This is a genomic window from Streptomyces sp. NBC_00210 (assembly GCF_045160975.1).
In the GTDB taxonomy this organism is placed as follows: Bacteria; Actinomycetota; Actinomycetes; order Streptomycetales; family Streptomycetaceae; genus Streptomyces.
This window is the reverse complement of record NZ_CP108120.1, coordinates 1,140,713-1,196,557: the sequence shown is the minus strand read 5'-3', so window position 1 is coordinate 1,196,557 and position 55,845 is coordinate 1,140,713. Positions and strand designations below refer to the sequence as shown.

Below are 55,845 nucleotides of genomic sequence, written 5' to 3'. Positions count from 1 at the left end.
GCCCCGCGAAGGATGGACGTCATGACAGAGCGATCTGTGCTCGTTGTCCTCTTCGACGGCGTGCAGAGCCTTGATGTGACGGGCCCGGTGGAGGTCTTCGCGGGTGCCGCCAAGGCCGTCGGCGACCCGGCGGCGTACCCGGTTCGCACCGCCTCACTCGACGGAGCCGCAGCGGGCTCACCCTCGTCCCGGACGGCACCTCGCCGACGCCCCCGAGCCGCTGCCGACAGGGCCTAGCAGTAACCCGCGTGCAGAAAGCCGCGCCGACCCGGTGTCCCCAGGTCCAGCGGGATGGCGACATGGCTCGGCAGGGCGCTGAAGGGGGCGTTCGGCAGGATGAACTCGCGGCCGGTGTACCTCTCCGGCACGCTCTGCCGGTCGGCGGGCCGACATACGAACGGATTGGCGTACGTGTTGTACCCCAGCCCAACACCGGTGTTGAGGAACCCGGCGTCCTGGCACTGGAACAGCGCGCCCCGCAGCGCCGAGGCGTCCCGGTGGCCCTGGTAGCGCGTCTGGAAGTTCGCGAAGCACGTCCGGGAGTCGCCGCCGTCGTACGGGGACGGGCCGGCAGCCGCCAGCGCGCCGAGGAAGGAGCGGTCGCAGCCGATCCCCGCCGAGGGAGCCTCACCCGCGAGCAGTGCGTCGCGGCGGCAGCCGGTGACCTCCTCGAACGCCCCGACGGCGTCCTCGCCCCGGTCCAGCCGGGAGTATGCGACGACCAGGTCGCGCTGGGCCGCGAGCGGGTACGCCCCCGTCGTACCGAACTCCTCGTCGAGCAGCCGGAACCAGGTCTCGAAGGCCGGCACCTGCGCACGGACGCCGGACGGCAGCGTGTAGACCTCCAGATCGGTCGGCGTCGACCAGTCGTCCAGTCCCGGGTAGCCGACGTAGGACAGGACCCCGATGCCGACCTTGGCCGGCTGGTCGCCGTACCGCGCGCGCAGCTTCAGGTACTGCTCCAGGTTGGTGCTGGAGCCGGCCCAGGCATAGCGGAAGCCGCTCGGGTAGAGGGAGGTCTGGCCCCGGGCGTGCGTGGTCCCGAAGAGGGACGGCGCCACGCACCGGACCTCGCGCGCCTCCCACGAGGCCCGGTACGCGGCCGCTGTGGAGACGCAGCCGGCGGCGGGGACGCTCGCGCCGTCGCGGGAGAGCGGGAACGCGCTCGGTGCGCCCGCCAGCAGGAGCAGTCCCGCCACGAGGGCGGCCAGCAACCGGGCGCGCGACCCGAGGGATTCTTGTCGGTGATTCATGGGGCTCAGTCTCGAAACGGGCTCGCGGCCCCGCCAGCCCACTGCTCCACCCGGCCCAGCGGGGCCGTTTCCCTCGGTCCGTCGCACGGGCGGGAAGAAAACGGCCGGGCGGCGGACGGAGGCGTGGGCGGCTGTTGAGTTGGCTCGGCTGGAAAACCTCAGCCGAGCGCCTGCACAACCTACTCGCCACCACACGTCAGTAACTACGTGTTGCGACGACAAATGGAATCCGCCTTCACGGCAGGCGGCTGCTCAGGGAGATGTAAGCAGTATTCACCACCACATCTCCCACTGGTCCAGGTCGTGGGAGCAGAAGCGCTGCGCTGCTCCCGCTCATCGGCGGCAAGTCCACAGGGCGCATGGCTTATATGCGTCTGCAATACCGCAGCAGTTACGAGCCGTAATGGGCATCACCCGTTCGGCCCAGTGTGCCGCGCGCCACGCGGATTCAGCAGCCTAGCCTGAAAAAAGTGCCTCCGCAGCGGCGGCACTCATCCCAGAACTGCATCCAGGAGTGTCACATGACGGAACAGAAGACGCATAGGACAGTGAGCCCCGAGATCGTTGCCCACGATTTCGCGACCTCTATGCACGGCGCTATGGACCAGCGCAAGATCGACGCCGTAGTCAAGGCTCTGCAGACTCCCTCGACGGCGTACCCGGCGCAGGGAGAGGTCGCCAGTCTCATCTTTTACACAAGGTGGGGGATCACAGTCACCAACGGGGAGAGCTTCACTGGCAACGCAGGCGGTATCGGTAGCGCCGGTGGCGGTGGCCTGTGGGGAGACATCTACACGGATGACATCGACGCGCTCTACAACAACACCGTCTCCTTCCAGTACAACGCCACAGCGGTTTACGTGAACGTCAATTTCTTCGACGGCGACAGCAACCTCCTGGGCAACTTCCAAGCCGGCGCGCTCTCTACTCTCCTGGGAGTCGGAGGAGGAACCGGTAGCTGGTCCTGAAACCCCACGCCAGAAGGCTCCGCAAACACCGAGGCCATACTCACGCGTCGCTTGAGTCCTCTTGCGGGCAGCAGAGTATGGCCTTGTGGGAGTCCCTTTTGAACGTCAGCGCCAAGGATTCTGGCGCAATATCAGGAGGGTCACATGACGGAACAGAAGACGCATAGGACAGTGAGCCCCGAGATCGTTGCCCACGATTTCGCGACCTCCATGCACGGCGCTATGGACCAGCGCAAGATCGACGCCACAGTCGAAGCTCTGTTGTCCTCCCAGACCGGTTACCCTGCCACTCTCACCACCTGGGGTGCACCCCTGCCCTGGACGAAATTCGAGGTAGCCATTACCGGCGGGAAGACCTTCAGGGGAGGAATCTGGAGAGGAAACGGAAACCGTATCGCTCGTCCCGGCGACGACACAGAATCAGCTCCTGGGATGGTCTACACGGATGACATCGACGCGCTCTACAACAACACCGTCTCCTGCCAGTACAACGCCACAGTGGCTTACGTGAACATCAACTGGTTCGACGGCGACAGCAACCTCCTGGGCAACTTCCAGGCCGCGACGCCCTCTACTCTCGTGGGAGTCGGAGGAGGATCCGGTAGCTGGTCCTGAAACGCCACGCCAGAAGGCTCCGCAAACGCCGAGGCCATACTCGCGCGCTCGTTTGGGTGCGTATTGGCCCCAGCTCGCTGCGGTGCGGTAGCTGCGGCGCTCCTTCCCCGCGGAACACTCGAATTCCAGCGACGTGGCGACCATGAAGAAGGTGGGACTACGGTCACACGGACCAGGTGAATCGCGGCGCGCGCCGCTCCAGGAAGGCGGCGACACCCTCCGCGGTGTCGCCGCTGCCGCGCGCCTGCTCCGCCCAGTGCGCGTCGCGGTCTTTCCGGCCCGTCGCGAACTCCTTGGCGGCCGCCTGTGTGAGCAGTGAGCGCGACACCAGCACCCGGGTGAACTCGGCCACCCGCTTGTCCAGTTCACCCACGGGCAGCACCTCGTCCACCAGGCCCGTGCGCAGCGCCCGCTCCGTGTCGATCAGTTCGCCCGAGAAGAGCAGGTACTTGGCGGCCGCGGGGCCCACCAGCGAGACCAGCCGCCGGGTCGACGACGCCGGATACACGATCCCGAGCTTCGCCGGAGTGACGCCGAAGAGCGCGCCCTCGGCGGCGAACCGCAGATCGCAGGCCGCTGCCAGTTGGCTGCCGCCTCCCACGCAGTAGCCGCGCACGGCCGCGAGCGTCGGCTTGGGGAAGGCCGCCAGGGCCTCCTCGGCGTGTACCGCGAGCGACTGCTGCTCGTCGCCTGGCTCACGCAGCGTGGAGATGTCGGCCCCGGCGCAGAACGTCCCGCCCGCGCCCGTCAGCACCAGCGCCCGCACCTCGCGGTCCGTAGCCAGCTCCGCGAGCAGCCCGGGCAGCGCTCGCCACATGTCCGCCGTCATGGCGTTGCGCTTGGCGGGGTTGCTGATGACGACGGTGGCGATCCCGTCTGCGACCGAATGCTCCAGCTGCGGCTCCATACGCCGGATGCTATCCGCCGCGGTCGAACCTACGATCAAGAAGGGGCCCGCAACTGACGCGGGCATGCATAGGCGGTCAGAAGGCGTCGATATGCGCTGATTTCTGGTCAGCGGCGCGGTACGGACCAACCGGCTCCCAACACTTATTACTCGATGGTCAGTGGGGTCGAGCCAAGGGTGGTGCCGGACTATGGAGAGCCGCGGGAGCGTCCCGGCCCGGCCACTGTCGTACGAGGGTGTGTGGCGATTCACCGCTCCCGCGGTCGACATGTCCGTCCCACAGGCCCGGCATGCCGTACGGGATCTGCTGAATCGTCAGGGCGTGCCCGTCCATGACGACCTCGTTCAGGGGCTGCTGCTGATCGTCTCCGAGCTGGTCACCAATGCCGTGCGGCACGCGGCCCTGCTCTCGCCCGAGATCGCGGTGGAGGTGGCCATCGGCGCGGAGTGGGTCCGGGTGTCCGTGGAGGACAACCACCCCTACCGTCCCAAGGCGCTGGAGGCGGATTACGCGCAGACCGGCGGCCGCGGGTTGCTGCTCGTACGGGAGATCACCTTTGAGGCCGGCGGGACCTGCGACGTCGAGCACACCACGAGCGGTGGAAAGATCATCTGGGCCGCGTTGCCACTGCGGCCGACCGACGGCACCGCGACCCTGTAGAGCGCCGCACCGGGCAGCTCCTCCCAGCGCTTCCCCAGTCGTTTCCCCCAGCCGTTTCACCAGCCGCCGGACGGCCCCGTGAGCTCTCTGATCGCCGGACGCGCCGCGTCCAGCACGGTCATGAACCACGCCGAGAACGGTGCCTGCGCATGCCGGTCGGCCAGCTCCTTCGGCGTGACGAACGCCGTCTCGCCGACCTCCTCCGCGTCCGGCCGCAGCGGAGCCTGCACCAGACCCACGAAGAGGTGGTTGTACTCCTGCTCCACCAGGCCCGAACCCGGGTCCGGGTGGTTGTAGCGGACCGTGCCCGCCTCGGCGAGCAGCGAGGGTGAGATGCCGAGCTCCTCGTGCGTACGCCGCGCGGCCGCCGCAAAGGGGGCCTCGCCGGGGTAGGGATGGCCGCAGCAGGTGTTCGACCAGACGCCGGGGGAGTGGTACTTGCCGAGCGCCCGGCGCTGCAGCAGCAGCCGCCCGTGCTCGTCGAAGAGGAACACGGAGAACGCCCGGTGCAGCTGACCCGGCGCCTGATGCGCGGCCAGCTTTTCCGCCGTGCCGATGGTGTTGCCGTGCTCGTCGACCAGCTCGAGCAGGATCGCTGGGGGCGCTTGGGGGCTGCCGTTCGACGAGCTGTTCTCTGTGGTGGCTGGTGAGGTCGGCATAACCATCCTTCGCATCGTTCCTCGGCCCTGCGGGGCCTGCCCAGTCTGCCGTACAAAAGCGGCTTGTCCGCACTTCGGCAATAACCCCGGCATGTCCGCTCCCGCGCCTCGGACGCCGAAGGCCGCCGGATAGATGATCGTGCCTGTCGGTGTGTCACCAAACCGCATTCAGTGACAGAGCTTGGCCTCGTGTTCCGCATGGCCGACCGGCTCCAGCTGGAACGTGCAGTGCTCCACATCGAAGTGGTCCCCCAGGCACCCCTGCAGATCGTGCAGCATCTTCTCGTGCCCGACGGCGTCCAGTACGTCCTGGCTGACCACCACATGCGCGGAGAGCACCGGCATCCCGGAGGTGATCGTCCAGGCGTGCAGATCGTGTACGCCCTCCACGCCCGGCAGCGCGACTATGTGCGCGCGCACCTCGCCCATGTCGACCCCCTTCGGGGCCGCCTCCAGCAGGACGTTGAGCGTCTCGCGCAGCAGCTTGAAGGTGCGCGGCACGATCATCAGGCCGATGATCAGGGACGCGATGGGGTCGGCCGGCAGCCAGCCGGTGGCGAGGATGATGCCTGCCGAGACCAGCACGGTGAACGAGCCGAGGGCGTCCGCGAGCACCTCCAGATAGGCCCCGCGCACATTGAGGCTGTCCTGCTGGCCGCGCACCAGCAGCGAGAGCGAGACCATATTGGCGATCAGACCGACCAGGGCGAACGCGATCGTCAGCCAGCCCCGGGTCTCGGCGGGAGTGATGAAGCGCTGCACAGCCTCGTACAGCAGATAGCCGCCGACAACGAGCAGGAGCAGACAGTTGGCGAGCGCGGCCAGGATCTCGGCGCGCGCATAGCCGAAGGTGCGGTTTCCGACGGCGGGCCGGCCGGCGAAGTGGATCGCCAGCAGCGCCATCGCAAGACCCACGCCGTCCGTGGCCATATGGGCGGCGTCGGCGATCAGGGCGAGCGAGTCGGACAGGACGCCGCCGACGATCTCCACGACCATCACGCCCAGCGTGATGGACAGCGCGATGCGCAGCCGTCCCGTGTAGGCGGCGGCCGCGGTGGCGGTCGGCGGCGGTCCGCCGTGCGAATGCCCGTGGTCGTGCCCAGCCCCCATGAGGGACGCCTCCTGGTCGTCGGAAGTGACTGCCGAGACCTCAGTCAACTACGGGTGGGGGGTATCGGGCAACACGGCACTGAACACCGTTGTCATATCGCCTGACCTGCGGAAACGACCCGCAGGTCAGGACGATGACAAGATCAGTTCACGTCGGCTCCAGGATGCCGCAGACACCAGCCCTGCCAGGCCGACTCGACCATCTCGCGCACCCCGCGCGAGGCCGTCCAGCCCAGCTCCTTGGCGATCAGATCGACCGAGGCGACGGCCTTTGCGGCATCGCCGGGACGGCGCGACTCGATCACCGGCTCCTCGCCGTACCCCGTGATCTCCGCCACCAGATCGGCGAGCTCGCGCACCGAGACACCGACCCCGCGGCCGATGTTGACCGTCAGATCCCCGGCACCGTCCTGCTCGGCGAGCCTGCGGGCCACGGCGAGATGGGCATCGGCCAGATCCGCGATATGGATGTAGTCCCGGATGCACGTGCCGTCCGGGGTCGGATAGTCGGCGCCGAAGATCCGCGGGGCCTCACCGCGGCTGATCCGGTCGAAGAACATCGGGATGATGTTGAACACTCCGGTGTCGGCCAGCTCCGGCTCGCCGGCGCCCGCCACATTGAAGTAGCGCAGACAGGCCGTGGACAGGTTGTGCGCCCGGCCCGTGGCCCGTACCAGCCACTCGCCCGCCAGCTTGGTCTCGCCGTACGGATTGATCGGCTCGCACGGAGCGGACTCGGGGATCAGCTCCATCTCGGGTACCCCGTACACCGCCGCCGACGAGGAGAACAGGAAGCGCCGCACACCGGCCGCGACGACCGCCTCCAGCAGCACCGTCAGACCGTGCACATTCTCCCGGTAGTAGCGCAGCGGCTGCTCGACGGACTCCCCGACCTGCTTCTTCGCCGCGAGATGTACGACTCCGCTCACCCCGTGCTCCGCGAGCGTGCGGTCGAGCAGCTCCCGGTCCAGGATCGCCCCGCGCACGAGCGTGATCTCCTTCGGCAGCCGCTCGGCGACGCCCGACGATATGTCGTCGAGCACCACGACCCGCTCGCCGGCCGCCGTCATGGCCCGCGCCACATGCGCGCCGATGTACCCCGCTCCACCTGTGATCAGCCAAGTCATGCCCGCCAGCCTATGCGCTGGGCGACCTTGGTTTGTGGGGCGAGGTACCGAGTTTGTGGGGCGAGGTACCGATCGACGATGATGATCTCCGCAGGCCCCGCGGGGCCTGCGGCCATGCCGAGCGGGGCGTAAACGGCCAGTGAACTCCCGCTTCCGTACATCCGATAGCCTCTGCCGACGAGCCGCCGCCCGTATACGGACCGAGCCGCCGCGCACCCGCACCCTCAGCTCCAAGGAGTGAGTTCGTCTGTCGACCGCCATCCTCACCGGTCCGCCGGTACCCGGATCGTCGCTCGAGGGCGATCTGCGGTCGCTGGGCTTCGACGTACGGGCCGCCTCCCGCGCCGAGGAAGTCTCGGCGCTGATCGCCACCGTGCCGGGCGCCGACCGCGTAGCCGTCGTCGACCCGCATTTCGTCGGGCACGTCCACGCCCTGCGGCTCGCGCTGACGGACCCCCGCTTTCCCGCCGCCGCGGTCACGGGCGCGCTGACGGTGCAGCCTGCGGCGCGGTCCGCGCTGACCCGGGCCCTCGCGACCACGGCGGGCAGCGACGTGACCGGACCCACACCGTCCAATGGCGCGTCGGACGACGCCCTGTCCGCTGTCCAGGCCGTGGTGCGGCCCGGTGCCGCAGGGACGGCCGTGGTGCCCGACGCGCTGGCCGCTGCCCTCGACGCCGACGGCACCGCCGTGCACCGGCCCGAGCTGGGATCGCTCGTCGCGAGCGTGCCCGGTGACCCCCAGGCCCGTAACGAGGCCCGGCAGGCCGTCGAGGCGGTCGACGACGAGGCCGTACGGCTGCGCTCCGCCGTGAAGGCCCGCGACGGCTTCTTCACGACCTTCTGCATCAGCCCGTACTCCCGCTATATCGCCCGCTGGTGTGCCCGCCGCGGGCTGACCCCCAACCAGGTCACCACCGCCTCACTGCTCACCGCGCTGATAGCGGCAGCCGCCGCTGCCACCGGCACCCGCGCCGGTTACATCGCGGCGGGCCTGCTGCTGCTCTTCTCCTTCGTCCTGGACTGCACCGACGGACAGCTCGCCCGCTATTCGCTGCAGTACTCGACGATGGGCGCCTGGCTGGACGCGACCTTCGACCGCGCCAAGGAGTACGCGTACTACGCGGGCCTCGCCCTCGGCGCCGCCCGCAGTGGCGACGACGTATGGGCGCTGGCACTGGGCGCGATGGTGCTGCAGACCTGCCGCCATGTCGTGGACTTCTCCTTCAACGAGGCGAACCACGACGCGGTCTCCAACACAAGCCCCACCGCCGCCCTCTCCGACAAGCTCGACAGCGTCGGCTGGACGGTCTGGGTGCGCCGGATGATCGTGCTGCCCATCGGCGAGCGCTGGGCCATGATCGCCGTGCTGACGGCCGTGACCACGCCCCGGATCGTCTTCTACGCCCTGCTGATCGGCTGTGCCTTCGCCGCGACGTACACCACGGCGGGTCGCGTCCTGCGCTCGCTGACCCGCAAGGCCCGCAGGACGGACCGTGCCGCTCAGGCGCTCGCGGATCTCGCCGACTCCGGCCCGCTGGCCGAAAGCCTCGCGCGCCGGTTCAAGGCGGCCGCGCAGAAGCTCCCCGCGCTGCTGCCGCCCGCGATCGCGCTGGCGGGCGGCGCGGTCCTGGTGGCTGCCGCGGCACTCTCGGACTACGGCTCCGTCTGGCCGGTCCTCGCCGCCGTCGTGTACGCCGCCACCTCCGGCCTCGCGGTCGCCCGCCCCCTCAAGGGCGCCCTCGACTGGCTCGTCCCGCCGGTGTTCCGGGCCGCCGAATACGGCACCGTCCTGGCGCTCGCCGCCCGTGCCGAGGTGAACGGGGCCTTGCCCGCGGCCTTCGGCCTGGTGGCGGCCGTCGCCTACCATCACTACGACACGGTGTACCGCATCCGCGGCGGTACCGGCGCGCCCCCGCACTGGCTGGTGCGGGCGATCGGCGGGCACGAGGGGCGGGTTCTGGCAGTGGCACTGCTGGCCGCCCTGGTCACCGACACGGACTTCACCACCGCGCTGACGGCCCTCGCCGTGGCCGTCGCACTCGTGGTGCTGGTGGAGAGCATCCGCTTCTGGGTGTCCTCCGCAGCACCCGCCGTACATGACGAAGGAGAACCCGCATGATCGGCCTCGTACTGGCAGCCGGTGCCGGACGGCGTCTTCGCCCTTACACCGACACGCTTCCGAAGGCCCTCGTGCCGGTTGACGGGGACACCACCGTCCTCGACCTCACCCTCGGGAACTTCGCCGAGATCGGGCTCACCGAGGCCGCGATCGTCGTCGGCTACCGCAAGGAGGCCGTCTACGAGCGCAAGGCCGCCCTCGAGGCGAAGTACGGCCTGAAGCTCACCCTCGTCGACAACGACAAGGCCGAGGAGTGGAACAACGCCTACTCCCTGTGGTGCGCCCGTGACGTCCTGGGTCAGGGTGTGATCCTCGCCAACGGCGACACCGTCCACCCGGTCTCCGTAGAGCGGACCCTGCTCGACGCCCGCGGCAACGGCCAGAAGATCATCCTCGCCCTCGACACGGTGAAGCAGCTCGCCGACGAGGAGATGAAGGTGATCACGGACGGCGACAAGGGTGTCCAGCGGATCACCAAGCTGATGGACCCGGCCACCGCCACCGGCGAGTACATCGGCGTCACCCTCATAGAGCCCGAGGCCGCCGACGCGCTCGCGGACGCGCTGAAGGCCACCTTCGAGCGCGATCCCGACCTGTACTACGAGGACGGCTACCAGGAGCTCGTCAACCGCGGCTTCACCGTGGACGTGGCTCCCATCGGGGACGTGAAGTGGGTCGAGATCGACAACCACGACGACCTCGCGAAGGGCCGTGAGATCGCGTGCCTGTACTGACCCGACTCATCCCGTCCCCGGTCGTCGTCGACATCAACGCCGGCGCGCTCGACGACCTGGCCGGCCTGCTAGCCGACCAGCGGATCTCCGGTTCCGGCAAGCTGGCGATCGCGATCAGCGGCGGCTCCGGCCAGGCGTTGCGCGAGCGGCTTTCACCGGTGCTCCCGGGCGCCACCTGGTTCGAGATCGCCGACGGCAACATCGACTCCGCGGTCAAGCTCGCCGACGACATCAAGGGCAAGCGCTTCGACGCCGTGGTCGGCCTCGGCGGCGGCAAGATCATCGATGTCGCGAAGTACGCCGCGGCGCGGGTCGGGCTGCCGATGGTGGCCGTCGCCACGAACCTCTCGCACGACGGTCTGTGCTCACCCGTCGCAACGCTGGACAACGACAACGGCCGTGGCTCCTACGGTGTCCCGAACCCGATCGCGATCGTCATCGACCTCGATGTGATCCGTGAGGCCCCGGTCCGTTTCGTACGTTCCGGCATCGGCGAGGCGATCTCCAACCTCTCGTCGATCGCGGACTGGGAGCTGTCCCACCAGGTCAACGCGGAGCCGGTGGACGGGCTCGCGGCCGCGATGGCCCGCACGGCCGGCGAAGCCGTACTGCGACACCCCGGAGGCGTCGGCGACGACGATTTCCTCACCGTGCTCGCCGAGTCCCTCGTGCTGACCGGCATCGCGATCTCGATCAGCGGGGACACCCGGCCCGCGTCCGGCGCCTGCCACGAGATCAGCCACGCCTTCGACCTGCTCCACCCTCAGCGGGCCGCCAGCCACGGCGAGCAGGTCGGCCTTGGGGCAGCCTTCGCCATGCATCTGCGGGGGGCCCGCGACAAGGCGGGACTCTTCGCGGAGGTGCTGCGCAGACACGGCCTGCCGGTGCTGCCCGAGGAAATCGGGTTCTCCGTCGACGAGTTCGTCGAGGCCGTGGAGTACGCACCGCAGACCCGTCCGGGCCGCTTCACCATCCTCGAGCACCTTGACCTCACCACCGATCAGATCAGGGACGCGTACGCCGACTATGCCAAGACCATCAGTAGCTGAACTCCGTCCGGTCGTTCACCCGGCGGGAGTGAAGGACCGGCGAAGCGGCGAGCACTGGGGCGGCCGCCTGTACATGCGCGAGATCTCGTTGCGCATCACCCGCCGTCTGGTCACCACCGACGTCACGCCGAACCAGCTGACGTACCTGATGACCATCTGCGGTGTCCTCGCGGCCCCGGCGCTGCTCGTGCCGGGCATCTGGGGCGCCGTACTCGGCGTCGTGGCGGTCCAGCTCTATCTGCTGCTCGACTGCGTCGACGGCGAGGTCGCCCGCTGGAAGAAGCAGTTCTCGCTCTCCGGCGTGTACCTGGACCGCGTCGGTGCCTACCTGTGCGACGCGGCGGTCCTGGTCGGCTTCGGCCTGCGCGCCGCCGACCTGTGGGGCCCCGGGCCGATCGACTGGCTGTGGGCCTTCCTCGGCACCCTCGCCGCTCTCGGCGCGATCCTGATCAAGGCCGAGACCGACCTGGTCGGGGTCGCCCGGCATCAGGGCGGGCTGCCGCCGGTCAAGGAGGCGGCGGCCGAGCCGCGCTCGTCCGGCATGGCACTGGCCCGCCGGGCCGCCGCCGCGCTGAAGTTCCACCGGCTCGTCCTCGGCATCGAGGCGTCCCTGCTCATCCTGGTGCTCGCCGTGCTGGACGAGGTCCAGGGCGACCTGTTCTTCACGCGCCTCGGCGTCGCCGTGCTTGCCGGCATCGCGCTGCTCCAGACGCTGCTTCATCTGGTGTCCATCCTGGCTTCGAGCAGGCTCAAGTGACTGTGTTCTCCCGGGGGACGACCCCCGGACCCGCGAGGCCGATGAAGCTCGGCGCGGTCATCATCACGATGGGCAACCGCCCCGACGATCTGCGCGCCCTCCTCGATTCGGTCGCCAAGCAGGACGGCGACCCGATCGACGTGGTCGTGGTCGGCAACGGCGCCCCAGTGATCGATGTCCCCGAGGGTGTACGCACCGTGGACCTGCCCGACAATCTGGGCATTCCGGGCGGCCGTAATGTCGGCATCGAGGCCTTCGGCCCCTCGGGCTCCGATGTCGACGCACTGCTCTTCCTCGACGACGACGGCCTGCTGCCCAACAGCGACACCGGCGAGCTGGTGCGCAAGGCCTTCGAGGCCGATCCGAAGCTGGGCATCGTCAGCTTCCGTATCGCCGACCCTGAGACCGGGCTCACCCAGCGCCGTCACGTCCCGCGGCTGCGCGCCTCCGACCCGATGCGCTCCTCGCGCGTGACAACGTTTCTCGGCGGCGCCAACGCCGTGCGGACGAAGGTCCTCGCCGAGGTCGGCGCGCTGCCCGACGAGTTCTTCTACGCCCATGAGGAGACGGACCTCGCCTGGCGGGCGCTGGACGCGGGCTGGGCGATCGACTACCGCTCGGACATGGTGCTGTTCCACCCGACGATGCCCCCGTCCCGGCACGCGGTCTACCACCGGATGGTGGCCCGCAACCGGGTCTGGCTCGCCCGCCGGAATCTGCCCGCACCCCTGGTCCCCGTCTACCTCGGTGTCTGGGTGCTCCTCACGCTCCTGCGCCGTCCCTCGCTGCCGGCCCTGAAGGCCTGGTTCTCCGGCTTCAAGGAGGGCTGGCAGACGCCGTGCGGTCCCCGTCGGCCCATGAAGTGGCGTACGGTATGGCGGCTCACCCGACTGGGCCGACCTCCGGTCATCTGACAAGCTCGGTTCTGAGACCATCGGACGTACCTCGGGACCCGGCGAGGTACGAAGCCGCGCCCCGAACTGCCGCGCATCTTGAACACGAAAGTTTCAACTTGTGACTGACACAACCCATGACGGTGGTGTGATCGTAATGACCGCCCCGCCGTCTCCCGACGACGGCGTGTCCTCGGCGGATCTCGCCGCCAAGTACGGCCTGTCGGTGAGCGGTGCCCGACCGGGGCTCGTCGAGTACATCAGGCAGCTGTGGAGCCGGCGCCACTTCATCCTGGCCTTCTCGCAGGCCAAGCTGACGGCCCAGTACGCCCAGGCGAAGCTGGGCCAGCTGTGGCAGGTGGCGACCCCACTGCTCAACGCGCTCGTCTACTACCTGATCTTCGCGCTGATCCTGGGGACGAAGAAGGGGATCTCCAACGAGGTCTTCATTCCGTTCCTGGTGACGGGTGTGTTCGTCTTCACCTTCACTCAGAGTTCGGTGATGGCGGGCGTCCGGGCGATCTCGGGCAATCTCGGGCTCGTACGGGCGCTGCACTTCCCGCGGGCCTCCCTGCCGATCTCCTTCGCGCTCCAGCAGCTCCAGCAGCTGCTGTTCTCGATGATCGTGCTGTTCGTGATCGCGATCGCCTTCGGCAGCTATCCGTCGCTGTCCTGGCTGCTGATCATTCCGGCGCTGGCCCTCCAGTTCGTGTTCAACACCGGCCTTGCGCTGATGATGGCGAGGCTGGGCAGCAACACCCCCGACCTTGCCCAGCTGATGCCGTTCATCATGCGGACCTGGATGTACGCGTCCGGTGTGATGTTCTCCATCCCGGTGATGCTCAAGGGCAAGCCGTCTTGGATCGCCGATGTGCTGCAGTGGAACCCGGCGGCCATCTATATGGATCTCATCCGTTTCGCGCTCATCGACGGTTATGGATCCGAGAACCTGCCGCCGCACGTCTGGGCGTTCGCGATCGGCTGGGCGATCCTGTTCGGCGTCTTGGGGTTCGTGTACTTCTGGAAGGCTGAGGAACGGTACGGCCGTGGCTGAAGACAAGATTCCGGGACGTGTCCCGACCGTCATCGCCGACGATGTGCACATCGTCTACCGGGTGCACGGCAGCAGCGGCGGCAAGGGCAGCGCCACCGCCGCGCTGAGCCGCATCCTGCGGCGGGACAAGGGCGAGTCGCGCGGTGTGCGCAAGGTGCATGCCGTACGGGGCGTCTCCTTCACCGCCTACCGCGGCGAGGCGATCGGCCTGATCGGCACCAACGGCTCCGGAAAGTCGACCCTGCTGCGGGCCATAGCCGGCCTGCTGCCGACGGAGAGCGGCAAGGTCTACACCGACGGCCAGCCCTCCCTGCTCGGTGTGAACGCGGCGCTGATGGGCGATCTGACCGGCGAACGCAATGTCATCCTCGGTGGTCTGGCCATGGGCATGACCCGCGAGGAGGTCCGCGACCGCTACCAGGACATCGTCGACTTCTCCGGTATCAACGAGAAGGGTGACTTCATCACCCTCCCCATGCGTACGTACTCCTCCGGCATGGGCGCCAGGCTGCGGTTCGCGATCGCCGCGGCCAAGGACCACGACGTCCTGATGATCGACGAGGCGCTGGCCACCGGCGACCGCAAGTTCCAAAGACGTTCCGAGGAGCGCATCCGTGAGCTGCGCAAGGAGGCGGGCACGGTCTTCCTGGTCAGTCACAGCCTCGGTTCGATCAGGGACACCTGCGACCGCGTCCTGTGGCTGGAGAAGGGCGAGCTGCTGATGGACGGCCCGACCGACGAGGTGCTCAAGGCGTACGAGAAGGAAACGGGTAAGTAGCCGGATCGCGAAGATCCGGGAATTCTCCCGAAGAAAGGCCCCCGTCGCTGCATCCCGGCGGGGGTCTTCTGCGTCTCTGGAAGGGCAGCGGCGCGCTCGCCGTGAGCCGACAAGAACGCCCGGATCGTCAAGTGAAGGTCAATTCCCGGGCCCTGGAGGAAGGTTGGCCACGATTGGAGTGTTCTTGTAATGCGCGCAACACCCCGACGTATCACTACGCGTTGTACAACGTAAGCTGTACCAGTGCTGAATCGCGGCAAGTGGGGCGATACCCCCTCGGCATCCCGTCCGCCAGGCGGTCTCCCCGGGCCCTCTCCCGCAGTCGGGAGGACCGGCGGCGTGTCCGAAATAGGATGGATTGGATCGGCAGTGTAGAACGGGAGATGTGACGGCAATGACGGAAAATCTCCAGGCCCGCGAGGCTTTCGCCGTCCCCGCAGCGGGCAGTCCCGGATGACGGGCACCCGGCAGGCGCGCCCCGATGCCCCCCCGCGCGTCACAACGACATCCGCGCGCGCCACACTCGACAAGGCCGCGGACGAGAACTTTCCCGTGGCCCCCTTCTTTCTGCCGCGCGCGTGGCGCGACGACCTGATGGCGGTGTACGGCTACGCCCGCCTGGTCGACGACATCGGCGACGGCGACCTCGCACCCGGCGGCGCGGACGCCCGCCACCTGGGCGTCGACCCGGCAGCGGCCGACGACCGGCTCGCGATGCTCGACGCCTTCGAGGCCGACCTGCACCGCGTTTTCGCCGGCTCCGACAACGACATGCCGCGCCACCCGCTGCTGCGCGCCCTGCAGCCGACCGTGCGCCGCTGCTCGCTCACTCCGGAGCCCTTCATCGGCCTGATCGAGGCCAACCGCCAGGACCAGCTGGTGCGGCGTTACCAGACCTACGACGAGCTCGTCGCGTACTGCGAGCTCTCCGCCAACCCGGTCGGCCGGCTGGTGCTGCAGATCACCGGGACCACCAGCCCCGAGCGCGTCCGCCGCTCCGACGAGGTGTGCACCGCGCTCCAGATCGTCGAGCATCTCCAGGACGTGAGTGAGGACCTGGGACGCGACCGGGTCTATCTGCCCGCCGAGGACATGCAGCGGTTCCATGTAACGGAGCACGACCTGGCGGCGAGCACCGGCAGCGCATCCGTCCGCGCGCTGATCGCCTTCGAGGCGGAACGCGCCCGGCAGCTGCTCGATCACGGCACCTCGCTGGTGGGCAGCGTGCACGGCAGGCTGCAGCTGCTGCTCGCCGGATTCGTGGCCGGGGGGCGCGCCGCCCTCACTGCGATCGCGGCCGCGGACCACGACGTTCTGCCCGGACCGCCCAAGCCCGCCAAGGCGAATCTGCTGCGTGAAGTGGGAGCTGTCTTGCGAAGAGCGCGTAGAGAGGGGTGAGCCGGACCATGGAGGGACCGACGGAGATGTCCGCTCCGGTGCAGGCTGCGTACAGCTACTGCGAGGCCGTCACCGGGCAGCAGGCGCGTAATTTCGCCTACGGGATCAGGCTGCTGCCGGCCGACAAGCGGGGGGCCATGTCGGCGCTGTACGCGTTCTCGCGTCGCGTCGACGACATCGGCGACGGCACGCTCACGCCGGAAGCCAAGCGCGACCGCCTCGAGGGGACCCGGGAGGTGCTCGGGCGGATCCGCACGGGCCAGATCGCCGACGACGACACCGACCCCGTCGCGGTCGCCCTCACGGACGCGGCGCGCCGGTTCCCGCTTCCGCTCGGCGGGCTCGACGAGCTCATCAACGGCGTCCTGATGGATGTGCGCGGCGAGAGCTACGAGACCTGGGACGACCTCAAGGTCTACTGCCGGTGCGTCGCGGGTGCGATCGGGCGGCTCTCGCTCGGCGTGTTCGGCACCCAGCCCGGCGCGCGCGGGACCGAGCGCGCCTCCGAGTACGCCGACACGCTGGGGCTCGCGCTCCAACTCACCAACATCCTCAGGGACGTTCGGGAGGACGCGGGCAACGGACGCACCTATCTGCCCGGCGACGACCTGGCCAAGTTCGGCTGTTCCACCGGCTTCCACAGCGCCACCCCGCCGCCCGGCTCCGACTTCGCCGGGCTTGTCCACTTCGAAGTACGGCGCGCCCGGACCCTCTTCGCCGAGGGCTATCGCCTGCTGCCCATGCTCGACCGGCGCAGCGGTGCCTGCGTCGCCGCCATGGCCGGCATCTACCGCCGCCTGCTGGACCGCATCGAACGCGACCCCGAGGCGGTGCTGCGCGGCCGCGTCTCCCTGCCGGGACGGGAGAAGGCATACGTCGCGGTGCGCGGCCTGTCCGGGCTCGACGCCCGGCATGTCACCCGGCAGACGCTCCGGGGACGTGTCTGATGCGGTGGTACGCGCACAACCGGTGCGCAACCCTCCGGTCCGGTGCGGCGTCCCAGACTGCAACGGCCCGAGGGGAGGTCGCATGATGGACGACGACCTGCGATCCCGGCACGCGGTGGTGGTCGGCGGGGGACTCGCCGGAATCACCGCGGCACTGCAACTCGCTGAAGCGGGAGTCGCCGTCACCCTGGTCGAAGGCCGCCCGCGACTGGGCGGCCTCGCCTTCTCCTTCCGCCGCGGTGACCTCACCGTCGACAACGGCCAGCATGTGTATCTGCGCTGCTGCACCGCGTACCGCTGGTTCCTCGAGCGGGTCGGGGGCGCGCATCTCGCCCCGCTCCAGGACCGGCTCGACGTGCCAGTACTGGACGTGGCACGTAAGAAGGGCCCGCGTCTTGGCCGGCTGCGCCGCACCGCGCTGCCCGTGCCGCTGCACCTGGCGGCCAGCCTGGCCGGCTATCCGCACCTCTCGCTCGCCGAGCGGGCCGGCGTCGGGCGCGCCGCACTCGCGCTCGGCAAGCTCGACCCGGCCGACCCGGCGCTGGACGGCATCGACTTCGGGACCTGGCTCGGCCGCCACGGCCAGTCGCAGCGTGCCATCGAGGCACTGTGGGACCTGGTCGGCGTGGCGACCCTGAACGCCACCGCGCCGAACGCCTCCATGGGGCTCGCCGCGATGGTCTTCAAGACCGGACTGCTCTCCGCGCCCGGCGCCGCCGACATCGGCTGGGCCCGCGTGCCGCTCGGAGAGCTGCACGACACGCTGGCCAGTAAGGCCCTCGACTCGGCCGGTGTACGCACCGAGCTCTCCACCAAGGTCCGCGGCATCTCCCGTGCGGAGCTGGGGCGTTGGCACGTCGCGATGGACGGCGAGCTGCTGGAGGCCGACACCGTCGTACTCGCCGTACCGCAGCGCGAGGCCCATGCCCTGTTGCCGGAGGGGGCCCTGGAGGACCCCGACCGGCTGCTCGACATCGGCACCGCGCCGATCCTCAACATCCATGTCCTCTACGACCGCAAGGTGCTGCGGCAGCCCTTCTTCGCCGCACTGGGCACCCCGGTCCAGTGGGTCTTCGACCGCACCGAGGCCTCCGGGCTCGCGGACGGCCAGTATCTGGCGCTGTCCCAGTCCGCGGCCGAGGACGAGATCGACGCCCCCGTGGCCGAACTGCGCGAGCGGTATCTGCCTGAGCTGGAGCGGCTGCTGCCTGCCGCGCGAGGCGCCTCGGTACGCGACTTCTTCGTCACCCGGGAGCGGACGGCGACCTTCGCCCCGAGCCCGGGCGTCGGCAGGCTGCGCCCCGGCGCACGCACCCGCGCGCCGGGCCTGTACCTTGCGGGCGCGTGGACGGCCACCGGCTGGCCCGCGACCATGGAGAGCGCCGTACGCAGCGGCTTCAGCGCCGCGGGCGCCGCGCTCTTGGCTCTCGGCCGCCCCCATGAACATCCGCTCAAGGAGGCGGCATGAGCTTGAGTACTGGAACAAGAGGAGAGACCGTGCCGACTGTGCACTCGGCCAACCCGGCTGAAGACACCGCAGCGGGAGTGGACATCGCCGCGCTGCTGGAGCGCGGGCGGACGATGTCGACGCCGGTGCTGCGTGCCGCCGTGGACCGGCTCGCACCACCCATGAACACCGTGGCCGCGTACCACTTCGGCTGGATCGACGCGCAGGGGCGGCCCGCGGACGGGGACGGCGGCAAGGCTGTACGTCCCGCACTCGCGCTGCTGTCCGCCGAGGCGGCCGGAGCCGCGCCCGAGGTCGGCGTCCCCGGTGCCGTGGCCGTGGAGCTGGTGCACAACTTCTCGCTGCTGCACGACGACCTGATGGACGGCGACGAGCAGCGCCGCCACCGCGACACCGTGTGGAAGGTGCACGGACCCGCTCAGGCGATCCTCGTCGGCGACGCCCTGTTCGCCCTCGCCAACGAGATCCTGCTCGAACTCGGTACCGTCGAGGCCGGCCGTGCGACACGTCGGCTGACCACCGCGACCCGCAAGCTCATCGACGGCCAGGCGCAGGACATCTCGTACGAGCACCGCGAGCGGGTCAGCGTCGAGGAGTGCCTGGAGATGGAGGGCAACAAGACCGGCGCGCTGCTGGCCTGTGCCGTCTCCATCGGTGCGGTGCTCGGCGGGGCGGACGACCGCACGGCCGACACGCTGGAGGCGTACGGCTACCACCTCGGGCTCGCCTTCCAGGCGGTGGACGATCTGCTGGGCATCTGGGGCGACCCGGTGAGCACCGGCAAGCAGACCTGGAGCGATCTGCGCCAGCGCAAGAAGTCCCTTCCGGTGGTCGCCGCGCTCGCCGCGGGGGGACCGGCCTCACGGCGCCTCGGGGAGCTGCTCGCGGCCGACGCCAAGAGCAATGACTTCGACAGTTTCTCCGAGGAGGAATTCGCCACCAGGGCGGCCCTGATCGAGGAGGCGGGCGGCCGCGAGTGGACCTCCCAGGAGGCCCGCAGGCAGCACACCGTCGCGATCGAGGCGCTCAGCGGTGTCGATATGCCGCAGCAGGTGCGGGCACAGCTGATCGCACTCGCGGACTTCGTCGTCGTACGAAAGAGATGATCGCCATCACCCTGATATGCGCGCCCTCTGGGGGCTAGCCCCCAGGCCCCCAAGCAGTCGCCGGCCGGTGCCCGGGCAACCGGGTGCCGGCCGACGGAGACCCCAGCACAGCAGAGAACCACTGCACCGAAGGGGAAGCCATGACAGCGACGACCGACGGAAGCATCGGGCCCGCGGGGTCCGGTGCAGCCGCGGCCACTGAAACAACCGACACAACTCCCGCCACGAGCGACGTTTTCCAGGCCGCCGGGCGGGCCGCGGAACGCTCCGTCGAGTATCTGCTGGGCCGGCAGGATGCCCAGGGCTGGTGGAAGGGCGACCTCGAGACCAATGTGACGATGGACGCCGAGGATCTGCTGCTCCGTCAGTTCCTCGGTATCCAGGACGCCCTGACAACCGAGGCGGCCGCGCGTTTCATCCGGGGCGAGCAGCGCGAGGACGGCACCTGGGGCACTTTCTACGGCGGCCCCGGCGAACTCTCCACCACCGTCGAGGCGTATGTGGCGCTGCGGCTGGCCGGCGACCGGCCGGACGAGGCGCACATGGCGCGCGCCTCCGCCTGGATCAGGCAGCGCGGCGGGATCGCCGCGAGCCGGGTGTTCACCCGGATCTGGCTGGCGCTCTTCGGCTGGTGGAAGTGGGACGATCTCCCCGAGCTGCCGCCCGAACTGATCTTCCTGCCCAAGTGGTTCCCGCTCAACATCTACGACTTCGGCTGCTGGGCGCGGCAGACGATCGTGCCGCTGACCGTCGTCTCGGCGAAGCGTCCGGTACGGCCCGCGCCGTTCGCACTCGACGAGCTGCACACCGATGCCCGGGTACCGAGCCCGTCCAAGCCCCTTGCGTCTGCCGCAAGTTGGGACGGCTTCTTCCAGCGCGCCGACAGGGTCCTGCACGCGTACCACAAGGTCGCGCCGCGCCGGCTGCGCCGGGTCGCGATGAACGCCGCGGCGCGCTGGATCATCGAGCGCCAGGAGAACGACGGCTGCTGGGGCGGCATCCAGCCGCCCGCCGTGTACTCCGTCATCGCGCTGCATCTGCTCGGCTACGACCTCGATCACCCCGTCATGCGAGCGGGTCTCGAATCGCTGGACCGGTTCGCCATCTGGCGCGACGACGGGGCACGCATGATCGAAGCCTGTCAGTCGCCTGTCTGGGACACCTGCCTCGCCACCGTCGCACTCGCCGACGCCGGTCTTGCCCCCGATCATCCGGCGCTGGTCAAGGCCGCGGACTGGATGCTGTGCGAGGAGATCGTACGGCCCGGTGACTGGGCCGTACGCAGGCCCGGGCTCGCCCCCGGCGGCTGGGCCTTCGAGTTCCACAACGACAACTACCCGGACATCGACGACACGGCCGAGGTCATCCTCGCCCTGCGGCGGGTGCGGCACCCCGATCCGAAGCGGGTCGACGCGGCGATCGGCCGGGGCGGACGCTGGACGCTGGGTATGCAGTCCAGGAACGGCGCCTGGGCCGCGTTCGACGCCGACAACACCAGCGCGTTCCCCAACCGGCTGCCGTTCTGCGACTTCGGCGAGGTGATCGACCCGCCGTCGGCGGATGTCACGGCACATGTCGTCGAGATGCTGGCCGTCGAGGGCAAGGCCGACCACCCCCGTACCCGGCGCGGCATCGAGTGGCTGCTCGCCGAACAGGAGCCGAGCGGAGCCTGGTTCGGCCGCTGGGGCGTCAACTACGTATACGGAACAGGGGCGGTGGTGCCCGCGCTGACCGCGGCCGGGCTGCCCGTATCGCACCCGGCGATCCGCCGGGCCGTCCGCTGGCTCGAATCCGTCCAGAACGACGACGGAGGCTGGGGCGAGGACCTGCGCTCCTACCGGGAGCAGCAGTGGATCGGGCACGGCGAGTCCACCGCCTCCCAGACCGCCTGGGCGCTGCTCGCACTCCTCGCGGCGGGGGAGCGCGAGAGCAACGCGGTCGAGCGGGGCGTCGTCCGGCTCGCCGAGACTCAAGCGGCCGACGGGTCCTGGGACGAGCCGCACTTCACCGGCACCGGCTTCCCCTGGGACTTCTCGATCAACTACCACCTCTACCGGCAGGTCTTTCCGCTCACGGCGCTCGGCCGCTACGTGAACGGGGATCCCTTCGAACGCACAGTCGGCCGCACGTTCGACCGCACGGACACCCGTGAGGGGGGCTGATGGACGGTTCCCCGGAGCCCTCAGGCTCCGCCGCGCCGCTGCTGATCGCCTGTGCGCTCGGCATCGAAAAGCTCGCCCTGCGCAGCGGTGACCGCAGCGGCGCTCGTGGTCGGGTGACCGTGCTCCGCACCGGCATGGGCCCACAGAGCGCGGAGAGGGCCGTGCGCGCCGCGCTCGGCGCGGAGCAGCTGCTGGACGCCGCCGTCGTCGCGTCCGGCTTCTGCGCAGGGCTCTCCCCGGGCATGCACCCGGGCGACCTCGTCGTGGCCGACGAGACCCGCCACGCGGCCGGCCGCACGGTCTGCACGGACACGGAACTGCTGGTCAAGGCGGTCGCCAGGGCAGTGCCCGGACGCAGGGTGCACACCGGACCGCTGACCGGCTCCGACCATGTCGTGCGCGGTCACGAGCGGGCCGAGCTGCTGGCCACCGGCGCGATCGCGGTGGACATGGAATCCGCGGCGACGCTGCGCAGCGCTCTGAGCACCGGGCCGCGCCCGGTTGCGGCCGTCCGGGTGGTCGTGGACGCTCCAGAGCATGAACTGGTCCGGATTGGCACGGTCCGCGGTGGAATATCTGCTTTCCGTGTTCTTCGTGCCATCCTTCCCGCTTTCTTCGAATGGCACCGTTCGTTGCTGCTCCCCAGGAGGTGAGCTAGATGGCCATGCCGCTTCGTCAGACCATCAGGGTCGGGACGTATCTCATTGAACAGAAGCTCCGCAAGCGTGAGAAGTTCCCGCTCATCGTCGAGCTGGAGCCGCTCTTCGCCTGCAATCTGAAGTGCGAGGGCTGCGGGAAGATCCAGCATCCGGCCGGAATTCTGAAGCAGCGCATGCCGGTCGCGCAGGCGGTCGGCGCGGTACTCGAGTCCGGGGCGCCGATGGTCTCCATCGCGGGCGGCGAGCCTCTGATGCATCCTCAGATCGACGAAATCGTGCGGCAATTGGTGCAGAAGAAGAAGTACGTCTTCCTCTGCACCAATGCGATGCTGCTGCGGAAGAAGATCGAGAACTTCACACCCTCTCCGTACTTCGCTTTCGCCGTGCACATCGACGGACTGCGCGAGCGACACGATGAATCGGTTGCCAAGGAAGGGGTTTTCGACGAGGCCGTAGAGGCGATCAAGGAGGCCAAGCGGCGCGGCTTCCGGGTCACCACCAATTCGACCTTCTTCAACACCGACACCCCGCAGACCGTCATCGAGGTGCTCAATTACCTCAATGACGACCTCAAGGTGGACGAGATGATGATCTCGCCCGCGTACGCCTACGAGAAAGCGCCCGACCAGGAGCACTTCCTCGGCGTCGAGCAGACCCGCGAGCTGTTCAAGAAGTCCTTCGCGGGCGGCAACCGGCGGCGCTGGCGGCTCAACCACTCGCCGCTCTTCCTCGACTTCCTGGAGGGCAAGGCCGACTTCCCCTGCACGGCGTGGGCGATCCCCAACTACTCGCTCTTCGGCTGGCAGCGCCCCTGCTATCTGATGGCCGACGGATACGTTCCCACCTACCGGGAGCTGATCGAGGAGACCGACTGGAGCAAGTACGGCCGCGGCAAGGACCCGCGGTGCGCCAACTGCATGGCGCACTGCGGCTATGAGCCCACCGCCGTCCTCGCCACGATGGGCTCCCTCAAGGAGTCCCTCAGGGCGGCACGCGAGACCGTCTCGGGAAACCGCGGGTGACGTGATGTCTGCAGGAGAGCCTGTCGCACTGGGGCTCCCCGAGCTGCCGGCCCGGCCGATCGCGATGCGCCGCACCTCGCGGCGCATCCAGGTCGGGCCGGTGGCCGTCGGCGGGGACGCGCCGGTGTCGGTGCAGTCGATGACGACGACGCGTACCTCGGACATCGGGGCGACGCTGCAGCAGATCGCCGAGCTGACCGCTTCGGGCTGCCAGATCGTACGAGTGGCCTGTCCGACCCAGGACGACGCGGATGCGCTGGCCACGATCGCGAGGAAGTCGCAGATCCCGGTGATCGCGGACATTCACTTCCAGCCGAAGTACGTCTTCGCGGCGATCGACGCGGGCTGCGCGGCGGTGCGCGTGAACCCGGGCAACATCAAGCAGTTCGACGACAAGGTGAAAGAGATCGCCCGAGCCGCCTCGGATGCGGGCATTCCGATCCGGATCGGGGTGAACGCCGGTTCGCTGGACCGCCGACTGCTGCAGAAGTACGGCAAGGCGACGCCGGAGGCGCTGGTCGAGTCCGCGCTGTGGGAGGCGTCCCTCTTCGAGGAGCACGGTTTCCGCGACATCAAGATCTCGGTCAAGCACAACGACCCGGTGGTCATGGTGAACGCCTACCGGCAACTGGCCGCGGCCAGCGACTATCCGCTGCATCTGGGGGTGACGGAGGCGGGACCCGCCTTCCAGGGCACGATCAAGTCGGCCGTCGCCTTCGGCGCCCTGCTCAGCGAGGGCATCGGCGACACCATCCGCGTCTCGCTGTCCGCCCCGCCGGCGGAGGAGGTCAAGGTCGGCATCCAGATCCTGGAATCGCTGAATCTGCGCCAGCGCCGCCTGGAGATCGTCTCCTGCCCCTCCTGCGGCCGCGCCCAGGTCGATGTGTACAAGCTCGCCGACCAGGTCACGGCCGGCCTCGAGGGGATGGAGGTGCCGCTGCGCGTCGCCGTCATGGGTTGTGTCGTCAACGGCCCCGGCGAGGCCCGTGAGGCGGACCTCGGCGTGGCGTCGGGCAATGGGAAGGGCCAGATCTTCGTCAAGGGTGAGGTCATCAAGACCGTGCCCGAGTCGAAGATCGTCGAGACCCTCATCGAAGAGGCGATGAAAATCGCCGAATCCATGGAGGGCGAAGGGGTGGCCTCGGGGTCGCCCGCCGTCACCGTGAGCTGAACAGGATGTGAAGGGGGTCCGACCGTGACGATTCTTGAGAGCATCCGGGGGCCGCACGATCTCAAGGCGCTGACTGATGCGGAACTCGAAGAACTCGCCGAGGAGATAAGAGAGTTCCTGGTCCATGCGGTGGCCAGGACAGGGGGCCATCTGGGCCCCAACCTCGGTGTTGTGGAGCTGACCGTCGCCCTGCATCGAGTTTTCGACTCGCCCGCCGACCGCATCCTGTGGGACACCGGGCACCAGAGTTACGTACACAAACTGCTCACCGGCCGGCAGGACTTCTCCAAGCTGCGCGGCAAGGGCGGGCTCTCGGGCTACCCCTCGCGCGAGGAGTCCGAGCACGACGTCATCGAGAACTCCCACGCCTCGACCGTGCTCGGCTGGGCGGACGGACTGGCCAAGGCCCATCAGGTGCTGGGCAGCAGCCACCATGTCGTCGCGGTCATCGGGGACGGCGCCCTCACCGGCGGCATGGCCTGGGAGGCGCTCAACAACATCGCCGCGGCGAAGGACCGCCCGCTGATCATCGTCGTGAACGACAACGAGCGCTCCTACGCGCCGACGATCGGCGGCCTCGCCAACCACCTCGCCACGCTCCGTACGACCGATGGCTACGAGCGCGTCCTGGCGTGGGGCAAGGACGTCCTGCAGCAAACCCCCGTCGTCGGGAAGCCGCTGTACGAATCGCTGCACGGCGCGAAGAAGGGGTTCAAGGACGCGTTCGCGCCGCAAGGGATGTTCGAGGATCTGGGACTGAAGTACGTGGGGCCGATCGACGGGCACGACATCGCCGCCGTCGAGTCCGCGCTGCGCCGTGCGAAGCGCTTTCACGGGCCCGTCCTCGTGCACTGTCTGACCGAGAAGGGACGCGGCTACCAGCCCGCCCTGGAGGACGAGGCCGACCGCTTCCACACGGTCGGCGTGATGGACCCGCTGACCTGCGAGCCGCTCACGCCCGCCGACGGGCCCTCCTGGACCTCCGTGTTCGGGGACGAGATCGCGGAGATAGGGGCCGAGCGGCCGGACGTCGTGGCGATCACCGCCGCGATGCTGCACCCCGTGGGCCTGACCCGGTTCGCCGAGCGCTTCCCCGACCGGGTGTGGGACGTCGGCATCGCCGAGCAGCACGCCACCGTCTCCGCGGCCGGGCTCGCCACCGGCGGGCTGCACCCGGTCGTCGCCGTGTACGCCACCTTCCTCAACCGCGCCTTCGACCAGCTGCTGATGGATGTGGCCCTGCACAGGTGCGGAGTGACCTTCGTGCTCGACCGTGCCGGGGTCACCGGCGTCGACGGGCCCTCCCACAACGGCATGTGGGACATGTCGATATTGCAGGTCGTGCCGGGGCTGCGGATCGCCGCGCCGCGCGACGCCGACCGGCTGCGCGAAGAGCTGCGCGAGGCCGTCGAGGTGGACGACGCGCCGACCGTGCTGCGCTTCCCGAAGGAGTCGGTGGGCGAGCCGGTCGAGGCGATCACGCGGATCGGCGGGATGGACGTGCTGCACCGGGCCGAGGACGCCGATGTGCTGCTGGTATCGGTGGGAGCCCTCGCGCCCGTCTGTCTGCAGGCGGTGGAGCTGCTGCGGGGGCGCGGCATCGGCTGCACCGTCGTCGACCCGCGCTGGGTCAAGCCCGTCGACGAACAGCTCGCACCGCTCGCCGCGAACCACCGTCTGGTGGCCGTGGTGGAGGACAACAGTCGTAACGGCGGTGTCGGTTCTGCCGTCGGGCAGGCGCTGCGCGACGCGGAAGTGGATGTGCCGCTGCGCACCTTCGGGATCCCGGAGCAGTTTCTCGCGCACGCCAAGCGCGCCGAGGTGCTGGCCGACATCGGGCTCACACCGGTGGAGATCGCGGGACGGATCAGTGCCGCCATGGCGGTCAAGGAGACCCAGTCCCGTCAGGGAGAGCCGGCCGGCCGGTCTCGTCAGGCAGAGCCAGTCAAGGAGAGCTGAGGAATGACCGAGCCGCTCAAGGGCTTCGATCTGGCGAGACTCCTCGCGGAGCGCGGAGCCGAGCGCTATGAGCTGCATGCCCGACATCTCAACCACCAGTTGCCGCGCATGCTGCACACCATCGGCTTCGACAAGGTGTACGAGCGGGCCGAGGGCGCGTACTTCTGGGACGCCGAGGGCAACGACTACCTCGACATGCTCGCGGGCTTCGGCGTGATGGGGCTCGGCCGGCACCACCCCGTCGTACGCAAGGCGCTGCACGACGTCCTGGACGCCTCGCTCGCCGACCTCACCCGCTTCGACTGCCAGCCGCTGCCCGGCCTGCTCGCCGAGAAGCTGCTGGCGCACAGTCCGCACCTGGACCGGGTGTTCTTCGGGAACAGCGGTACGGAGGCGGTCGAGACGGCTCTGAAGTTCGCCCGGTACGCGACCGGGAAGCCGAGGATCCTCTACTGCTCGCACGCCTTCCACGGGCTGACCACCGGGTCCCTGTCGGTCAACGGGGAGTCCGGGTTCCGGGACGGATTCGCCCCGCTGCTGCCCGACACGGCGATCGCGATGGGCGATCTCGCCGCACTGGAGCGGGAGCTGGGGCGCGGCGATGTGGCGGGCTTCGTCGTGGAGCCCATCCAGGGCAAGGGCGTGCACGAGACGCCGCCCGGATTCCTGTACGCGGCACAGGAGCTGCTGCACAGGCACAAGGCGCTGCTGATCGCCGACGAGGTGCAGACCGGACTCGGCAGGACCGGCGACTTCTACGCCTACCAGCACGAGGAAGGAGTCGAGCCGGATCTTCTCTGCGTGGCGAAGGCGCTGTCGGGCGGCTATGTCCCGGTCGGAGCGACCCTCGGCAAGGACTGGATCTTCAAGAAGGTCTACTCGTCGATGGACCGGGTGCTGGTGCACTCGGCGAGCTTCGGCTCCAACGCCCAGGCGATGGCCGCGGGGCTCGCCGTGCTCTCGGTGATCGAGGACGAGCAGGTCGTCGCCAACGCCCGTGTGACCGGCGAGCTGCTGAGGTCACGTCTTGCCGCGCTCGTCGACGGCTATGAGCTGCTGCACGAGGTGCGCGGGCGTGGCCTGATGATCGGCATCGAGTTCGGGCGACCGGACTCGATCAGGCTGCGCAGCCGCTGGACCATGCTGCAGGCGGCCCGCAAGGGGCTCTTCGCGCAGATGGTCGTGGTGCCGCTGCTGCAGAAGCACCGGATCCTCACCCAGGTCTCCGGCGATCATCTGGAAGTGATCAAGTTGATTCCGCCGCTGACCATCGGCGAGCGGGAGGTGGAGCGGTTCGTGGCTGCCTTCACGGCCGTGATGGACGACGCCCACGGCGGTGGCGGGCTGATGTGGGACTTCGGCAAGACGCTGGTGAAGCAGGCCGTCGCCAACCGCTGACCTTGCCGCTTTTGCCTCTGGGACAAGAAATTTGCCTCAGAGGCAGGTTCCTGGCGCAATGGGCATATGACCACCCCTCCCGAAGTGGCGGCGGACACCACGCTGCCCGAAGTCGCACCACGGCTGCGCGATCTGCGCCGCCGGCGCGGTCTCACCCTGGAAGCGGCCGCGCGGCGTGCGGGGCTTTCCCCCGCCCACCTGTCCCGTCTCGAGACCGGCCACCGCCAGCCTTCGCTGCCGATGCTGCTCGCGCTCGCCCGCATCTACGGTACGACCGTTGCCGAGCTGCTCGGCGAGACGGTCCCGGATCGTGAGCCGATCATTCGCGCCGGGAGCCGTGAACCGACGGTCGCCGAGGGCTGGACCTACCACCAGACCGGCGGGCCCGGCCGGGCCATGCAGGCTCTGCGGCTGGTGGTGCCGTACGGCACCCAGGGCAATCTCGTCCGGGTGCATCCGGGCGAGGAGTGGCTGTACGTCCTCGACGGGCGGGTGCGGCTGGGTCTGGGCGAAACGGTGCACGAGCTGAGCCCCGGTGACAGCGCGCACTTCGACTCCATGACCCCGCACCGCATCGCGGCAGCCACCCCCGAGGGGGCCGAGCTGCTGTTCGTCCACACCCTGCTGCAGAGCCCGGACATCCATCCGCATTCCTGACACACCTGAGAGGCCTGCCATGTCCAAGCACAACGAAGAGGGGAAGTTTCCCCGGGGGCTGGTGATCCGGCTCTTCGCCTATCTGGTGGCGGGCCATCTGTTCGCCGCCTTCCTCTACCTGCTGTTCACGCTCGGCGGCAACGGGTAGGAGGTCCCCCGCCGCGGCGGCTCACGCCTCGCTGAGCAGCCGCTCGCGCAGCCGGTCCCGCGTCTCGGGGCTCACCTTCAGGCCCTCGCTGAGATACCGCTCGGTGCCGCCCCAGGTCTGCTCGATCGTCTCGAAGGCCGCGTCAAGGTACTCGGCGCGCGCGTCGAAGAGCGGCCTCAGCAGCTCCATGACCTCAGGCGACATCCCCGCCGGCGAGTTGTCGCTGCGGCGGACCACATAGCGGCGGTGCGGGTCATTGGACTTGAGGTAGTCCGCCTCGATGGCGTCCCGCTCGACGCCGACCGCCAGCAGCGAGATGGCGATGGACAGACCGGCGCGGTCCTTGCCCGCCGCACAGTGCATCAGGGCGGGGACACTGTCGGCGGCGAGCGCGTGCAGCACCTGGCTGTGCTCGGCGGTGCGGTGCTTGATCATCGTCCGGTACGAGGCCGACATCCTCCCGGCCGCCTTGCCGTCCGCGAGGATCGACCGCAGCTGGTCGAGGTTGCCGTCCCGGACCATCCGCCAGAACTCGGCGCCGTCCGCCGGGTCGCTGAGTGGCAGATTCACATTCCGTACGCCGGGCAGCTCGACGTCCGGGCCCTCGAGGCGCATGTCGGCCGCGTTGCGGAAGTCGAAGATCGTGTGCAGGCCCAGCGTGGCGAGGAACGAGGCGTCGGTCTCGGTCGCGTGCGCCAGGTGGCCGCTGCGGAAGAGCCGTCCGGCCCGTATCTGCCGGCCGTCCACGGTCGGCAGGCCGCCCACGTCCCTGAAGTTGCGCACTCCGGACAGTGGGGGCTCTGTCGACGGGACCTGCGGCAGCTGCTGCGTCACCAAGGGCTCCTGAAGTCACTGCCGTCGGCGCTGGTCGCCGACGAGGGCGCGATCCCGACGATACGACACTGGTTCATCAGGCAATCATCTCGGCCGTCTCCGCAAGAGCGTTGCACAGGCGGAGCCTCCCGTCGGATGATGTGCGGGCCTGTGCGGACCTGTGAGGATCTGAGGGGTCGGGATGATCGAGTGTGTTGGCAAGGGTCGTACATGGGTCCTCTCCGGACCCGCGAGCAGTTATGCACTGCACCTGACCGATGATGACGAACTGGTCCATATCCACTGGGGGCCGCGGATCTCGACCGCCGACGCGGAGGCACTCGCGGCCCAGGGCCCGCCCCCGTACTGGCCGTTCGAGTCTCAGCTCGACGGGCACGAGGAATACCCGGTCGAAGGCGGTCCGCGCTTCGTCCGCCCGGCGCTCTCCGTCCGGACACCCGAGGTGCGCGGCACCGAGTGGACCTTCGCCGACGCCGCTCTGGACGGCGACGAACTGCGGCTCCGCTTCAGCGACGCCGTGCACGGCCTCGGCCTCACACTCCACCACCGCATGCGTGACGACTCCGATGTCATCGAGCGCTGGGTGACCGTCACTCATATGGGTGAGGGGCCCGGCCTGGAGCTGCTGCGGGCCGACGCCGCCGTCTGGACGCTGCCGCAGCGCGAGCGCTGGCGGCTCAGCCAACTGCACGGCCGCTGGGCGGCCGAGTCGCTGCTCGTGCGCTCCGAGCTCACCTATGGCGAGAAGGTGCTGAGCAGCCGCCGCGGCCACACCGGGCACCAGCACCTGCCGTGGGTCGCACTCGATGCGGAAGGGGCCACCGAGGAGCAGGGTGAGGTCTACGGCTGCGCGCTCGGCTGGTCCGGATCGTGGCGGATCTGCGTACAGCAGCTGCCCGACGGACTGGTGCAGATCACCGGCGGCGCGGGCTACGACGACTCAGGACTGCTGCGGCTCGCACCCGGCGCGTCGTACACCTCGCCCGTCTTCGCCGGGCTGTTCAGCGACGGCGGATTCGGCGGAGCCAGCCGCGCCTGGCACGCCTGGCAGCTGGCGCACATCGTCCCCGACGCAGCGAGGGACCGCCCGGTCCTCTACAACTCCTGGGAAGCCACCGGCTTCGACATCTCCGAGCAGCAGCAGCGCGAGCTCGCCCAGCGGGCCGCCGCCATGGGCATCGAGCTGTTCGTCGTGGACGACGCCTGGTTCGGGCAGCGCACCAGCGACCGCGCAGGACTCGGCGACTGGACCCCCAACGCCGAACGCTTTCCCCGTGGACTGGGGCCGCTCGCCGACGAAGTGCACGCGCTGGGGATGCAGTTCGGGATCTGGGTCGAGCCGGAGATGGTCAACGCGGACAGCGATCTCTACCGCGCGCACCCCGACTGGGTACAGCACCACCCCGGCCGCGTCAGGACCGAGTTCCGCAACCAGCTTGTGCTGAACCTCGCCCGCGAGGACGTACAGGAGTACCTCTGGGACCAGCTGGACGGGCTGCTCTCGAGCGCGCCCGTCGACTATGTGAAATGGGACTTCAACCGCTGCTTCACGGACGCGGGCTGGCCCGGCGAACCGTACCCGCAGAGGCTGTGGGTCGAGCATGTGCACGCGCTGTACGCACTTCTCGACCGGCTGCGCGCCGCGCATCCGTCCGTCGCTTTCGAGTCCTGCTCGGGCGGCGGCGGCCGGATCGACCTCGGGATCCTCTCCCGCACCGACCAGGTGTGGACCTCGGACAACACCGATCCGCTGGACCGGCTCGCGATCCAGCAGGGCTTCACCCAGCTGCACCCCGCGCGGGTCATGGCGGCCTGGGTCACCGACAGCCCCAATGTCCAGCTCAACGGCCGCGTCAGCACGCTCCGCCTCCGCTTCGTCAGCGCGATGGCCGGTGTGCTCGGGGTCGGCGGTGACCTCACCGAGTGGAGCGAGGAGGAGCTTGCCGAGGCGCGTGGCTGGGTGGAGCTCTACAAGCAGATCCGGCCGCTGGTGCAGCACGGCGAGCTGTACCGGCTCAAGCCGCCCGAGGGCGGGCTCAGCGCCGTGCAGTACGTCCGCGGCGACGAGACCGTCGTACTCGCCTGGCTGCAGGCTCAGCACTACGGAGAGCAGCCGCCGCGGCTGCGGCTGCGCGGCATCGACCCGGCGGCCGGCTACGAGTGCGTGGACACCGGCGCCGTACACCGCGGGGCCGTGCTGCTGCACCACGGACTGCACACCGGACTGAAGGGCGACCTGGACGCCACCGTGATCAGGCTGCGCCGCCGCTGAGGCGACTCGCGGCGGGACTGGCCAGAGGTAGCGCGGTGGAATTCCTCCGGCCAAAAAGGCGGGAATGTGGACGTAAGTGAGAGCCATCGTCATTAAATGACGCTTCTGTCCGAATTGGACGATTAGATATAACGTGCCCCGACTGTAAAGGAGATGGGTCACGACGCGTGAGCAGGATCATATTCGTGACGGTCTGTGGCGGCGTGCGGGGTGTGAAATCCCTTACCGGTCGGAGAGTTGCGGTTCCCGGGTCCACGGAGGGTGACGGGAAATTTCCCCTTGATGCCGCGGTGGCCCATGATCGGCGAAAGCAGTGGCTTGTTCCTTTTGATCCGGCTCGTTTAGCGTCACCGTCAATCCGGACGGACCGCCTAATCCTGCCGCCGCCCGGAATTCGAAACCCACCCACGCGTGGCAGGAGCGGGGGACCCAGGAAGTATGCCGATTCCGGACATCCGGGACGGCTTGGGGTTAAGTCGTGCATTTTGCGCGACCGGGCATCTCCAGCCCGAACCCGACAGCTCACCTCGCAGGCGCCGGAGAGGAATGCGCCATGCCCGGAAAGGGTAAGCACCGCCGTCCCAGGACCAGCCCGATCACCCGCGGAGTCGTCGCCGCCGGTACGGGTGGCGCCGCCATCGCCCTTCCGCTGATGGGCGCCGCCGGCGCCCATGCGGCCGGCCAGACCGCGCCCGCAGCGACCTCCCACACGGCGGTGACCGCCGCCACCTCGCAGGTGCCGACGACCGCCGCCGCGGCCCCGGTGGCCAAGAAGCAGGCCGCCCTCACCACCTACCGCGTCGTCGCCGGTGACTATCTCTCCAAGATCGCCGACGAGCACCATGTCCGCGGCGGCTGGAAGAAGCTGTACGAGGACAACCGCAAGCAGGTCGGCGACAACCCCTCGCTGATCCACCCGGGCCTCAAGCTCACCCTCGGCGGGAAGTCGAAGGCGAAGGCTCACGACGAGTCGAAGCCGCGCCCTGAGCGCAAGGCGAAGTCCTCCTCCGACGCTCAGGACTCCGCCTCGAAGGCCTCCGTGCAGTCCTCCTCCGGTGACTCGGCGAGCGCCTCGCAGACCAGCGGCTCCGGCTTCACGGCACCGGTCAGCGGCGCGACCGTGATCACTCCGTACCACCTCGCCGGCTCCATGTGGTCCAGCGGCTACCACACCGGTGTCGACTTCGCCGCCTCCACCGGCACCACCGTCAAGGCCGTCGGTCCGGGCACCGTGGTCTCCGCGGGCTGGGGCGGCGCGTACGGCAACGAGGTCGTCATCCAGCACGGCGACGGCAGCTACTCGCAGTACGGCCACCTCTCCTCGCTCGCCGTCTCCGCCGGCCAGAGCGTGAGCGGCGGCCAGCAGATCGGTCTGTCCGGCTCCACCGGCAACTCCACCGGTCCGCACCTGCACTTCGAGATCCGTACCGGCCCGAACTACGGCTCGGACGTCGACCCGCTGGCGTACCTGCGCCAGCACGGTGTCTCGATCTGATCCACCGGTCCAGCCGATCCCCTCGCGCCGAATCCCCCAGCGGCGCGAGGGGATTCGGCGTATTCCGGGTTGGGCGAAACTTGACCGGTGGCATAGATCACCCCTCGTCAACCCCTCCTTACGGTCGCGTAAGTCACACCCGTAAGGGAAAGATATGGACTCGTGGCAGACGATTCGAGAGACAAGAACAGTGGCGCATTCGGGTCGTACGCGGCTATCGGTGACAGCTTCACCGAGGGCGTCGGAGACCCGGGCCCCGACGGGACGTACGTCGGCTGGGCGGACCGGTTCGCGGTCCTGCTCGGCGACCGGATGCCGGAACACGCCTTCAGGTACGCCAATCTCGCCGTACGCGGCCGTCTCCTCGACCAGATCGTGGCGGAACAGGTGCCGAGGGCGAAGGAACTCGCCCCGGATCTCGTGACGTTCTGCGCCGGCGGCAATGACATCATCCGGCCGGGCACCGACCCAGACGACGTGGCCGAGCGCTTCGAGCGGGCCGTCGCCGAGCTCACCGGAGCTGTCGGCACGGTCATGGTGACCACCGGCTTCGACACGCGCGACGTGCCGGTGCTGCGCCATCTGCGCGGCAAGATCGCCACGTACACCGCGCATGTCCGGGCCATCGCCGACCGATACGACTGCCCCGTACTGGACCTCTGGTCGCTCAAGTCCGTGCAGGACAGGCGGGCTTGGGACGCCGACCGGCTGCATCTGTCGCCCGAGGGACACACCAGGGTCGCGCTGCGCGCCGCCCAGGTGCTCGGCATCGAAGTGCCCGCCGACCCGGACCAGCCGTGGCCGCCGCAGCCGCCGCGCGGCCCGCTCGAGGTGCGCCGGGACGACATCCAGTGGGCGCGCACGCATCTGGTGCCATGGATCGGGCGGCGACTGCGCGGCGAGAGCTCCGGCGACCATGTCGAGGCCAAGCGCCCCAATCTGCTGCCTCTGTAGCGGTGCCGGGTGCGGGTGCCGTGACGCACCCGCGACCCCGGCCGCTCTTCAGACTCGGTCCGAGTGGAGTTCAGCCGCGCTGATCAGCGCCGTGCTGCCCTCGCCCGTACAGGCATGGGCGCCCGCCAGCGCGCCGAGCCGGGCGCAGTCCTCCAGGTCCCGGCCTGCCAGCCGCCCGTAGAGGAAGCCGCAGACATACGCGTCGCCCGCACCGTTGGAGTCCACCACCGGAGCCGGCGGCACCGCCCCGGGGACGGGGCGCGGTGTGCTGCCGCCCTCACGGGTGAGGAGATACGAGCCCCCGGCGCCCGCCGTCGCTATCACCGCCTGGGCCCGTCCGTCGCGCAGGATCTCGCGCATCACCGACGCGATCCGCTCACCCGCGCCCGCCGCGCTGAGGAAGACCAGGTCCGAGCGGAGCGCGAACTCCCGTTGGTGGTCGGCCAGTCCGTCCCAGTCGTGCAGATCGGTGGAGACCGGGGTGCCCAGCTCCTCGATGTCGTCGTAGAGGAACCGGGCGAAGTTCACGATCGAGAGATGGACATGGCGGGCCCGCCGCAGATGGGGGAGGTAGACCTCGCGTGGCATCCGCAGGTCCGCCGGATCGCGGCCGTCGTAGAAGGACATCCGGCGGCCGGCGGGGTCGACGAGATTGACCGCGCGCCGGGTCCCGGCCGGGGAGAGCAGCGGCTCGAAGGCCACCCCGCCGGCCGCGAGCCGTTCCCGGACCTGCCGACCCGGCCAGTCGTCGCCGACGTAGTCGAGCAGGGTGACATTCAGTCCGAGTGCCCGGCAGCCCAGGGCCACATTGCCGCCGGTGTGGCCGGGCCATTCGCGGATCGGGCCGACGCCGACGGAGTCCGCGAGCGGGACGGGCAGCGATTCCACGCGGACGACCGTGTCCACGCCGCTGCCACCGACGACCAGTACATCGTGTGCGTTGTAAGGGAGTTGATCGGTCTGCTGTTGCTGCGACTGGTGCGACACAGTTGCCCAGTATGACCGCTCGGGGTTCAGCGTGCGGCGGCGGTCAGGGCTTCGCGCTCCACACCCAGCTCACGGGCGAGCGCTTCGTCGGTCCACTCCAGCATCGCGGCGCGCGAGAGCGAGCCCGCGTACGAGGTCATCTGCACGGCGAGCCCGTCCAGAAACGCCGTCAGCCGCCAGGCCGTTGCCGCCGGGTCCTCGCAGGGGAACTCGCCCGCCGCGGCGCCTTCCGCGATGACTTCCGTCAAAGCGGCCTTCCACTGCTGGTCGAGATCGCGGGCCACCTCCCGCAGCGCGGGCTCGCGCAGCGCGGCCGCCCAGCCCTCGATCCACAGCCGCCAGCCCTTGGCCGTGCCCGTCGGCGCGTACCAGCGGACCGCTGCCCGCAGGCGGCGCAGCGCGGAGGTGCGCCGGCCCAGCAGTTTGCGCAGATGGGCGAGATCGCCGTCGGCGGCGTGGGCGAAAGCGGCCGCGACGAGCTTCTCCTTGGTCGAGAAGTGGTAGAGGACCAGGGCATTGCTCACCCCGAGCGCCGAGGCGACGTCGGCGATGCGCACCGCCGCCACTCCGCGTTCCTCGATCTGCTCGACGGCAGCACTGAGCAGCTCCTCGCGCCGCTCTGCCACGTTCAACCGGACTCTTGCCACCTTCTCACCCTACACAGCCGATCTTGGACGCCGTCCGCACACCGTGGGCAGTCCCGCTGGTTGCCGAGGGAGACGAAGTGGGAGAATCCCTGCCCGGCAAGCGCCAGCAGGCGGCCGATCTCCAGCGCGAGGTTGCCGCTCTGCGAGACCAGGCCGACCCCGCCCGCCGGGAACTCGCCCCAGCTGAGCCGCAGTTCACTGGTCGTATCGACGACGCCCATGCAGTTGGGGTCGAGCAGCCGCGCCCCGTTCGCCTTCACCAGCTCCGCCAGTTCGTGTTCCTCCACCGCGCTGGTACCGGTCGAGGGGACCGTGCGGCGGGCCCTCCCCGTCAGGGCGCACAGGGCGTCGAGCGAAGCCGTCATCCGTACCAGCCGAAGTGCTCGGCGATGACCGGCAGCCGGTCGGCGACGATCGCATGCGCCGCGGCCCGCGGAGTCGTCCCGTCCGCCTGCGCGCGCGTGAGCATCTGGTCGACCAGCGCCCGCATCGAGCGACGGGTGTGCGCAAACGCCTCGTCCGCATCTGCCTCGATGTCCCCGAACAGGGTCCACCACCACCAGGCGTTCGTACCGGAGTTGACCACGACATCCGGCAGTACGGTGATGCCTCGCCGTGCGAGCAGTTCCTCCGCGTCCGGCAGCACCGGCATGTTGGCCGCCTCGACGATCCAGCGGGCCGTGATCTGCGCCTGGTTGGCGGTGTCCACCGCGTACGAGACGGCGGCCGGCACCAGCACCTCCGCGTCGACGGACAGCCAGGCGTCGCCCGGCAGCTCCAGGTCCTGCGGCCGCAGCGCCGTACGGTCGATCGTGCCGAACGAGTCACGCGCCGCCAGCAGCGCCTCGACGTCGAGGCCGTCCGGACTGGCGACCGTGCCCTTGATGTCGGCGACGGCGACGATCTTCAGTCCGGCCCGGGCGAGGAAGCGCGCGGTCGCGCCGCCCATCGTGCCAAGTCCCTGCACGCTGACACGCGTTCCCGCGTACCCCACACCCGCCCGGTCGAGCGCGACCAGCACCGACTCGGCGACTCCGCAGCCCCCGACGAGCTCGTCGAGCCCAATGCCGTCGACTTCGACACCGAAGGCGTCCGCGAGCCGCCGGCGCGCCGTCGTCTCGTCGTCGAGCAGCCGGTAGACGGCCTGGATGGAGGAGACAAGGCCGGCCTGGGCGGCCGCGCGGTCGACGATGTCCTGGGTGAGGCCGAGGTCCTCGCCGGTGGTCCACATCGACTCGATGTAGGGACGCACGGCGCGCAGATAACGGACCAGGATCCCGTGCGCCCGCGGATCCTGCGGGTCGCAGTCGATGCCGCCCTTCGCACCGCCGAGCGGGATGTACCGGCCGTCGGGGTTGTAGTGCAGGGCCTCCTTCATGGTCATCCCACGGGCCAGACCGGCCACCTCCTCCAGCGTGCAGCCCTCGCGCATCCGCAGACCTCCGCTGGAGACCCCGCGCACCAGCCGGTCGATCACCAAGTGGCCCTGGCGGCCGGTGACATGGTCGGTCCAGGTGAGCGACAGCAGGGGAGTGGTCATCGGGCGGTCTCCTCGGGAACGGTGATCACGGTGGGGCCGGGGGTGGCGAGGGCCCTGGTGAGAGCCGAGGCGAGCGCTTCGGGGGTGGTGACGCGCTCGCCGTGCCCGCCGTAGGCGCGGGCGAGGGCGGACAGATCGACGGGCGCGAGATCGACGCCGGCCGGGGCGTCGCCGCGCGCGGCCATCTCGTCGCGGATCTCGCCGTAGCCGCCGTTGTCGAACACGACGACGGGCAGCGGCAGTTGGAGCTGGGCGGCGGTGGCGAGCTCCTGCACGCAGAACTGCAGCCCGCCGTCCCCGCTGAGCGCGACCACCTGCCGGCCGGGACACGCGGTCTTCGCGCCGATCGCGGCGGGCAGCGCATAGCCGAGCGTGCCGAAGCCGGTGGGGTGCAGATAGCGCGCGCCGGGACCGACCGGCAGATGTGGGAGCGCCCCGTAGTAGCAGCACTGGGCGCTGTCGGAGGTGATGACGGCGTCGGCGTCGAGGACGGCGCGGATCGCCCGGAGGTACGGCAGCCAGCGCGCGTCCCGGTCCTTGGTCTCGGCGTCGCGCGCGAGGCGCAGCTCGGCGACCTGCTCGGCGGCGCTTCCCGCTGCGTTCGGGGCCAGTCGTAGCTGCACGCTGCCCGGCGTCCCGCCGTCGGAGCGGCCGGTGCGGTCGTCGGGGCTCCCGTTGGTGCGTACGAGATGCAGCTCGGTGGCAGGCGGCGCGACGCTCAGTGGGGTGACCGGGCCGGAGCCGGCGTCCCGGAGCGCGGCCAGCAGTGAGCCCAGGACCTGCTGTGCGTCGCCCACCAGCGCCACGTCGGCCGGCACACCCGCGTACATCTGCGCCGGGTCCACGTCGACCCGCACCAGCGTGCCGCCCAGCGGCGGCGGTGGTGACCACAGATCCGACTCGGCCAGCTCCGTGCCCACGGCCAGCACCACATCGCGCCAGGCCAGCCACTTCTGGACGGCCGAGCTGTGCAGCGAGACGCCCAGTGACAGGGGGTGGGACTCGTCCACGATCCCCTTGCCGTTGGCGGTGGTGACCACGGGAGCGGCCAACTCCTCGGCCAGGGCGAGCAGTTCGGCGCCGGCCCCGCGTGCGCCGCCGCCCAGCACGAGCGCTGGCCGGCGCGCCGTGCGCAGGGCCTCGACGGCATGCCCGAGCTCGCCGGGTGAGGGCAGAGGCGGTGCGACCGGTGGGGCGATCCGTGCCTCCACCGCCGTCGACGTGGCTTCCAGCAGATCGAGCGGGACCTCGATGTGGACCGGGCGCGGCCGCCCGGTGCTGAAGAACGTGAACGCCCGGGCGACCGCCGCACCTATCTCGTCGACCGTCGACACCCGGTGGCTGAAGGCCGCGACACCCCGCAGCGCCTCGCTCTGGCTGCGCATCTCGTGCAGTAGTCCGGTCGACTGGCGCGGATGGCGCAGCGGCATCCCGGGCGACACGACGAGCAGGGGAACGCTGTCGGAGTAGGCCTGGCCGACGGCCGCCGCGATGTTCAGCAGCGCGGGCCCCGTGGTGGTGATCGCGACCCCGGGCCGCCCGCTGACCCGGGCGTACGCATCGGCCGCGTACCCCGCGCCCTGCTCGTGGCGCGGTGTCATATGGGCGATGCCATGGGCGGCGAGATGGCGGTAGATCTCCAGGTTGTGTGTGCCGGGAATCCCGAAGGCATGGGTGACGCCGTGCACCGACAGCGCTCGTACGACGGCTTCGCCGCCCGTCACAGCCGCTGGCCCCATGTCACATGCTCCTCGAGATGATCAGCCGCATGATGTGCGAGGTGCCTTCCTCGATCTCCTCCAGCTTGGCGTCCCGCATCCACTGCTCCACCGGGAACTCGCGCGAGTACCCCCATCCGCCGAGCGTCTGGACCGCCGCCCAGGTCTCGGTGGGGAGCTCGGACATGCTGCCTCCAGGGCGCGACGAAGGTGGTTAACTGAACCTTCGTTCAGTATCCGGAGCGGTGAGCCGCCCTGTCAACATGATCGTCAGTAAACGCGCGCGCCCCACCTCCCGAACCTCCAGGAACACCCGCACCCGGCCAGGCGTTCCTGGAGGCATGACGGAAACCGACGCACAGCCGGATGCGCAGGAAGCCTTGCTCAAGCTGGTCGCCGAGCAGGGCGGCGGGGTGCTGGTCACTCTCAAGCGGGACGGCCGGCCACAGCTCTCCAATGTGAATCACCGGTACTACCCGGACGAGCGGATCATCCGGGTGTCGATCACGGACGACCGGGCCAAGACCCGGAACCTGCGGCGTGACCCGCGTGCCGCCTATCACGTCACCAGCGCCGACCGCTGGGCGTGGACGGCCGTCGACGGCACGGCCGAGCTCACCCCGGTCGCCGCCGACCCGCACGACGCCACCGTCGAGGAGCTGATCACCCTCTACCGCGACGTCCAGGGCGAGCACCCCGACTGGGACGACTACCGGCAGGCGATGGTCCGCGACAAGCGCCTCGTGCTGCGCCTGCATGTCGAACGGGCCTATGGCCAGCCGCGCGGCTGAGTGGATCAAGCAGGCTGCGCCCGGCCGCCCCGATCCCGCTCTGTCGGACCCTCTGCTCATAATGAAAAGACCTCAACCTCTGGAGGTGCCGTGACCGGCACTGGTTCTTCCCACCCGCTGAGATCCCGGCTGCGCTCGCTGCGCCCCGCCGCATTCGGGGCGGATCCGGCCGGAGAGCGGTGGGAGCGGATCCTTCGCTCGCCGAACTTCTCCGACGGCAGCTTCCAGAACCCGGTGGGAGCCAGGACCAGACCGTCCGGCAGCTCCATGATCGAGTTCGCCAAGATCTACTTCCGCAAGGAGGCACGGGCCCGCCGCTCGCCGATCGGCGTGGTGCCCGTGCATGCCACCACCCTCGCCGACCTGGCCAAGCCGCCCGCCTCCGGGCTGCGGCTCACCTGGATGGGGCACTCCAGCGTCCTGGCCGAGATCGACGGGCGCCGCGTGCTCTTCGACCCGGTCTGGGGCGAGCGCTGCTCGCCCTACTCCTTCGCCGGCCCCAAGCGGCTGCACCCCGTGCCCGTACCCGTCGCCGCCCTGGGCCCGGTCGATGTCGTGGTGATCTCCCACGACCACTACGACCACCTGGATCTGCCCACCATCAAGGCGCTGGCCTCGACCGACACGGTCTTTGCGGTGCCGCTGGGCGTCGGCGCACACCTCGAGCGCTGGGGTGTGTCCGCCGACCGGCTGCGCGAGCTGGACTGGAACGACTCGACTGAGGTGGCCGGCATGCGGCTGACCGCCACCCCCGCCCGGCACTTCTGCGGTCGCGGGCTGCGCAACCAGCAGCACACGCTCTGGGCCTCCTGGGCCGTCGCCGGACCCGAGCACCGCATTTACCACAGCGGCGACACCGGATACTTCCCGGGCTTCAAGGACATCGGCGCCGAGCACGGCCCCTTCGACGCCACGATGATCCAGATCGGTGCGTACAGCGAATACTGGCCGGACATTCATATGACACCGGCCGAGGGCATGCGTGCCCACCTGGATCTCCAGGGCGGCCGGCCGTCCGGCGCGATGCTGCCGATCCACTGGGGGACCTTCAACCTCGCGCCCCATCCGTGGGCCGAGCCCGGCGAGGGCACGGTCTCGGCGGCAGCCGGCGCGGGCGCGCGCATCGCTCTGCCGCGACCGGGCCAGCCGTTCGAGCCGACCGCCGAGAGCGTTCCGTCCGAGCTGTGGTGGCGTGAGGTGGCGACCGCTCCCGCAGAGGGCTGGGCCACGGCCGCGGGCACCGGCAGCCCCGAGGTGGCGCCCACCGCCTGAGCCGGCGGCGACCGCCCCCTGCCGCCAGGTGACATGCCGACGACACGCCGGCAGGGGGCGGGCCGTGGTGTCGGCCTGTCGTGCGAATCCTCATACCAGGGCGGGATGATTGGCGAGCAAGTTTGTCAACTGCCCACCGCACGTGCCTGCTTGGCGACTACTGTGTGTGGCTGGTGATCAGCCATGGGCTCATTTTGTGATGCCCGGCCCGGCTGATGAACCGAAGCTGCCAGCTGCCCACTTGCAGTACGCCGATTCCTGGGGCCCCACGTACCAAGGACGCTGATGTCTCAACTACGCGCACCCGCCGCGCGGCCGGACCGCCGCGAGGGCGGGCGCCACGGCCGGCCAGGCGCCCGCTCCCTGTCGTCAGCGGGAAGGTCGCAACCCGTGCCGTCGTCGCCGGAAGCCCGTATACGCCCTCAACTCCTGCGCACCGCAGTGCTGCCCGCGGTCGTCGCCGCGCTCAGCGGCGCCGCCGCGGTGCTCTTCATCCTCCGCATCGCCAATCCACGTCCCTCCGCCGCTCTCTGGGCGGTGCTGACCGGAAGCGCAGTGCTTTCCATCGCCGCCATTGCCGCGGCGGCGCTGGGCGCGGACCGGATGGCCAGGTCCGTACTCGACCGCTGTGCCGCCTTACGCCGCACCACCGCGCGCGTGCAGACCGATCTGCCGGCCGTGGTCGAGCAGCTCAGGCGCGGAGAAGGCCCGCCGGCCCGCACAGCGCCGCCGACCACATCCCCGTTGGACGGGGACGAATTCGCTCTGCTGACCCATGAACTGGACCGATCGTACGAGGCCGCGGTGACAGCGGTCGTACAGGCGTCCCGGCTCTCCAGCAGCGTCGGCAACGAACAGAAGGTCGAAGTCTTCGTCAATCTGGCCCGGCGGCTCCAGTCGCTGGTCCACCGCGAGATCCAGCTCCTCGACGAACTGGAGAACGAGGTCGAGGACCCCGAGCTGCTCAAGGGCCTCTTCCATGTCGACCACCTGGCCACCCGCATCCGCCGGCACGCGGAGAACCTCGCCGTCCTCGGCGGCGCCATCTCCAGGCGGCAGTGGTCCAACCCGGTCACCATGACCGAAGTGCTCCGTTCCGCCATCGCCGAGGTGGAGCAGTACCCCAGGGTCAAGCTGGTGCCGCCGATCGACGGCACCCTGCGCGGCCACGCAGTCGCCGATGTGATCCACCTCCTCGCCGAACTGGTCGAGAACGCCACGCTGTTCTCCGCACCGCACACACAGGTGCTGCTGCGCGCCTCGCATGTCACGGCCGGACTCGCCGTGGAGGTCGAGGACCGTGGCCTGGGCATGCCGCTCGGTGAGCAGAACAAGATGAACGCTCTGCTCACCGACCCCGATCAGGTCAATGTCGCCCATCTGCTGCAGGACGGGCGGATCGGCCTCTTCGTCGTCTCGGCGCTGGCCCGCAGGCACGGCATCGCGGTCCGGCTGCAGTCCAACATCTACGGCGGCGTGCAGGCCATTCTCGTACTGCCGCAGGGTCTCCTGGGCTCCGAGCCGGAAGCGGCTGCGCAGACCGCCCCAGCCATGGCGACCGAGGCCGCGGGGACCCCCAGGGGACGGACGGCCGCCGCCCGGGCGACCGCGGCGCAGCCCTCGGTCCCGCAGCAGCCGCACTCACCGCCGCGCGTTCCGCTTCCCCAGCCGCCGCAGCCGCAGCCCCAACCACAGGTGCAGCGGCAGCCGGTGCACGCCAATCTCGGCACCGACCCCCTCCCCGTACGCGGAGAGCATGTCGAGCGCGCCAACCCCTCGGCCGCCGTCCCGGGCGCCAACTCGGCGGTATCACAACAGAGTTCGCCCGCCCAGCCGTCTCACACCACGGACGGGCCGCCCGCGGAAGGCATGGTCCGCGGCACTATGGGGCGCCCCCAACTGCCCAAGCGCCGCAGTCAGGAACACCTTGTCCCACAGCTGCGGGACGCCCCTGCTCCCCGCAAGGACGACGACCAAGCGGTCCATGACCCCGGCCTGATCGCGGCCTTCCAGCGAGGCATCGGACTGGCCGAGGCCCAGTCTCTCGCGGACCCCGCAGCGCAGCCCGAACCGCAGCGCCACGACAACACCCCCAAGGAGTAGATGCACCATGGCGAGCGACGTGCCGAACGGCCATGTCTCGGACCTCGACTGGCTGCTCGGCGGCCTGGTCCAGCGTGTGCCGTACACCCGTAACGCGGTACTGCTCTCCTCCGACGGGCTGGTGAAATCCGTGCATGGCCTGGATGCCGACAGTGCCGACCATATGGCGGCTCTGGCCTCGGGCCTCTACTCCCTGGGGCGTAGCGCCGGAGCGCGCTTCGGCGACGGCGGAGAGGTGCGCCAGGTGGTGGTGGAGCTCGACTCCACCCTGCTGTTCGTCTCCACGGCAGGATCCGGCACCTGCCTCGCCGTGCTCGCCGGACGCGAGGCGGACGCCGCGGTCCTCGGCTACGAGATGGCGATGCTGGTCAAGAGCGTACGGCCATATCTGATCACGCCGGCCAGACACTCGGCGGGAGCGCCGAGCGTCACGAGGCCATGAAGGTGCCGTCCCCCACTGACGGGCCGTTGCTCGACGACGCGGCCGGCCGGCTCATCCGGCCGTACACGGTGAGCGGCGGCCGCACCCGTCCGACGGCCGCGCTGGACCTGCTCTCCTTAGTGATGGCCACCGGGGCCTCACCGCAGACTCAGCTCGGCCCCGAACACACAGTGGCGTTGGGCCTGTGCGACGGCCCGACCTCGGTCGCCGAGATCTCGGCGCACCTCAGGTTGCCGGCGGTCGTCACCAAGGTGCTGCTCTCCGATCTTGTGGACTGCGGGGCGGTTACCGCGCGGGCGCCCCGCAGCCACGACATTTCCACCGACCGTTCTTTGCTGGAGGCGGTGCTCGATGGCCTACGACGTCGGCTCTGATCCCGACGAGCTCTTCCCCACCGCGCTGAAAATCCTGATAGCGGGCGGGTTCGGGGTGGGCAAGACGACCTTTGTGGGAGCGGTCAGCGAGATCGAGCCGCTGAGCACGGAGGAATTGCTGACCCAGGTCAGCGCGGCGACGGACAGACTGGACGGCATCGAGTCCAAGACCACCACCACGGTCGCCATGGACTTCGGCCGGATCACGCTGGACGCGAGCCATGTGCTCTATCTCTTCGGCACACCGGGCCAGGAACGCTTCTGGTTCATGTGGGACGAGCTCTCCGCGGGCGCGCTCGGGGCCATCGTCCTCGCCGACACCCGCCGGCTCGAAGACTCCTTCTCCGCGGTGGACTTCTTCGAGCGCCGCGGCATCGGATTCGTTGTCGCCGTCAATGAGTTCGACGGCTCGTACCGCTATGAAGCGGACGAGGTGCGGGCCGCCATCGACCTCAAGCCGGAGGTGCCGGTCGTGCTCTGCGACGCGCGGATCGCCAGCTCGGGGATCAAGACCCTGGTCACCCTCGTCCAGCATCTGCTCACCACCACCCCGGTGCCGACTCCGGCACCGAGCTACGGAGCTCCGACATGACGTACGACCCGACCGGCCATCTCTTGCTGACTCCCGTCGACCGGGAAGCGCCCGTGCGGGTGCGGCGGCTGCGCCAGCTCGGTTTCGGGGACCGGCCGGACCCCGCCTTCGACGAGTTCGCGCGCAAGCTGGCCGAGGTGACCGGCGCACCCTTCTCCATGGTCAACTTCATAGACGAGAACCGGCAGTTCTTCGCCGGGCTGCACACCCCGGGGGGTACGCACACCGGCTCCGATCTCAACGCGGCCGCCGCGGGCAGTGGCGGGGTCAGCCGCTTCATGGCGCGCGACCACGGCTACTGCCCGCATGTGGTGGTACGGCGCAAGGCGCTGGTCCTCGAGGATGTCTGCGACTATCCGCGGTTCGCGGGGAACCCGGTCGTCGACGAGATCGGCATCCGCTCCTACCTGGGGGCGCCGCTGATCGACCGTACGGGGATCGCGCTGGGCACGATCTGTGTCGTGGACACTGAGCCGCGGCCCTGGGGGCGGGCGGGTCTTGAGACCATCAAGTCGCTGGCGGCGGAGCTGATCGACCAGATCCACCGCCGCGAGGACGGCGGAATCTAGCCCCCGGGCCCCGCTGGGGCGCCACGCCCGCGGTGAGTCAAGTCCCCCGGACGCCCGCCGGGAAGTCCCCCGGACGCCCGCCGGGAAGTCCCCCGGACGCCCGCCGGGGGTCTCTCCGTGCTCGCGGGGCGTGGAGCCGGGCCCTCCGGACGCCTCCGGGCCCCCACGCCCGCAGGGCGCAGGGGGAGGGTCCGGGCCGGGCCCCAGAGGTCAAACCGCCGGCTGCAGCCTCACCTCTTCGGACAGCTGCTGAGACCACTCGCCCTTCGCCGTACCCAGCGCCACCTCCGCAAGGCGCAGCAACTGGATGTCGGAAGTGCCGGCCGGGGCGAACATATGCAGTGCGTCACGCAGATAGCGTTCGATGGGGCGGTCGGTGAACAGCCCGGCCGCGGCATGGATCTCCATCGCGGCCCGTGCGGAGTCGATCGCGGACTCGACATTGACCAGCTTGGCGTTCATCAGCTCCGCATCGCACGGCAGGCCCTCGTCGAGCAGATGCACGGCGTGGTATGCGGCGAGCCGGGCCGTCATCAGCCGCGACTGCAGCTTCCCCAGCTTCAGCTTGATGGACGGCAGTTCGTGGAGCGGCTTGCCGTAGCGATACCGCTCCGCGCAGAAGCGCGTGGTCTCCTCCAGGATCGCCTTGTGGATGCCGAGCGATACGGCGGTGAGGTTGGCGCGTCCATAGAGCACGCTGGAGGAATACGCCACGGCCAGTCCGTCACCCTCCTCTCCGAGCCGGTTCGGCGCGGGGACGCGGCAGTTGTGGAAGTGCAGCTCGCCGAAGCTGAAGCCGTGCAGGCCCATCGAGGGCTGTTCCTCGCCGATGCCGAACCCCGGTCGGTCCGATTCCACCAAGAAGGCCGTGAGCCCCCGGGATCCGGGACCCGTTCTCGCCACCACGCCATGCAGATCACCTACATGGCTGTTGCCTACATACACTTTTCGGCCATTGAGTATGTAATCGTCGCCGTCACGTACGGCGGTGGCGCTCATCCCCAGCACATGGCCGCCCGACTCGGGCTCGGTGACGGCGATGGTCGGCAGGCAGTCGCCGGCGGCGATCGAAGGGAGCCAGGTCTTCTTCTGCTCGTCGCTGCCGAAATGGACAATCTTGGCCACGCCCAGCTGCGAGGCCTGCACCATTGCGCCCATGGCCCCGCTGACGCGGGACAGCTCCTCGATGATGATGGTCTTGGCAAGGTGCCCGACCTCCATGCCACCGTGGTCCTTGCTGATGGTGGCGCCGAGCCAGCCCTGCCGGGCTATCAGCCGGGACAGCTCCCGGTGGACCGAGCGGGAGGCCTCCATCGCGGGAATCCGAGGCCGTACCTCCCTCTCGGCGAAGTCGCGCACGCGCTGGCGTAGTTGATGATGCAGTCGACCGGCGAAGTATCCGTCCATCGCGAGTCCTCCTCTGCGAAACGCCTGCTCGTCCAGTTGTTCGAGCAGGTGGTGCATCGGCAGTGGTCCCGTCCCGAACAGGCCGACCACATCATGGTGTTGATCGTTTTCGGGCGGCACAAGATCGTTGCCAACTTTGGCCAAAACGCAGACCCTTGACGTTTGATTCAGGATGTGTTTCGCGTGGCGCAGGCCCGTTCGGTCCTGCCGTACGGCATTCCCACTGCACCTCTTTCTGCCACATGCCAACGGCAAAGGTTTAGTGGGCATATGGCACTGAGGGACACGAGCAGGTCTCAGACGTTCACAGCCGTGACATTCAGGAACACGGGAAGAACCGATACGGCGCGGATCCTGACCGCAAGGAGCGCAAGTGGGCTGCGAGGATGGACGCGTTCAGCGGCTCGGAGGGCGCACGGAGGCGATGACCGGCGCACAAGGCGCACAAGGGGAGCGCACACCGGCGTGCTCGCCTAGCCCCGGCGCTGTCAAGCCCGGCCCCGGTGTTCCGCCACATCGATGGCCGGCTCACGCACCATCGACTCGTCCACCTCGACCCCCAGTCCCGGCGACGTGGGCAGGCACCTGTGCGTCACACGCGAGGAGCGGCGGTTACGCGGGGTCAATGGGTCGGAAGCGCCCGATGTGGCAACGGCGGGGTGAGTGTCAGTGCCGGGTCGTACGGTCTTCACATGGCCACCGCCGACGACGTACGCAGACTCGCGCTCTCCCTGCCCGGCGCGCTGGAGAAGCTCGCCTGGGGCATGCCCACGTTCCGCCTGGAGAACGGGGGGAAGATCTTCGCCTCGCTCGATGACGACGACAAGGCGATGGGGGTGAAGTGCCCGAAGGAGGACCGGGAGGAGCTGATCGCGTCCGAACCGGAGAAGTTCTTCATGCGGGCGGGACACGACGACAACTATGCGTGGCTACGGGTGCGGTTGGCGGCGCTGGAGGACGAGGAGGAGCTGTATGCGATCCTGCTCGACTCCTGGCGCCAGGCGGCCCCACGGAGGCTGCTCGACGCGCACCCGGACTTGGCGGATCCGCAGTCGGACTGACCGCGTCGACTGAAGCGCCGGCCGACCGGCTTCGTACCGGGCCCGGGCGCCTCGGCGGTCCCGGGCGGGGGCGCGCGGCACTGCTCGTAGCGAAGTGGCGGCGCACAGTGAATGTCAGGGTGTCTGCCGTGGAGCCGCCCGATTGATTGAGATCACCTGGGGGCCGGGGCGCGGAAAGCGGTTCGTGACCATCGCCCCGAGTGCGGTATTGTTCTCATGCGCGTTCGGCCGGGGGAAACCCCAGGTCAGACTGGCACCGGGACGTGGCGCAGCTTGGTAGCGCACTTGACTGGGGGTCAAGGGGTCGCAGGTTCAAATCCTGTCGTCCCGACGGTGCAAGAGGGCTTCGAGCCCAGGTCAGGGCCTTGTTTCACTTCGGTGAGACAAGGCCCTTGATCGTTTTCAGGGGTCGTCGAATCACGACTTCTCACAAGCGCTGTTGATCAAGGTCGGCCGAGCACCACCAAATCCACGTCCGGGTTCCGGCGGGCTCCGCACACCTCGGCCGGACGCTGCGCGATCGGGGCGAGCAGCAGCGGCCTCCGATCAGGGGCGGCGGCCCGCAAGTACGCAGAACTCGTTCCCCTCTGGGTCGGCAAGTACGACCCAGCTCTCCTCGCCTTGGCCGACGTCGGCGTGTCGAGCACCCAGGTCGAGCAGGCGACGGACCTCTTCGTCCTGCTCCCTGTCGGTTGGGTTGACGTCGAGGTGGAGCCTGTTCTTGACACTCTTGCCCTCGGGCACGTGCGCGAATGTCAACGTCGGTGGCACTGGGCCAAGGTGGTTCTTGCCTTCAGGCACCATAGGGGAGCCAATTGTGACAATTCCGTCGTCTTCGTCTTGTATCTCGTAGTCAAGGACCGAGCACCAGAACCGGGCGAGACCGTTGGGATCGGCACAGTCGATCGCAAGATCGGTGAACTTACTGGTCATGTCAGGACTCCCGGTCAACTAGCGGGTCCGCCAAAGGCCACACGCTAATTCACCGGCCGGGGCTTCGCCGTCCCACGGTCTCAAATCCTGTCGTCCCGACTTTTCGAAGTCGCAGGTGAGAGGCCGTATCGGAGCAGTCCGACACGGCCTCTCACGCTTCCTGGGTACGGTCGGGGACCGAACGGCCAAGATCGCCATTTTGCATCGAGTCCCGGCGTCAGCTCACGGTGAGGGTGCCTTTCATGTTCGGGTGGATGGTGCAGATGTAGGCATAGCTGCCGGATGTGGACGGAGCCATGAAGGTGGCTGTTTCGCCGGGATCGATGTCGCCGGTGTTGAATGCCTTGTCCCCGGTGGCGGTCAGGGTGTGCGTGACCGAGTCCTGGTTCTCGACGATGACCTTCGTCCCGGGACGCACCTGAAGATTCGCCGGGCTGAAGGTGAAGTTCTTGATCGTGATGTGCGCCGCGCCGGCGTTGGAGGTGCTCGGGGCTGATGAGGCGCTGGTGGTGGCGGGGGTGGTGACATTGCTGCTGCCGTTGCCGCCGTTCGAGCAGCCGGCCAGGGCGAGCAGGACGCAGGCTCCGCCCACTCTGAGGGCGGCGTGGCCCCGGTGCGGATAGGTGAGTGACATGCCGGGCGGACCTTTCCGACGGGGGATGCCGTGGTCTGGGCGCGACCGGTGATCGGCCGCTCCATTCAGGTTCACCGCCCTCGATGGCGCTCGCCAGAGCGGTACCGCCAGCCGTGGCGCAAGCTCACCTGAATGCCGAAGGGGGTGATGTGGCCTTCCCCCGGTCGGACAGGTTCCCGCCGTTCACAGGCCGGGGGCGCCCCACAGCGGGAACCAGCGGCTCAGGTCCTCTTCCATGCGCAGGTCGTCCTTGACCGTGGCCTTGACCTGGAGTTCCAGCGGGTTGTCGCGCTTCTGGCCAGGCAGCGGAGCGAATGGGTAGAAGGTGCCGCGTTTGTAGAGGTAGACCAGTCCGAGACGGCGCAGTTCGGCGTCCTGGAAGGTGACCAGGGAGCAGAGGAGCTGCGGTCCGAAGCCGCTGTCCTGCAGTGCGGTGTTCACCGCGTGCAGGTCGTTGACCAGGGCGGGCAGGTTGTCGGGGTCGCGGCGTGACACCAGCCAGGAGTACCCGTAGGCGTCACGGCTGAACTCCACCGGTGCGCCGCCCCGTTCGGTGTCTGCGTCCAGGAGAGCTCGTACCTCCTGCTGGACTTGTGCGAACGCCCCGCCCTCGATGGAGGCGAAGCACACCGAGCCCAGGCCGGCCGGGGTGAAGCCGACGGCGGCCTGGAGGGTGATCGCTGCCGATGGCAGGCCGAAGAGCTGGTCCAGGTCTGGCTTGACCGGCTTGCTCCGTCCGAACAGGACGTCCAGCAAACCCATGGGGGCTCAGCTCCTTCCCATGCTCATGACGCCCTGCTGCCTGGTTCGCCCAGCTCGGTGGAGATCTCTGCGAGCGCCTCGAGGCGGCGTTCCAGGCTTGGGTGGGTGGAGAACAGGTTGGCCACCGCTGTGCCGGGGCCGAGGGCGGGCGTGAAGAAGAATGCGTTGAACGCCTGGGCGGTGCGCAGATCCTCGGTGGGGATACGGGCGATGTCGCCGCTGACTTTGGTCAGCGCCGAGGCCAGGGCGGAGGGCTTACCGGTCAGCATGGCTGCGGCGCGGTCGGCGGCCAGTTCACGGTAGCGGGACAGCGCCCGGATCAGCAGGAAGCTGATGGCATAGACCAGGGCGGAGACCGCCATGACGATCGCGAGCACCGCGGCGGTGTTCTGGTCGCGGTTACGTCCGCCGAACAGCTGGGAGTAGAAGGCGAAGCGGACGATGAGTCCCGCGATCACGCCCAGGAACGAGGCGATGGTGATCACCGCGACATCGCGGTGTGCGACGTGGGAGAGCTCGTGGGCGAGGACGCCTTCGAGTTCCTCCGTTTCCAGGCGGCGCAGCAGTCCGGTGGTGACGCAGACGACGGCGTGGTCGGCATTGCGGCCGGTGGCGAACGCGTTGGGCAGGTCCATGTCGGAGATGGCCACCCGCGGTTTGGGCATGTCCGCGGTGGCACACAGCCGGTCGATGACGCCGTGCAATTGAGGCTGCTCCTCGGCTGTGACGAGGCGGCCGTGCATGGCGTACAGGGCGATCCGGTCGGAGTACCAGTACTGCGCACCCAACAGCCCGGCGGCAATGACGACCACCAGGACGACGGACTTGAGCAGCACGATCAGCGTGGCGATGAACGCCACGTACAGCAACCCGAGCAGGAACATCGTGACCACCATGCGGGCGGTCAGCTGCCGGTCGGGCTCAAAGCGGCTGGGCATCGCCATCACCCCGGGACCGGGCCCTCGTGGCAGAGCAGTGCCTGCACGTGCGTGAGGCTGGTGCCCTCGTCGGGCAGTACCAGGCCGGAGGGTGTGATCGTCTGCTGTTCGCGGGAGTGGTCCCCGACCTCGCGCGGGTCCTCGGCCTTGTCCAGCGCCTTGTTCGCCTTGATCCGGAACAGGGCGGCGATGCGGTGAGTGAAGCTGGTCATGGCGACCGCCTTTCTGGCAGTTTCGGCGTCGCGTCGGAGAGAGAGGCCGGGACGTACAGCGAAACGCCGCAGTACCGGCCGCGCCGCAGGTCATATCCGGGACCACGCCTATTCCATTGTCCGCCGCACTTCCTCTTCCGGGAGCCGGCCAATCAGGATTGACGGCGACCTCGGGGGTCAGGGGGTCGCAGGTTCACATCCTGCCGTCCCGACTTTTCGAAGTCGCAGGTGAGGGGCTGTGTCGGAGCAATCCGACACAGCCCCTCACCTATCCCGGGTACGGTCGGGGATCGAGTGGATTGCAGTCGCTTCCGCCGCCCGCGGTGATGGGGCTGGACCAGCGCATGCGCGTCCATCGGACCCGATGGAGCATTAAAGGGATGATCTCGTCCGTGACTTTGATCAGCGAGAGCCCGGAGGACCCGTTCTCGGTGGCTCGCGCTGTCACCGTGGTGCTGGACCACCGTGGCTGGGTGGTCGGCTGGAGCAACCGCGCCCGTGAACTGCTGGGCTACCCGGAGGACGAGGTGCTCGGCCGGCCTGCCGTCGACCTGCTTGTGGACCCCCGGGATCGCGACGTCGTACGGGAGGCCGCTGCGGCCTGCATCACGGACAGCGGCTGGTTCGGGATCCTGCCTGTTCGGCACCGCTACGGCCGACGGCTCGGATTCGGCGTCCGGGCGCGTCGTGTCATGCGGGCCGACCGCGCGGACGAGTGGTTCCTGGTGGCTGCGCCCGCGGAGGAAGTCGCCCAGTGGGAGATCGACCGGTCGGTCATGGACGGACTGTTCCGGCGGTCGCCGATCGGCCTCTCCATCCACGATCCGGAGCTGCGGCTCCTGCGGGTCAACAGGGCGATAGCCCGCATCGGCGGCTTTCCGGTCGAGCGGATGCGTGGCACGCGTACCAGCGACTACCTGGTCCGGCAGGACGCGGAGACGATCGAGGCCCGGCTGCGGGAGGTGCTGGACACCGGGGAGCCGATGATCTTCACGGAGCTCTCGTCCCGCCTGCAGAGCGACCCTGGCCGGGAGCGGTTCGTCGCCGTGTCCGCGTTCCGTCTGGAGGATTCCACCGGACGGAAACTGGGCGTGACGCAGCTGGTCGAGGATGTCACCGACCGGCACCGTGCCCGGCGTCGGCTGGCCATGCTCAATGAGGCGAGTGCCCTCATCGGGACCACGCTGGACGTGCAGACCACCGCGAACGAACTGGTCGAAGTCGCCGTCCCCAACCTTGCCGACTGTGTGACGGTCGATCTTCTCGAGTCGGTCAGCCTCGGTGAGGAGCTCATCCCGGACGCAACCGGTCCCCTCCGTAGGGCAGCGCTCAAGAGCATCCCGGGGAGCGAGGAACAGCTGCTGTTCCCGGTGGGCACACTCAGATCGTTCGCCGCGGACACACCACAGGCGCGATCTCTGGCCGACCGGCGCCCTGTTCTGGTGGCCGAGTTCGAACCGATGGACCCCGCATCGAGCCTGGACCCGGACCGGGCGGTGAAGGCGGTTGCCCGTGGCGTCCATTCGCTGATGGTGGTTCCCCTGACCGCCCGCGGCCTCGCCCTGGGACTCCTGAGCCTGTGGCGCTACCGGCTTCCCGAACCGTTCGAGGACGACGACCTCACGCTGGCGAATGAATTCGCCGCGCGCGCCGCGCTGTCCATCGACAATGCCCGCCGCTACACCCAGCAGCACCGCACCGCCCTGGCACTGCAACGCCGCCTGCTGCCACGCGAATTTCCCGAGCACCCCGCGGTCTCCGTCGCCCACCGCTATCTGCCGGCCGGCGGCGCCGCAGGGGTCGGTGGCGACTGGTTCGATGTCATCCCGCTGTCCGGAGCCCGCGTGGCCCTGGTCGTCGGTGATGTCGTCGGTCACGGCATCAACGCCGCGGCGACGATGGGCCGGTTGCGTACCGCCGTGCACACGCTGGCCGACCTCGATCTCGAACCGGACGAGGTGCTCTCCCATCTCGACGACCTCGTGATGCGGCTGGCCGGCGAACAGGAGCCCGGCGACGCGGACTCCCCCGGGGAACAGATCGTCGGCGCCACCTGTCTCTATGCCGTGTACGACCCGGTGAGCCGGCTCTGCTCGATGGCTCGCGCGGGCCACCCCCCGCCGGTCGTGGTGACACCGGACGGAAACGTAAGGTTCCCCGAACTCCCTGCCGGACCACCGCTGGGACTGGGCGGGCTGCCGTTCGAAAGCGCGGAACTGGAGCTGCCCGAAGGTTCTGTCATGGCCCTCTACACCAACGGCCTGATCGACACCGATGAACACGACGTCGAGGCCGGACTGTCCCGCCTGTGCACCGCGCTGGGCGGACGGGACCGGCCGTTGGAGGAGATCTGCCAGGCCGCGATCGACGCCCTGCTGCCCACACGGCCCGTCGATGACGTGGCCCTCCTGCTGGCCCGGACCCGCACCCTGGCACCGGAGCAGGTCGCCACCTGGGAGCTGCCCGCGGAACCCACCGCCCCGGCCCGCGCCCGGGGGCTGACCGCCGCACAGCTCGCCGAGTGGGGGCTGGACGAGTTGGCCTTCACCACCGAGTTGATCGTCAGCGAACTCGTCACCAACGCCTACCGCTACGCCGGCGGCCCGGTGACCCTGCGACTCCTCCATCACCACCGCCTCATCTGTGAGGTGACCGACTCCAGTAGCACCTCCCCACATCTACGACGTGCCCGGAGCACCGACGAGGGCGGCCGGGGGCTGCTTCTCGTCGCCCAGTTGACGGCGCGCTGGGGCACACGGCACGCGCACGAGGGCAAGACCGTCTGGACCGAGCAGGAGCTGCCGCCCCGGGTCGGCGATCATCGAGAGGACATCGGCCCGGACGCGTGATCACAGGTTCGGGCCGCCAGCTGCACAACGAGCATTCCGCGGGCCGTTCCGAAGCGCCGCGCCGGCAGCATGCCGCGAACTCGCCCGGCCGCCGAGGGGCTCTTCCCGACGCGGCGGCGCTGCGGCACGATGGCCCGACGAACAAGCGTGCCCACCGTGCTGAGTCCTTCCGACCCGGAGCCACCTGGAGGCGCCGCGTGACGAGCAAAGATCACGCCAGGCTCGACGAGCTGCAACGCGATCCCTATCCGCTCTACGCGCAGGCGCGCCGGACCGAGGGCCTGACCTTCGTTCCCGAGCTCGACGCCTGGCTCGTCGCGCGCGACTCCGATGTACGCGAAGTCCTCGGGCGGCCCGAGGAGTTCTCCTCCGTACGGGCGCTGCTCCCCGACGTCATGCCCTCGCCACAGGCTCTGGAGGTGCTGGCCAAGGGGTACGGAAAGCGGCCCACCGTCGTCTCCACCGACGGCCCGGCCCATCAGCGTCACCGCGCGCCGCTCAACCGCGGTCTGTCCGCCGGGCGGATCGCCGAGCTGGTCCCGTACGCCGCCGGGCGCGCCGAGTCGCTCGTCGACGGCTTCGCCGCTGACGGCCGCGTCGAACTGATGGCGGCGTACGCGCGAAAGCTCCCCGGGCAGGTCATCGGCCGGCTGATCGGCTTCGACCCCGAGGACGTCCCGGCGGCGGTGCACGGCGGCTACCGCGCCGAAGAGCTGCTGTTCCGCCCCCTCGATCCCGACTCTCAAGTCCGCGCCGCCGAGGACGTCGTCGCACTGCACAAGCTTCTCGACACATACATACGCGACCGGCGGGAGAACCCGCGCGACGACCTCTGCTCCGGCATGGTCGCAGCGCTGGCGCCCGGCAGCGGGGAGCTCACGCTCGACCAGCGCCACGAGCTCGTCTCGAACTTACAGAACCTCCTGATCGCCGGGCATCTGACCACCACCGCGCTGATCGGCACGACACTGCTGCATCTACTGCGCGACCGGCGGCAGTGGGAACTGATCTGTGCCGACCCGGAGTTGATACCGGCTGCCGTCGAGGAAGCCGCCAGGCACGACTCCGCGGTCCAGGGCTTCCGCCGGACCACCACCCGCCCCGTCACCATCTCCGGTACCGAACTGCCCGCCGGGGCAACCGTGTTCGTCGCGTACGGATCGGCCAACCGCGACGAGGGCCGCTACGACCGGCCGGAGGTCTTCGACGTCACCCGGCCGCTCTCCCGCCGGCATGTGGCCTTCGGTCATGGGACGCACGGCTGCCCCGGCTCGCAGCTGGCGCGCGAGCAACTGCGCCTGACCATCGGACTGTTCGCCCGCAGGCTGCCCGGACTGCGGCTCGACGAGGACAGGCCGCCGCCCGTGATGCGGCCGACCCTGATCCACCGTTCGCCCGAAGCGCTCCATCTGGTCTGGTGAGCCGGCCTGTTCCGGCCGGAAGATGCCGGTGCTCTGGTGATGACCCGACATCCCGGCCAGGTACGCGACCCGTGGGCAAAGCAGCGTCTCAGCCTCGCCGCAGCAGATACGTGTCCATGATCCAGCCCTTGCGGGCGCGGGCCTCGGCCCGCAGCTCCTCGATCCGGCCGGACACCTCGGCAAGCCGCCCCGACACCAGGATCTCGTCCTCGGTGCCCACGTACGCGCCCCAGTAGATGAACAGATCCTGGTCGAG

54 protein-coding genes, 1 tRNA gene, 1 pseudogene and 1 riboswitch (1 of these 57 running past the window's edge) are annotated in these 55,845 nt (G+C 69.4%); of the genes and pseudogenes, 37 read left to right on the top strand and 19 right to left on the bottom strand.

All coding sequences use genetic code 11. From position 1 onward, the window contains the following. Window positions 1-21: 21 nt before the first annotated feature. Window positions 22-186, top strand: a pseudogene (locus OG729_RS05420) (GlxA family transcriptional regulator); the annotation flags it as partial. A 47-nt stretch (window positions 187-233) separates the two neighbouring features. Here the strand turns inward: OG729_RS05420 and OG729_RS05415 are convergent. Continuing rightward, a complete protein-coding gene (locus OG729_RS05415) occupies window positions 234-1,253 on the bottom strand; it encodes a hypothetical protein (protein ID WP_405804624.1) in 1,020 nt (339 codons plus the stop codon). A gap of 521 nt (window positions 1,254-1,774) precedes the next feature. On the opposite strand from OG729_RS05415, the gene OG729_RS05410 reads away from it, so the two are divergent. Further along, on the top strand, window positions 1,775-2,221 hold the full coding sequence (locus tag OG729_RS05410) for a VapA/VapB family virulence-associated protein (RefSeq protein WP_360866039.1): 447 nt from the start codon (window positions 1,775-1,777) through the stop codon (window positions 2,219-2,221). Window positions 2,222-2,365: 144 nt separating this feature from the next. After that, window positions 2,366-2,836, top strand: a complete 471-nt coding sequence (locus tag OG729_RS05405; RefSeq protein ID WP_405804622.1) for a VapA/VapB family virulence-associated protein — start codon at window positions 2,366-2,368, stop codon at window positions 2,834-2,836. Window positions 2,837-2,999: 163 nt separating this feature from the next. Here OG729_RS05405 and OG729_RS05400 read toward each other — a convergent pair whose 3' ends face one another. Next, a complete protein-coding gene (locus tag OG729_RS05400; RefSeq protein WP_405804620.1) occupies window positions 3,000-3,743 on the bottom strand; it encodes an enoyl-CoA hydratase/isomerase family protein in 744 nt (247 codons plus the stop codon). A gap of 190 nt (window positions 3,744-3,933) precedes the next feature. On the opposite strand from OG729_RS05400, the gene OG729_RS05395 reads away from it, so the two are divergent. Then, a complete protein-coding gene (locus OG729_RS05395; RefSeq protein WP_360866030.1) occupies window positions 3,934-4,404 on the top strand; it encodes an ATP-binding protein in 471 nt (156 codons plus the stop codon). A 56-nt stretch (window positions 4,405-4,460) separates the two neighbouring features. On the opposite strand, the gene idi is transcribed toward OG729_RS05395, so the two are convergent. The 3 genes from idi to galE form a co-directional block, all read right to left on the bottom strand. Beyond that, window positions 4,461-5,063 (bottom strand): isopentenyl-diphosphate Delta-isomerase, encoded by a 603-nt coding sequence (gene idi / locus OG729_RS05390; protein WP_360866028.1) that lies wholly within the window; start codon window positions 5,061-5,063, stop codon window positions 4,461-4,463. A gap of 168 nt (window positions 5,064-5,231) precedes the next feature. Next, window positions 5,232-6,173: a cation diffusion facilitator family transporter gene (locus OG729_RS05385; RefSeq protein ID WP_360866025.1), complete on the bottom strand. Its 942-nt coding sequence runs from the start codon at window positions 6,171-6,173 to the stop codon at window positions 5,232-5,234. Between the two features lie 143 nt (window positions 6,174-6,316). Beyond that, complete coding sequence (gene galE / locus OG729_RS05380) at window positions 6,317-7,300, bottom strand: UDP-glucose 4-epimerase GalE (protein ID WP_360866022.1); 984 nt, start codon at window positions 7,298-7,300, stop codon at window positions 6,317-6,319. Between the two features lie 247 nt (window positions 7,301-7,547). Between galE and OG729_RS05375 the strand changes: the two genes are divergently transcribed. The 19 genes from OG729_RS05375 to OG729_RS05285 all read left to right on the top strand — a co-directional run bounded on the left by OG729_RS05375 (window position 7,548) and on the right by OG729_RS05285 (window position 28,782). Next, window positions 7,548-9,422, top strand: coding sequence for a DUF5941 domain-containing protein (locus OG729_RS05375; protein ID WP_405811057.1), 1,875 nt, complete (start codon window positions 7,548-7,550; stop codon window positions 9,420-9,422). Continuing rightward, window positions 9,419-10,156, top strand: coding sequence for a phosphocholine cytidylyltransferase family protein (locus tag OG729_RS05370; RefSeq protein WP_360866019.1), 738 nt, complete (start codon window positions 9,419-9,421; stop codon window positions 10,154-10,156). Before OG729_RS05375 ends, OG729_RS05370 begins: the two co-directional genes overlap by 4 nt. After that, window positions 10,144-11,205 (top strand): iron-containing alcohol dehydrogenase family protein, encoded by a 1,062-nt coding sequence (locus OG729_RS05365; RefSeq protein WP_360866016.1) that lies wholly within the window; start codon window positions 10,144-10,146, stop codon window positions 11,203-11,205. The genes OG729_RS05370 and OG729_RS05365 overlap by 13 nt, the downstream gene beginning before the upstream one ends. Next, the gene (locus OG729_RS05360) at window positions 11,183-11,962 is read left to right on the top strand and encodes a CDP-alcohol phosphatidyltransferase family protein (RefSeq protein ID WP_405804618.1); all 780 of its coding nucleotides are present in this window, start codon (window positions 11,183-11,185) and stop codon (window positions 11,960-11,962) included. The genes OG729_RS05365 and OG729_RS05360 overlap by 23 nt, the downstream gene beginning before the upstream one ends. Before the next feature lie 41 nt (window positions 11,963-12,003). Then, window positions 12,004-12,876 carry a glycosyltransferase family 2 protein gene (locus OG729_RS05355; protein ID WP_405811056.1) on the top strand — a complete coding sequence of 291 codons (873 nt, stop codon included), beginning with the start codon at window positions 12,004-12,006 and terminating at the stop codon, window positions 12,874-12,876. Between the two features lie 100 nt (window positions 12,877-12,976). Further along, the gene (locus OG729_RS05350; protein ID WP_360866010.1) at window positions 12,977-13,909 is read left to right on the top strand and encodes an ABC transporter permease; all 933 of its coding nucleotides are present in this window, start codon (window positions 12,977-12,979) and stop codon (window positions 13,907-13,909) included. Next, window positions 13,902-14,687: an ABC transporter ATP-binding protein gene (locus tag OG729_RS05345; protein ID WP_360866007.1), complete on the top strand. Its 786-nt coding sequence runs from the start codon at window positions 13,902-13,904 to the stop codon at window positions 14,685-14,687. Before OG729_RS05350 ends, OG729_RS05345 begins: the two co-directional genes overlap by 8 nt. Window positions 14,688-15,140: 453 nt before the next feature. Next, window positions 15,141-16,085: a squalene synthase HpnC gene (gene hpnC, locus OG729_RS05340; protein WP_405804617.1), complete on the top strand. Its 945-nt coding sequence runs from the start codon at window positions 15,141-15,143 to the stop codon at window positions 16,083-16,085. A gap of 8 nt (window positions 16,086-16,093) precedes the next feature. Next, window positions 16,094-17,032: a presqualene diphosphate synthase HpnD gene (hpnD, locus tag OG729_RS05335; protein ID WP_360866002.1), complete on the top strand. Its 939-nt coding sequence runs from the start codon at window positions 16,094-16,096 to the stop codon at window positions 17,030-17,032. An 82-nt stretch (window positions 17,033-17,114) separates the two neighbouring features. Then, window positions 17,115-18,500 (top strand): hydroxysqualene dehydroxylase HpnE, encoded by a 1,386-nt coding sequence (gene hpnE, locus OG729_RS05330; protein WP_405804615.1) that lies wholly within the window; start codon window positions 17,115-17,117, stop codon window positions 18,498-18,500. Between the two features lie 38 nt (window positions 18,501-18,538). Beyond that, window positions 18,539-19,606: a polyprenyl synthetase family protein gene (locus OG729_RS05325; RefSeq protein WP_360866243.1), complete on the top strand. Its 1,068-nt coding sequence runs from the start codon at window positions 18,539-18,541 to the stop codon at window positions 19,604-19,606. A gap of 140 nt (window positions 19,607-19,746) precedes the next feature. Further along, complete coding sequence (gene shc / locus OG729_RS05320) at window positions 19,747-21,768, top strand: squalene--hopene cyclase (RefSeq protein ID WP_405804613.1); 2,022 nt, start codon at window positions 19,747-19,749, stop codon at window positions 21,766-21,768. After that, a complete protein-coding gene (locus OG729_RS05315) occupies window positions 21,768-22,421 on the top strand; it encodes a 1-hydroxy-2-methyl-2-butenyl 4-diphosphate reductase (protein ID WP_405804611.1) in 654 nt (217 codons plus the stop codon). The genes shc and OG729_RS05315 overlap by 1 nt, the downstream gene beginning before the upstream one ends. 5 nt (window positions 22,422-22,426) lie before the next feature. Beyond that, complete coding sequence (gene hpnH, locus OG729_RS05310) at window positions 22,427-23,449, top strand: adenosyl-hopene transferase HpnH (RefSeq protein WP_360865990.1); 1,023 nt, start codon at window positions 22,427-22,429, stop codon at window positions 23,447-23,449. A 4-nt stretch (window positions 23,450-23,453) separates the two neighbouring features. Further along, on the top strand, window positions 23,454-24,620 hold the full coding sequence (gene ispG, locus OG729_RS05305) for a flavodoxin-dependent (E)-4-hydroxy-3-methylbut-2-enyl-diphosphate synthase (RefSeq protein ID WP_360865987.1): 1,167 nt from the start codon (window positions 23,454-23,456) through the stop codon (window positions 24,618-24,620). Between the two features lie 24 nt (window positions 24,621-24,644). Continuing rightward, window positions 24,645-26,579 carry a 1-deoxy-D-xylulose-5-phosphate synthase gene (gene dxs, locus OG729_RS05300; RefSeq protein WP_405804608.1) on the top strand — a complete coding sequence of 645 codons (1,935 nt, stop codon included), beginning with the start codon at window positions 24,645-24,647 and terminating at the stop codon, window positions 26,577-26,579. 3 nt (window positions 26,580-26,582) lie between these two features. Then, window positions 26,583-27,977: an aspartate aminotransferase family protein gene (locus OG729_RS05295; RefSeq protein WP_360865982.1), complete on the top strand. Its 1,395-nt coding sequence runs from the start codon at window positions 26,583-26,585 to the stop codon at window positions 27,975-27,977. A gap of 66 nt (window positions 27,978-28,043) precedes the next feature. Continuing rightward, complete coding sequence (locus tag OG729_RS05290; protein WP_405804606.1) at window positions 28,044-28,634, top strand: XRE family transcriptional regulator; 591 nt, start codon at window positions 28,044-28,046, stop codon at window positions 28,632-28,634. Window positions 28,635-28,653: 19 nt separating this feature from the next. Continuing rightward, window positions 28,654-28,782, top strand: a complete 129-nt coding sequence (locus OG729_RS05285) for a DUF6126 family protein (protein WP_360865978.1) — start codon at window positions 28,654-28,656, stop codon at window positions 28,780-28,782. Between the two features lie 21 nt (window positions 28,783-28,803). Here the strand turns inward: OG729_RS05285 and OG729_RS05280 are convergent, their stop codons facing one another. Next, window positions 28,804-29,616, bottom strand: a complete 813-nt coding sequence (locus OG729_RS05280) for a tyrosine-protein phosphatase (protein ID WP_405804605.1) — start codon at window positions 29,614-29,616, stop codon at window positions 28,804-28,806. A gap of 181 nt (window positions 29,617-29,797) precedes the next feature. On the opposite strand from OG729_RS05280, the gene OG729_RS05275 reads away from it, so the two are divergent. The 3 genes from OG729_RS05275 (at window position 29,798) to OG729_RS05265 (ending at window position 34,337) form a co-directional block, all read left to right on the top strand. Continuing rightward, complete coding sequence (locus OG729_RS05275) at window positions 29,798-31,888, top strand: alpha-galactosidase (protein ID WP_405804603.1); 2,091 nt, start codon at window positions 29,798-29,800, stop codon at window positions 31,886-31,888. 392 nt (window positions 31,889-32,280) lie between these two features. Next, window positions 32,281-32,437: riboswitch (cyclic di-AMP (ydaO/yuaA leader) on the top strand. 4 nt (window positions 32,438-32,441) lie between these two features. Further along, window positions 32,442-33,383 carry a peptidoglycan DD-metalloendopeptidase family protein gene (locus tag OG729_RS05270; protein ID WP_405804602.1) on the top strand — a complete coding sequence of 314 codons (942 nt, stop codon included), beginning with the start codon at window positions 32,442-32,444 and terminating at the stop codon, window positions 33,381-33,383. A 162-nt stretch (window positions 33,384-33,545) separates the two neighbouring features. After that, window positions 33,546-34,337 (top strand): SGNH/GDSL hydrolase family protein, encoded by a 792-nt coding sequence (locus OG729_RS05265; protein ID WP_360865966.1) that lies wholly within the window; start codon window positions 33,546-33,548, stop codon window positions 34,335-34,337. Window positions 34,338-34,385: 48 nt separating this feature from the next. Here OG729_RS05265 and OG729_RS05260 read toward each other — a convergent pair whose 3' ends face one another. The 6 genes from OG729_RS05260 to OG729_RS05235 form a co-directional block, all read right to left on the bottom strand. Further along, complete coding sequence (locus tag OG729_RS05260) at window positions 34,386-35,264, bottom strand: carbohydrate kinase family protein (RefSeq protein ID WP_405811054.1); 879 nt, start codon at window positions 35,262-35,264, stop codon at window positions 34,386-34,388. Window positions 35,265-35,350: 86 nt separating this feature from the next. Beyond that, window positions 35,351-35,971 (bottom strand): TetR/AcrR family transcriptional regulator, encoded by a 621-nt coding sequence (locus tag OG729_RS05255; RefSeq protein ID WP_360865963.1) that lies wholly within the window; start codon window positions 35,969-35,971, stop codon window positions 35,351-35,353. Continuing rightward, entirely contained in the window at window positions 35,953-36,336 is a 384-nt protein-coding gene (locus tag OG729_RS05250; protein WP_405804600.1) for a hypothetical protein, read from the bottom strand. Before OG729_RS05250 ends, OG729_RS05255 begins: the two co-directional genes overlap by 19 nt. Then, on the bottom strand, window positions 36,333-37,511 hold the full coding sequence (locus OG729_RS05245) for a Glu/Leu/Phe/Val dehydrogenase dimerization domain-containing protein (protein ID WP_360865957.1): 1,179 nt from the start codon (window positions 37,509-37,511) through the stop codon (window positions 36,333-36,335). Before OG729_RS05245 ends, OG729_RS05250 begins: the two co-directional genes overlap by 4 nt. Next, a complete protein-coding gene (locus tag OG729_RS05240; protein WP_405804599.1) occupies window positions 37,508-39,250 on the bottom strand; it encodes a thiamine pyrophosphate-dependent enzyme in 1,743 nt (580 codons plus the stop codon). Before OG729_RS05240 ends, OG729_RS05245 begins: the two co-directional genes overlap by 4 nt. 1 nt (window position 39,251) lies before the next feature. Then, entirely contained in the window at window positions 39,252-39,416 is a 165-nt protein-coding gene (locus tag OG729_RS05235; protein WP_405804597.1) for an acyl-CoA dehydrogenase family protein, read from the bottom strand. 154 nt (window positions 39,417-39,570) lie between these two features. On the opposite strand from OG729_RS05235, the gene OG729_RS05230 reads away from it, so the two are divergent. The 7 genes from OG729_RS05230 to OG729_RS05200 all read left to right on the top strand — a co-directional run bounded on the left by OG729_RS05230 (window position 39,571) and on the right by OG729_RS05200 (window position 45,372). After that, a complete protein-coding gene (locus OG729_RS05230) occupies window positions 39,571-40,020 on the top strand; it encodes a PPOX class F420-dependent oxidoreductase (RefSeq protein WP_360865949.1) in 450 nt (149 codons plus the stop codon). A gap of 90 nt (window positions 40,021-40,110) precedes the next feature. Next, window positions 40,111-41,292 (top strand): MBL fold metallo-hydrolase, encoded by a 1,182-nt coding sequence (locus tag OG729_RS05225; protein ID WP_405804596.1) that lies wholly within the window; start codon window positions 40,111-40,113, stop codon window positions 41,290-41,292. 285 nt (window positions 41,293-41,577) lie between these two features. Continuing rightward, window positions 41,578-43,395 carry a sensor histidine kinase gene (locus tag OG729_RS05220; RefSeq protein ID WP_405804595.1) on the top strand — a complete coding sequence of 606 codons (1,818 nt, stop codon included), beginning with the start codon at window positions 41,578-41,580 and terminating at the stop codon, window positions 43,393-43,395. A 7-nt stretch (window positions 43,396-43,402) separates the two neighbouring features. Then, a complete protein-coding gene (locus OG729_RS05215) occupies window positions 43,403-43,837 on the top strand; it encodes a roadblock/LC7 domain-containing protein (protein ID WP_360865941.1) in 435 nt (144 codons plus the stop codon). Continuing rightward, on the top strand, window positions 43,834-44,211 hold the full coding sequence (locus OG729_RS05210) for a DUF742 domain-containing protein (protein WP_360865938.1): 378 nt from the start codon (window positions 43,834-43,836) through the stop codon (window positions 44,209-44,211). The genes OG729_RS05215 and OG729_RS05210 overlap by 4 nt, the downstream gene beginning before the upstream one ends. Continuing rightward, window positions 44,189-44,803, top strand: a complete 615-nt coding sequence (locus tag OG729_RS05205; RefSeq protein WP_405804594.1) for a GTP-binding protein — start codon at window positions 44,189-44,191, stop codon at window positions 44,801-44,803. Before OG729_RS05210 ends, OG729_RS05205 begins: the two co-directional genes overlap by 23 nt. Further along, a complete protein-coding gene (locus OG729_RS05200) occupies window positions 44,800-45,372 on the top strand; it encodes a GAF domain-containing protein (RefSeq protein WP_360865934.1) in 573 nt (190 codons plus the stop codon). Before OG729_RS05205 ends, OG729_RS05200 begins: the two co-directional genes overlap by 4 nt. Window positions 45,373-45,582: 210 nt before the next feature. Here OG729_RS05200 and OG729_RS05195 read toward each other — a convergent pair whose 3' ends face one another. After that, window positions 45,583-46,779, bottom strand: a complete 1,197-nt coding sequence (locus tag OG729_RS05195) for an acyl-CoA dehydrogenase family protein (protein ID WP_360865932.1) — start codon at window positions 46,777-46,779, stop codon at window positions 45,583-45,585. A gap of 692 nt (window positions 46,780-47,471) precedes the next feature. Between OG729_RS05195 and OG729_RS05190 the strand changes: the two genes are divergently transcribed. After that, window positions 47,472-47,840: an MmcQ/YjbR family DNA-binding protein gene (locus OG729_RS05190; RefSeq protein ID WP_360865929.1), complete on the top strand. Its 369-nt coding sequence runs from the start codon at window positions 47,472-47,474 to the stop codon at window positions 47,838-47,840. A 257-nt stretch (window positions 47,841-48,097) separates the two neighbouring features. Beyond that, window positions 48,098-48,171, top strand: a tRNA-Pro gene (locus OG729_RS05185). Window positions 48,172-48,386: 215 nt separating this feature from the next. On the opposite strand, the gene OG729_RS05180 is transcribed toward OG729_RS05185, so the two are convergent. The 5 genes from OG729_RS05180 to OG729_RS05160 form a co-directional block, all read right to left on the bottom strand. Beyond that, entirely contained in the window at window positions 48,387-48,773 is a 387-nt protein-coding gene (locus tag OG729_RS05180; protein WP_405804592.1) for a VOC family protein, read from the bottom strand. 217 nt (window positions 48,774-48,990) lie between these two features. After that, a complete protein-coding gene (locus OG729_RS05175; RefSeq protein WP_405804590.1) occupies window positions 48,991-49,407 on the bottom strand; it encodes a cupredoxin domain-containing protein in 417 nt (138 codons plus the stop codon). A 183-nt stretch (window positions 49,408-49,590) separates the two neighbouring features. Then, on the bottom strand, window positions 49,591-50,169 hold the full coding sequence (locus tag OG729_RS05170) for a hypothetical protein (RefSeq protein WP_405804589.1): 579 nt from the start codon (window positions 50,167-50,169) through the stop codon (window positions 49,591-49,593). Window positions 50,170-50,192: 23 nt separating this feature from the next. After that, the gene (gene htpX, locus OG729_RS05165; RefSeq protein WP_405804587.1) at window positions 50,193-51,107 is read right to left on the bottom strand and encodes a zinc metalloprotease HtpX; all 915 of its coding nucleotides are present in this window, start codon (window positions 51,105-51,107) and stop codon (window positions 50,193-50,195) included. Between the two features lie 5 nt (window positions 51,108-51,112). Continuing rightward, on the bottom strand, window positions 51,113-51,319 hold the full coding sequence (locus tag OG729_RS05160) for a PspA/IM30 family protein (RefSeq protein WP_405804586.1): 207 nt from the start codon (window positions 51,317-51,319) through the stop codon (window positions 51,113-51,115). A 380-nt stretch (window positions 51,320-51,699) separates the two neighbouring features. Between OG729_RS05160 and OG729_RS05155 the strand changes: the two genes are divergently transcribed. After that, window positions 51,700-54,168, top strand: coding sequence for a SpoIIE family protein phosphatase (locus OG729_RS05155; RefSeq protein WP_405804584.1), 2,469 nt, complete (start codon window positions 51,700-51,702; stop codon window positions 54,166-54,168). A gap of 197 nt (window positions 54,169-54,365) precedes the next feature. Further along, window positions 54,366-55,589: a cytochrome P450 gene (locus OG729_RS05150; protein WP_405804583.1), complete on the top strand. Its 1,224-nt coding sequence runs from the start codon at window positions 54,366-54,368 to the stop codon at window positions 55,587-55,589. 88 nt (window positions 55,590-55,677) lie between these two features. Here OG729_RS05150 and cobF read toward each other — a convergent pair whose 3' ends face one another. Continuing rightward, window positions 55,678-55,845 carry the 3' end of a precorrin-6A synthase (deacetylating) gene (cobF, locus tag OG729_RS05145; protein ID WP_405804581.1) on the bottom strand. It continues 588 nt past the right edge of the window, so the window shows 168 of its 756 coding nt (coding positions 589-756); its start codon lies off the right edge, out of view; it ends in the stop codon at window positions 55,678-55,680.

What these genes read in the sequence shown, in the direction of transcription:
- hpnH (WP_360865990.1), top strand. Translation starts at nt 22,427, where the DNA reads ATGGCCATGCCGCTTCGTCAGACCATCAGGGTCGGGACGTATCTCATT.
- OG729_RS05195 (WP_360865932.1), bottom strand. Translation starts at nt 46,779, where the DNA reads ATGGACGGATACTTCGCCGGTCGACTGCATCATCAACTACGCCAGCGC.
- OG729_RS05215 (WP_360865941.1), top strand. Translation starts at nt 43,403, where the DNA reads ATGGCGAGCGACGTGCCGAACGGCCATGTCTCGGACCTCGACTGGCTG.
- galE (WP_360866022.1), bottom strand. Translation starts at nt 7,300, where the DNA reads ATGACTTGGCTGATCACAGGTGGAGCGGGGTACATCGGCGCGCATGTG.
- OG729_RS05410 (WP_360866039.1), top strand. Translation starts at nt 1,775, where the DNA reads ATGACGGAACAGAAGACGCATAGGACAGTGAGCCCCGAGATCGTTGCC.
- hpnD (WP_360866002.1), top strand. Translation starts at nt 16,094, where the DNA reads ATGGAGGGACCGACGGAGATGTCCGCTCCGGTGCAGGCTGCGTACAGC.
- OG729_RS05385 (WP_360866025.1), bottom strand. Translation starts at nt 6,173, where the DNA reads ATGGGGGCTGGGCACGACCACGGGCATTCGCACGGCGGACCGCCGCCG.
- OG729_RS05220 (WP_405804595.1), top strand. Translation starts at nt 41,578, where the DNA reads ATGTCTCAACTACGCGCACCCGCCGCGCGGCCGGACCGCCGCGAGGGC.
- OG729_RS05245 (WP_360865957.1), bottom strand. Translation starts at nt 37,511, where the DNA reads ATGACCACTCCCCTGCTGTCGCTCACCTGGACCGACCATGTCACCGGC.
- OG729_RS05170 (WP_405804589.1), bottom strand. Translation starts at nt 50,169, where the DNA reads ATGGGTTTGCTGGACGTCCTGTTCGGACGGAGCAAGCCGGTCAAGCCA.
- OG729_RS05270 (WP_405804602.1), top strand. Translation starts at nt 32,442, where the DNA reads ATGCCCGGAAAGGGTAAGCACCGCCGTCCCAGGACCAGCCCGATCACC.
- OG729_RS05395 (WP_360866030.1), top strand. Translation starts at nt 3,934, where the DNA reads ATGGAGAGCCGCGGGAGCGTCCCGGCCCGGCCACTGTCGTACGAGGGT.
- OG729_RS05360 (WP_405804618.1), top strand. Translation starts at nt 11,183, where the DNA reads ATGCCAAGACCATCAGTAGCTGAACTCCGTCCGGTCGTTCACCCGGCG.
- ispG (WP_360865987.1), top strand. Translation starts at nt 23,454, where the DNA reads ATGTCTGCAGGAGAGCCTGTCGCACTGGGGCTCCCCGAGCTGCCGGCC.
- OG729_RS05295 (WP_360865982.1), top strand. Translation starts at nt 26,583, where the DNA reads ATGACCGAGCCGCTCAAGGGCTTCGATCTGGCGAGACTCCTCGCGGAG.
- OG729_RS05210 (WP_360865938.1), top strand. Translation starts at nt 43,834, where the DNA reads ATGAAGGTGCCGTCCCCCACTGACGGGCCGTTGCTCGACGACGCGGCC.
- OG729_RS05175 (WP_405804590.1), bottom strand. Translation starts at nt 49,407, where the DNA reads ATGTCACTCACCTATCCGCACCGGGGCCACGCCGCCCTCAGAGTGGGC.
- OG729_RS05415 (WP_405804624.1), bottom strand. Translation starts at nt 1,253, where the DNA reads ATGAATCACCGACAAGAATCCCTCGGGTCGCGCGCCCGGTTGCTGGCC.
- OG729_RS05230 (WP_360865949.1), top strand. Translation starts at nt 39,571, where the DNA reads ATGACGGAAACCGACGCACAGCCGGATGCGCAGGAAGCCTTGCTCAAG.
- hpnC (WP_405804617.1), top strand. Translation starts at nt 15,141, where the DNA reads ATGACGGGCACCCGGCAGGCGCGCCCCGATGCCCCCCCGCGCGTCACA.
- OG729_RS05370 (WP_360866019.1), top strand. Translation starts at nt 9,419, where the DNA reads ATGATCGGCCTCGTACTGGCAGCCGGTGCCGGACGGCGTCTTCGCCCT.
- OG729_RS05400 (WP_405804620.1), bottom strand. Translation starts at nt 3,743, where the DNA reads ATGGAGCCGCAGCTGGAGCATTCGGTCGCAGACGGGATCGCCACCGTC.
- OG729_RS05235 (WP_405804597.1), bottom strand. Translation starts at nt 39,416, where the DNA reads ATGTCCGAGCTCCCCACCGAGACCTGGGCGGCGGTCCAGACGCTCGGC.
- shc (WP_405804613.1), top strand. Translation starts at nt 19,747, where the DNA reads ATGACAGCGACGACCGACGGAAGCATCGGGCCCGCGGGGTCCGGTGCA.
- OG729_RS05205 (WP_405804594.1), top strand. Translation starts at nt 44,189, where the DNA reads ATGGCCTACGACGTCGGCTCTGATCCCGACGAGCTCTTCCCCACCGCG.
- OG729_RS05290 (WP_405804606.1), top strand. Translation starts at nt 28,044, where the DNA reads ATGACCACCCCTCCCGAAGTGGCGGCGGACACCACGCTGCCCGAAGTC.
- OG729_RS05190 (WP_360865929.1), top strand. Translation starts at nt 47,472, where the DNA reads ATGGCCACCGCCGACGACGTACGCAGACTCGCGCTCTCCCTGCCCGGC.
- OG729_RS05180 (WP_405804592.1), bottom strand. Translation starts at nt 48,773, where the DNA reads ATGACCAGTAAGTTCACCGATCTTGCGATCGACTGTGCCGATCCCAAC.
- OG729_RS05240 (WP_405804599.1), bottom strand. Translation starts at nt 39,250, where the DNA reads ATGGGGCCAGCGGCTGTGACGGGCGGCGAAGCCGTCGTACGAGCGCTG.
- OG729_RS05155 (WP_405804584.1), top strand. Translation starts at nt 51,700, where the DNA reads ATGATCTCGTCCGTGACTTTGATCAGCGAGAGCCCGGAGGACCCGTTC.
- OG729_RS05315 (WP_405804611.1), top strand. Translation starts at nt 21,768, where the DNA reads ATGGACGGTTCCCCGGAGCCCTCAGGCTCCGCCGCGCCGCTGCTGATC.
- hpnE (WP_405804615.1), top strand. Translation starts at nt 17,115, where the DNA reads ATGATGGACGACGACCTGCGATCCCGGCACGCGGTGGTGGTCGGCGGG.
- OG729_RS05405 (WP_405804622.1), top strand. Translation starts at nt 2,366, where the DNA reads ATGACGGAACAGAAGACGCATAGGACAGTGAGCCCCGAGATCGTTGCC.
- OG729_RS05200 (WP_360865934.1), top strand. Translation starts at nt 44,800, where the DNA reads ATGACGTACGACCCGACCGGCCATCTCTTGCTGACTCCCGTCGACCGG.
- OG729_RS05250 (WP_405804600.1), bottom strand. Translation starts at nt 36,336, where the DNA reads ATGACGGCTTCGCTCGACGCCCTGTGCGCCCTGACGGGGAGGGCCCGC.
- OG729_RS05355 (WP_405811056.1), top strand. Translation starts at nt 12,004, where the DNA reads ATGAAGCTCGGCGCGGTCATCATCACGATGGGCAACCGCCCCGACGAT.
- OG729_RS05275 (WP_405804603.1), top strand. Translation starts at nt 29,798, where the DNA reads ATGATCGAGTGTGTTGGCAAGGGTCGTACATGGGTCCTCTCCGGACCC.
- idi (WP_360866028.1), bottom strand. Translation starts at nt 5,063, where the DNA reads ATGCCGACCTCACCAGCCACCACAGAGAACAGCTCGTCGAACGGCAGC.
- htpX (WP_405804587.1), bottom strand. Translation starts at nt 51,107, where the DNA reads ATGCCCAGCCGCTTTGAGCCCGACCGGCAGCTGACCGCCCGCATGGTG.
- OG729_RS05160 (WP_405804586.1), bottom strand. Translation starts at nt 51,319, where the DNA reads ATGACCAGCTTCACTCACCGCATCGCCGCCCTGTTCCGGATCAAGGCG.
- OG729_RS05285 (WP_360865978.1), top strand. Translation starts at nt 28,654, where the DNA reads ATGTCCAAGCACAACGAAGAGGGGAAGTTTCCCCGGGGGCTGGTGATC.